Below are 57,671 nucleotides of genomic sequence, written 5' to 3'. Positions count from 1 at the left end.
TCCTGATGCTCACGGTGTACTACATCCCGGACGCGAAGCGAAGCTGCAGCAGCTGCTTACCCGCAATAGCCGTACCCACTACAATGTCAATCTAAGGTTTAACGCTTCTTCGGCAGCTGCTGTATTCATAGAGAGACCTTCTATTGGTGTAAGATCGCTAAGCAATGTCGCTATTGAGGATCCCCGATATGAATACCCGTTCATGCTCTGGAGCAATTCAACGCTTGGGTTGCTCTGCCACTGGATGCACGCCGGTAAACAACAACCAGGACGAGGCATGATAGCCTTAACAACACTCGGCACGCTTCCCACGTTAGATGTAACCGCGTTAACAGAAGCACAACTTATAGAGGCGGAAGCAATCTTCAATGCCCTCAAGCGTGAGAAGCTGCTCCCGTTTAACGAGTGTTACCGTGCAAAACAGAAAAAGCATGATGCGGTCCGGGCAGATCTCGACCGGCGCGTGCTTGAATTGCTCGGTATCATTGACTCTGCGATCCATAATGCCATGAAAACATTGCGGATAAAGTTGTCGCGCGAGCCGAGTATCCAAGGGACAAAAAAATCGCAATGCAACCTCAAAGCCGAGCTCGCGCTCTTGAAAAGAAAGGGGCTGCCGTTTCCGAGTTGGTATACGTAAACATGGATCCTGTAGCATAGACTGTTAGTCTGTGCCTCCGTTATTTGTTGTCTGAGGGCATGTCGCATTTGGGTGAGTACGCCGCAAATCGCGGATGACACGGATTGCGCAAATAATTTCGGGGGAAATGTGTATAGAATTTTTGGGTTTCTCATTTCCCTGTTTTTTTCTTGAATAATATGTTAAAATAATTTAGCCTCTAACTGAAAATATAACGTTTGCATTGTTTTCATACGTTAAAATTTCAAAATTCAGGAGATTTACAATGCCAAATGGGCGGACTATATTACTCCAAGTTTTTTGTGTCCTTTTTGTTGTTGCTTCCGCTTTCGGACAGGAAGAATCAGATTCACATGTTATAACAGTTACCCAAAAGATAGATGTGGCGAAACTGAACACAACAGTGGGAAATCTTGACACAACAGTGAAAGCACTCAACACAACTGTGAGAGAATTGAAAACAACTGTTGGAGAATTGAAAGCATCGGTCACGAAACTTGAAGAAAGAACAGGAATTATGCTTAACCTACTATACATAATTCTGGCTGGAATTTTGGGAAGTCCTTTAGTGACCATCCTTATCTACAGGCGTGCTAATAAAGAAAAAGAGAGCGTAGACACGGAAAATCCCACAGTTAGCAACGAAAAAGAGAGTGTGGACACGGGAGATCCTACATTACATGAACTGCTAAAAGAACTTCTGGTGAAGTTAGACGCTCCATAGCTGGAAGAAGTTCCGAGTCGGGACGAGCCAATAGACTACCTGAGGTCTGAGTATCACTCTACAGGAAAAACAGTCTAATGGAAAACACCAATACTCTAAATAACAATGTTGAATCTCCAGAAAATTACCTTGATAAGGGTATTACGTTGTACAATCAAGGAAATTATTTTGATGCCATTTCAGCCTTTACCGAGGCAATTCGCTTAAAACCTGATTTTGCGGAAGCGTACTACCAAAAAGGAAGAGCTTACGGGCAGCTGGAACAGCATTCTGAAGCTATTGCCGACTTTAGCAAAACTATTAGTCTTGAGCCCGATCATGTAGATGCTTATGGCAATAGAGGTATTGCGAATGCAAATATAGGACAAAATTTTGAAGCTTTGTCCGATTTTGACGAGGCTATTCGCTTGAAACCCGATTTAGCGGAAGCCTATAACGGTAGAGGAGGCACGAAAGGAGTCGTAAAAGGCAAACTGGGACACCCGGAAGACGCTATTTCAGACTTTAACATTGCCATTGACTTGGACCCTAATTTAGCGAGAGCCCATGCGAATAGGGGCGTTGCCAAATACAAGTTAGGAGACACCAATGGAAGTAAGAAGGATCTTGAGAAATCATTAACACTGATAGGACAGGATGAAGAGCTCAAAGCCGATATTCAAAAAAAACTACAAATTATAGAAAGACAATAGCATCTTAACAGATTATAAAAGATGAAATCGCTTGTTGCAGCGAGAAATTCCCCCAATTTAGCAAACCATCCCAACTTTGCGAATAGTCTTATTATCTCAACGATTCTCGCAATCGGTTTCGCGCTCCGTCTCATCGGTATAAACGTCGGCTTGCCCGACGCGCCAGATCCGCGTGAGGTCATCATTGCGCAAGATGTGCTGAACCTCGTTCACCTCACAGCCGTCCCACAAACCTACAATTGGCCCGGAACAGCGTGGTTTTACCTCATCGCGCTGATAGGGAAACTGTTATCGTTTGTCGGTATACACCTAACGGAACCCCGTGTGATTTTGTTGGCACGGTGTGTGAATGTCTTACTATCAACGGCAACACTCTGGCTTACCTATTGCATCGGGCGGCGGTGTTACGGCAGACGGATTGGACAAATCGCAGCCGGATTGCTCGCTGTTGCAATGTTACACGCCACCAATGAGTCGCGTCTCGCACTCGTTGACATGCCAGCGACCTTTTGTGTGACGCTGTTTCTCTATCTTGTAACACGTTCGCGTTCTTCTTCAGGTGCGCTGACCTCCCAGACTGCGGTATGGCTCGGTGTTGTCGCTGGATTTGGGTTTGCAGTCAAGTTCACGACTGTCTTCTGCGGTTTTTCTCTGTTGTGTTTTGTCGGTAGCACCGGATTCTATAAAAGGCTCGCAACAGTCATCGGTGTTTCTGTTTTAACCTTCACACTCCTCTGTCCCTATTGGTTAATGGATCTGGTTTCACCAACGTGGAATCTTTTCTTTTCTGATTTCTGGTATGAGGCGATCCACTATCATCAAGGACATTTCGGTCTCATTTCAACGGGCGATGCTGGTTGGCTACAGCGGTTTACCTACCTGTGGAGCCTCTTGAAATGGGGCGTGGGATTGCCGCTCGCGCTCCTTGTCGGTTTGGGTGTGCTGCGAGGTATCCTTTCGCTGAGACGGGACATCGGCGGAGCCCCTACAGTGGCGTTCGCTTTACTTGCCTTCGTTATTCCCTATCTACTCTTTATCGGGGTCCATAAAGTCAAGTTTGCCCGTCATTTGTTGATACTCTATCCAACTCTGACTGTGTTTGCTGCGGCTGCGCTTGTGCGTTTGCCAGGTACTATCGAAGCACTTTTCGAGTTCGGATGTCAGCGAAAAATGAGAGGTTCTAAAAGTCTTACTGGAGCAGGTGGGTATGGTGTATTTGGAAAATGGGTTACAGTCGTTGTAGGAGGGATTGTGGTACTTTATGCATCGATGTATACGGCTGCTTTTGCTTTTGTCCTGACAACACAACCGACACGTATTTCAGCATCTGAATGGATAACGAAGCACGTTCCGCCAGAAGAGATTATCGCCCGCGCACCAGAGGTCTTGTTCGATTGGCTGCTTCCCGAAGTAGATTTAGAGGTGATGGATGGGGAGGCAGAGTGGGGCCTTATCCTCGTGCCAAACCTTGAAGTATTCCAAAAATACCAGAAGCAACCCAAAGATTATCAAGAACAGGATTGGTATCCTCTTGATGGAGTTGCCGTGGAGGAGACGCTGGCATTTTACGAGCGGATTTTAGGGGTAGGAAGTCCGTATGTATTGTCCAAGACCTTTAAGCGGACACCGCGCTTTTTAGGCGTTCAAATATCTGATAGAGATGCTCCGTTTCCAATGCGAGCACTGGTACATCCTGAGCTCCGCCTCTATCAACGTCGCGATTGAATAGGGAATTTTAAGTTACTGACAACCATTTACATCACAGGTGGTTCAAAGTACTTCTTCTGAACTGGAACGACTGCCGATAGGATTTGGTGAAGCACATCAGAAGCAATAGTATTCGCATCCACAATCCGAACGCGTTCTTGCGGGTAGTAGTCGATCAGCGGTTCCGTTTCTCGTTTATAAACATCCCATCGATAGCGAACTACCAGTTCTTCGGCGTCGTCAATGCGGTGCTCTTTCAACGAGCGTCCGCGAATCCGTTTAAACATCACTTCCCGATCTTCACAAACCATGTAGATGACTTTAAAAACCTGCACAAAAGGTGCCATCAAATTTGCTTGTGTGATGTTACGGGGGATGCCATCAAGAATGAGCAGATCGCTTTTCGGGTTGTATACCTCGTCACGTATTTTCGCCGCCATGTAGTCTTGCCAGATTTTGATTGTCATATCATCTGGCACTAACTTACCGATGCCTGCGTATTCTTGGAAAATTCGCCCGAATTTTGAATTGCGATCAAGTTCGCGGAACATGTCGCCGCTGGAGATGTGGAAAATACCAGGAATTTGTGCCAGCATCTTCCCTTGTGTTCCCTTACCAACACCGGGGGGACCGACAAGCAACACTGCTTGATAACACGGTCCAGTCGCCTCAGGTAGAGGGCTCTTATCCGTTATCATTTCTGTTTTTGTCCTCTGCCGCCTTTATTCTTCATTGAGTTATAACGTGTCTTACATGAACAATTTACGCGCATTTCCGATAGTCTCAGGTACCAAGGAGGTGTTCAAGGATATAGAAATCCAAGCCTTCGTAGTCTCGAGCTGCGATAAACTCCTGCTCGACTTTTTTATCATAAGTTCGGACCTTTTCGAGTAGATTTAAAAAGGTTCGGCGGCTACTCAATAGATGTTTTGTAGAGATTTCGCGCGGTTGTGTTCGCATAACTTTCACATCCAGCCCTATGAATTCACCATTTCTGCCGTATCCGTTCTCTTCGAGCACCCGGACCTGATTAAATGCACGCCGTAAGTTGACCGAACCGAATGCCTTGTCTTGGTCGAACTTTAGACCGTTCTGATCATTGAGATGGACACTCCAGAGTTTCTTATGGTAAAGGGCATACCCCATTTCATCGGAGGGTTCTAATCCCGCAAGAATCGCGTGCGCACTTTCAATTAACCCGCCAACACGTTCTGGTGCCTTGCTCGCATACGCTAAACCGATAGCATGTCCAATCGTTGGTATATAGGCGATGTCCATCGGTTCGTTCGGTTTCGGTTCAATTAAAATTCGGATTTCTGGATCGTATTCGAGTAGAACGTTAATGGCATCAAGGATCTGTCCGACTGCAGCTGCCGACGATTTCGTCTCTCGAATATAAGTGCCTTCGCGCGCAAGCCATAGCACAAGGTTTTTGCATCCAATCTCGTTGGCAATGTCCACACACCGTTTTGAGCGTTCCAGCGCGTAGTGTCGTTCTTTAGCGGAATTCGATGTATAAGCACCATCTATAGTTTGCGGAGATTCCCACAGCCGTGGTGCCACTACCTCTGCTGTGAGTCCTTCACCATCCAGTCGCGCCTTAACCTTTTTCGTCTGCTCTATCAATTCGGCGTATGTTTTTTCGTCAATATCAGGGACAATGTCATCATCATGAAATTGGATACCAACAAAACCGAGATCTCGGTAAAATTCAACTTTCTTATCAAAACTGAACAATTCCCGAACAGGCGGTCCAAAAGGGTCTGTTCCCTCGTGTATGTTCCATGGTCCAAAAGAGAAACAGTATTCTGTTGCCCCTTTGACAGATTCACTCATCTTCTTTCTCCTGTACGCAGCGTTTTTGGAATGCCTGCTTCATTAGGGAATAAAATAATAGTATTTCTTCACACTAAGTAAAACGTGGCAATTGCTATGAAGGATACGGAAAAAACTGCTTGACTTTTCTAATAAGTATAAAGTATTATTTAAAATATGTCAAGGAAATCTGTAGGGACGGTTTTCATGCCGATATTACACTGCGATGTATGCTAAAGTTGTAGAGGAATTGTCACGGAATGTCACTCCTATCTCGCCCCATTCTACCCAATCTTTTTCTATTTCTCACACGCATGCTCGTGTTAAATCTACTTGTCTATCCTACATACGCAGTGGATCATGATGTTGAGAGTCGGACACCTAACCCTATTGCGGCCGAATCAATTGCTGAAGCACAGAAGTCGGCATTGCGGACAACATCATCACATACCTTTAGTTTCCAAGACGTTTACCAAATAAATCTGAATTTAAATATACCCGGAGACATCGAATGCGTCGCTACAGAAGGGGATACAATTACCGTTGCCCTTGAAAAACAGACACAAGCCACACATACCGGACACGACCTCGCTATCCGCAGCTACCTTGATAATATCTCTGTAACAGGAACCAAAGACAACGGCACGCTTCAGTTGAAAGTCCAACTCCCCGGAGACGATGACACCCAAGCAGCCCCAATTCCATTTTCCAGTATTGAGAATCTACCAGTAACATTCGGTGGGCACCTCCGGTTGAGATGTACAATTAAAACGCCTTCAGATGTCTCCGTTAAACTTCAATCGAAGGCAGGAGAGATCCAACTTCAGGGCATTCGTGGGGAGATAGAGATTAAAACGGAGACAGGTAATGTCCACTTAAATGAAACCTTAGGGAACTATAATGTGAACCTAACAAGTGGAAACATCAAAGGCAAGATTTTGTTGACACGCGGTCAGAACAAATTGGAGACGAAGAATGGAGCGGTTGAGTTGACTATCCTTGACCCTGTTGCAGCACCGATGGATATAACTGCGCAAGGTGGAAACATACTTTTGCAACTTCCTGAAGATTACGCTATTGATGCCCTGCTTGAAAGCGAAAAGCAGCAAGTCGTCATTAATCTACCGGCACAAATTGAAAGTGATACCCCACTCGCTATTATTAATGATGGTGGACCGCTATTTCGTTTAAAAGCGACTCAAGGAATCTCGCTGCTACAAAGTATGCCTACTGGAGACCAAGGGAACGCCCAAGCAGATACAGAACCCGCGTCGTTGCTGGATGCCGCACATCCTGTGCCGCGAACAGAGAAGCCTCCGGTTGTTGATGGAAATTTGTCTGAACTTGTCTGGCAAGCTGCCAGTGCCCTCTCGGTGTTTCAGAATGCTGAAGGCACTGAGGCATCTAACGATTTGACTGAGACTTTCTTGATGTGGGATGATCAAAATTTATATATCGGTGTGATTGCACATATCCCCAATTCGCAACTACCTCGTGTCTCACAGACGCAGCGCGATTCCCCGATTTGGGAAGATGAGTGCATTGAAATCCTAATTGATGCCAATCCACGCACCGATGTTTACCATCACCTTGTTATCAATCCAATTGGCGCGCTCTTTGACCAACAGGTCAGTAAGCCCGGAGAGGCGAGCTTCCAATTCGCGCCATCAGATGTCCAACTTGCCTTGGATCAACAAGCACTGAAGACGACCTTTGAAGGAGACCGCGCTTGGAGTTCAGATGCGGAGGTTGCAACACAAATTAACGCCACTTCTTGGAGCCTTGAAATTGCGATCCCGCGTGAAACGCTGGAAAAACCGGCGCAGATAAATTTACAAAATTCGTCCGAACTCAAAGATATATCACTTTTTAACATTCACCGTAAGGCGCAGCTGATTACAAAGGATACCGAAAACTTCGTATCTACTACACAGCGGGAGTACAGTTATTGGTTACCAACTTACTATGACGAGCATCCATGGTGGCCCCATTTGCCACATGAATACACCGCACCCCTTTCCGAATACATTGCCCCAGCGATGGGAGTTCTCCGTTTTGAAAGACGGTCACCTTTCCCTTCTGAAACCTTTGCAACCGAAGAGCAATTCCGAGTTGCAACGATTGAAATTGAGGGCAATACTTTAATTCCGACAGAGGTTGTTCAGCAACAAATACCTGTTCGGGCTGGAGATGTTATCACAAGCACCCAACTGTCATGGTTGCTGGCTGAAATGCGGAACCGAGACATGTTCCAGGATGTACGTTTGGAGACGAAACAGTTGATTGCCGACGATGCAGCGTCCGAACGCTCGGCAACTATTGGACTGCTTATTAAAATTACAGAAGCACCTGTCGTATTTGCTCGCCAGATTCAGATTGATGGAAACAGAACTTTTCCTACGGCTTTCATCAAGCGGTGGTTTCAATTAGAAAGTGGCTATCTCGCCCTTGATGTTGTTAAACGCAAACAACAATTGATTGCGGATTTTTATTTAAACCGCGGATACGAATTCGCTACGGTTACTTATCGGCACATTGACGATGTACTTGCATTTGACCATGAGTCCGCTACGGTTACCCGTCAATACCTTGACGATGTGCTTACCTTTACCATTAATGAGGGCACATTACACGAAGTACGTTTTACCGGAAATCACCAAATTTCTCGCGAAGAACTCTTGAAGGCACTGAATATAGAAACCGCAGATGCCGACGAAAAACCGAATTCACCGACTCCTGATGTCTATCATCGTTCCCTCGGGCAGTCAAAAATAAACCAGATGCGACGGCAGCTCAACGCAAATAATGAGGACTTCAAATCGATCCAGAATTGGCGAGTCCAGCGCGAGGGCGGAAAAAACATCATGATTGTTGAAATTGAGGAGCAACCGCGCGCGAGCACTTCCGGCTTCCCGATTCTTCAATTCAACCGTGTCCATGGGTTAGTACTCGGCGCAGGCGGAACACTCGCAACCCGGCTCACAACCCAGCGCGTAGGTAAAGAGCAACTTTTCGGTGCCCTAAGTCGTGGATTTTCCAGCAAAACATGGGACTATCACGCCGGACTTGAGAAGAGTTTTTTTAGTCGGCAATCTCTCAAAGTCGGCGCAAGTGTGTATAAACTCACAGGCATCAGTTCTAATGCCGCGCTAAGTTCCGGTAACGTCAATCTGAGTGCTGCCTACTACGGTTTCGACCTTCAGGATTATTACCGCCGTCAGGGTGTTCAGGGATGGATAACCTACGCAGCTTCGGAATGGCACTACTTGCGACTCGAATTGACAACGGAAGCACACGATAATCTCTCCAAATCAACGGATTGGAGTTACTTAAATCGAAACCAGGTCAAGCGAGGCAATGCCCGAATTGATAGCGGTGTGTTGGAAGGGGTCGCCTTGATTTATGCCTTTGATACGCGAGACCACAAATCCACCACAAGGCGGCATTTCCATACCTACTTTTCTGCCAATGAACGCACCCAACGGGGGTGGCGTGGACAGGTCGGCATCGAAATCGCAAGAGGAGACTATCCCTTCAATCTCTATCAATTTGAGTTGATACGCTATACACGATTGTTCGGTCCGCATCATCTCCATGTCCGAGTTGGCGGTGATTTTTCAGACGCGCCCTTGCCCACACAACGACTCCTGCACCTCGGTGGTGGTGCTAACCTCCGAGGCTACGGTTTCAATAGATTTGCTGGAGATAATCGGTTACTGCTTAACCTTGAGTATCGATTTATGAAAGAGGTAACGTTCCCCGAATCTGATGCTGTTCTTGGATGGACGCTGAGCTGCTTCTTAGATTCGGGTAGGGCGTGGTGGTACGACGATGTCGCATTTCCAGACTTTGGCGAATTCACGACGCAATTCAACACCGCAATCGGTGTCGGTTGTTCCGTTTTTATGGATTCGTCAGGAGGTCTCGGACCTTTGAGTATTGCGCTTGAGGTTGCAGAACCCCTTAGTGCATCGTTCTCGCTACGGAATCCACAAATCATTTTGCGTTTGGACCGCATCTTTTAAACTATAAAAATATGAAAACAACATCACTTTATCACATCCATGAACAGTTGGGAGCGACCTTTGCGAAAAGGCACCACGACTGGAATGTAGCTATCCAATTTACCGACCCAATTTCCGAGCATCACACTGTGAGGAACAATGTCGGCATTGCTGATGTATCCTATCGCGGCAGACACCGATTAGTCGGAGAAGATCGGGCAAAATTTCTGCACCGTCTCATCTCCAATGATGTTGAAAGCCTATCAGAAGGACAAGGCACGTACGCCATGATCTTGACGCATCGAGGCAAGATTATTGCTGATTTTAATGTCTATGTCTTCAAAGATATGATAGGCATTGACACCGCCGCTGAGACGACAGAAACCCTCTTCAACGAATTGGACAAATACATTATCGCTGACGATGTCGAGATTTCTGATTTAACTGCTGAAACCGGGGCAATTGCTGTCCACGGTCCTCAGTCATCAGACCTCGTCCAGCTTGTACTGGGTATGAATGGGCTCGCCGACTTACCTGAACGCTACAATCGTTTTCATGAAGCGGATGCCCTGTTCAACTATAATGTTGTATGTGTGAGAACAGATACAACAGGCGAGATGGGTTATACACTTTACACTGCAGCTGAGGCATTGGTGCCGCTTTGGGAAAGACTAATGCGTGAAGGTGAACGGTTTAACGTTCAACCGATTGGTTGGAACGCCCTTGAGTCGCTTCGGATTGAGGCAGGCATTCCAAGGTATGGAACCGAACTGACCGATGCTGTCATCCCGCTTGAGGCGGAGTTAGAACACGCGATTGACTTTGAGAAGGGGTGCTATATTGGGCAAGAAATTGTCGCTCGGATGAAATATCGCGGGCATCCCAATCGCCTATTGCGTGGTATTGAAGTTGAGGGCATCTCGGCATCAGCGGAATCCTTTGAACTCCACCAAGGTATACCGGTTTTCAATGGGGATAAGGAGGTCGGTTGGATTACGAGTGCCACCTTTGCCCCAACGCTCGGAAAACCGATCGCGATGGCTTACGTTCGGATGGTGGTCACTGATGCCGGAAGTCGCGTTCAAATTGAGACCCCAGCGGGACGGATCGACGGGAAAATCGCGCTGCTACCTTTCACGGTGTAGTTTGTAGATTACCCAGAGCTTGCTATTTTTTTAAGTATCACAACGAAATTACCATCAGCGCGCTATTCAATATATTTTTTCGAGTTTTGCTCTACAGGCGCGCGAGTGAAACTGAAAGGGAGGAATTCCTACGATGGAGCATTCAGGTTTTTCTAAAATTCTACTCGGTTTAGACGGTTCTCCTTATGCTCAAGCAGCAATAGAGTATGCTTGTCAACTCGCACTTGCTCACGACGCAGCGATTACAGGAGTCGCTATTATTGACCTGCCCGGTATTCAATCTTCAAGTGGTCCAGTGCCGCTCGGTGGCACGCATTATGACGTCCAACTTGAAGACCAACAGTTAAAGGAGGCAGCGGAAAAGGCAAAGGGGATTCTTGACGATTTCGCTCGTATTTGTGAGGAGCGACAGATCAATGCGGTCTTGCACGCAGATACCGGCACACCTTTCTCCGAAATTATTGAAGAATCCAAATTCCACGATTTTATTGTAATGGGGAAGCGGACTTTCTTTGAATACACAGCCAACGAGACGTATGGAACGCTTGAACGGGTACTGAAAAACGGTCTTGCTCCTGTTTTTGCTGTTCCCGATTCAGTCCGGAAAATTGAGAAAGTTCTTGTCGCCTATGATAACAGTGCGCCTGCTTCTAAGGCAGTACACATGTTCCTCCTCCTCGGTATATGGAACGCCTGCGACATAACACTGCTCACTGTTAATAATGATCCTGAAGCCGGACAAGCACTGCTGGAAAATCTCGGCGGGTTCTTTGAGAGTTACGGTATTAAACCGAATCTTGTCACGCAGAGCGGACATCCTGATGCCGTTGTCAAATCCTACATCGCCGAAAATGACATTGACATGTTGGTAATGGGCTCTTACGGTAGGAAAAGTGTTCGCGAATTTTTTGTCGGCAGCGTTACACAGCACTTGATCCAAGAGACAACCATCCCGCTCTTCCTTTACCATTGATCCAGTTTTCGGTTTTCGGGCAAGAGCAGTTTGTGGAATTTAAATATCATCTCATTGCTACAAACCTTTAACTGACAACTGATAACTGACAACCATATTAGGAGGCAAATTTAACACCCATGATATACAATAAGTTTTGTTTTCGTATATCCATTCTACTCCTCCCGATATTCCTTGGTGGATGTGGTCTCGCCAAGTTATCGCGGATTCAGAGTGAGGGTAATCTAACCGTTGTGGAATCTACCCTCGAAAGCAATCTCGGGACCCTTGAGCGATTGGCTAAAATTGGCAGCGCAGGTATCCTCGTTAGTACCGCCCGCGCGTGTTCCTCTTACGCCGGGTTTCTGGAGGATAGGATGGAGGAGGCTGAGATTGCTGGAGACTACGAGACTGCAGCAGAGATGCGTACACAGGCAATTGACCGCTATAAACAGGCTGAGGCTTATGCATTCGACGTGCTTGCAAAATCCGATGAAGCGTTCAGAGAACCGAGAAGTGTTGATATGGAGACCTTTAAAAAAGCACTTCAGAAACTCGAGAAAAAACAGGTTGAACCCCTGTTTTGGGCGGCTTACGCTGTGGCGCGCGGGATTAGCCTTCAGAAGGATGATCCGATGCAGGTAATTGACCTTACGCGTGTCGAACTCATGATGGCGCGTATCCTTGAATTGGATGAAACTTTCTACTTCGGTAGCGCCCATCTGTTCTATGCCGTCTATTACGGGGACCGAGCACCAACGATCGGTGGTGATCCGGAGAAGGCGAAGGAACACATTGACCGTGTAGACGAGATTAATGACGGTAAGTTCCTAATGAGCAAATTCTACCTCGCGCGTTACTATGCCTATCCTAAACAGGACGCTGAACTCTACAAACGGTCTTTACAGGAAGTCCTTGATGCACCCTCGGACGTTTATCCTGGCGAGGAGGCGGCGACTGCCTTGGCAAAATCACGAGCGAAACGTTGGCTTGATCAGGTGGATATGCTTTTTGATTTAGAAGAAATGGAAGAAGGAGGGATTGAATAATGCAGAAAAAGAAAACCGACTATAAAGCACGCGCCGCTCACTTGATGGGCGTGTTTCTACTAATTTTCGGGATGCTTTGTCTACCCATGGCAGGTCTCGCTGCTGAATCTATTAAGTTCGCAACCCTCGCACCGAAAGGCTCTACATGGATGAACAATTTTGAGGCGATGGGAAAAGAAATTCGCGCAAAAACGGACGGTGAACTCCGACTCCGTATCTATCCAAACGGTGTACAAGGAGACGAACTCGATGTCGTCCGAAAGATGCGTGCAGGGTTGATCCACGCAGGGGCTATGACAGCCACTGGGCTCGGTGAAATTCAGGAAGAAGTGCTGATTTTCCAACTGCCTCGGATGTTCAAAACCTATGATGAACTTGACTATGTACGCGATTACCTCCGGGCAGATCTTGAAAAAGCCTTTATGGATGCTGGATATGTCCTGCTCGGTATGGGGGACATTGGCTATTATTATATCTTCAGTAATCAGCCCATCCGCACTATTGCCGATCTCCAGTCATCAACCGTCAAGATGTGGGCGCGCTCAAGCGACAAAATCGCACGTACATTTTACGAAAGTGCCGAAATCGCAACTGTACTCAGAGAGGTTACACAGGTCCTCCCTTCCCTCTATGCAGGACAGCTTAACACGATAGTTGCATCTCCGTATGTCACTGTAGCATTGCAGTGGTATGATAAATTCAAATACATGAGTGATCTCCCTGTTAATGTTGGGGTCGGTGCCACAGTCATGACCAAGGAGAGCTTTGATCGACTCTCACCAGAACAGCAGAAGGTAGTGCGTGAAACCGCGGACGCGTATCAGGACAGCTTAATTCAGGATATTCGGAAAGATAATGACAGGGCACTTGAGGCACTCCAAAAGAAAGCTGGCATTGAGGTCGTCGAATTCGAGGATGAATCCCGCGAAGCATGGGATGTCATTGCCATAGACACCCATAACGCACTCGTCGGTGAAATCTACTCACAAGATTTTCTTGACAAGATTAATGCTCTTTTGAAGGAATACCGGGAGAAGAATTAGGCTGTCTGATGCAACGCACCAGAAGCCTTTTCCAATAGGCGCGCTTCCAAAGCGCGCCTCCCAAATTCGCAGAGTTGTTTGACAATCGCCTGATGCAACGACGCTATTATCTTTCACAAAAATCGTTTGCCATTTTTCTGTGCCTATGCTATCTTATGTTCTTTGAGGAGGCGTTCAAAACTCGTGACATCTATTAATGACATCGCAAATGAATTTATCCGAGAAGAAATCGAAGAATATCTTGAGCAGCCTGATGAGATAGAACTGACTATCGAGATGTTCGCGCAAGCGACCCCGGCAATGCAAGACATCGCCGCTGCGCTTATTGATGGCGACCATCACACTGTTGATGAATTGACGGAGGCAGCACTTGAGGATGGCACAGAGGCACTGGAGATTATGGATGATGGACTCATCGCTGGGATGGGCATCGTTGGTATCAAGTTCCGCGAAAACTTCATCTTTGTCCCTGAAGTCTTAGCCTGTGCACGCGCAATGAAAGCCGGAATGGCATATATTGAACCCATTCTCTCTGAGTCAGGCATTGATCCCATCGGTACCGTAATTATGGGAACCGTCAAGGGAGATCTCCACGATATCGGCAAAAATCTTTGCATCATGATGTTGCGCGGGGCAGGTTTCGTCGTCCACGATTTGGGGGTTGATACCTCCGAAGATGAATTTATGGAGGCTGTTGAGGAATATGAAGCACCTATTTTGGGGATGTCCGCACTTCTGACGACGACAATGCCAAACATGGGGAAAACAATTGATGCCTTTATTGACGAAGACCTACGGGAAGACGTAAAGATTATGGTAGGCGGTGCCCCTGTTACGCAGACATTTGCCGATGACATGGGTGCTGATGGATACGGCAAAGATGCCCTTGCTTGTGTTGCCTTGGCTAAAAAGTTTCTTCTGGAAGAAGATGAGGTATGGTAGAGGGACATGAAAAAAATAGACAAAGCCGAATACGAAAAACGCCTCAATAAAATTACACAGATTTTTGAAGGATTGGTCACACACGCCGATGTCCAAGCCACCTACCGATGTCCCTACAAGAATCGGCTTGACCACTGCACGGCGAAATTCGGTTGTCGAAACCAGCGAAAAATTGATGAAGGGACGGGATTGCTCTGTGTCGGGGATGATAAGTTAGACTATCGAGACGCGTGGGAGATTGACGATTCAGACGAAGCAGCAGAATCACACGGCACTGGCACGATTACATCTGACGGAAAAGTCTATCAACTCACTCCCGGAAAAACCGTTTTTGACTACGCAGACGATTTAGCCGTACAAGTGCCTACCTCCTGTTTCCGAACCGGACAGTGCCATGAATGTATTGTTGAAATCAAACGCGGGATGGACGCTCTCCAGCCACCCAACGAAGCGGAGGCCTTCCTACGAGACAACTACCGCCTTGCCTGCCAAGCCGTCGTTATTGATGTTGATACGGACATTGAATTTACACCACTCCGCCGCACACCCAGAATTCTAACGTACGCCATCACAAATAACAACGAAACGCCAGAGCTTAATCCACGCGTGCGCCATCGCGAGGGTGTTGTCTATTACAATGATGAACCGATTGACCGCTACCGGGGACACGTTTATGGCTTAGCTATAGACATCGGAACGACCACAGTGGTGGCAAATCTGGTGGATTTGGAGACGGGGAAAACGGTCTCTGTGAGTTCCTTTGAAAATCCACAGCGTTTTGGGGGCAGCGACATCATGAACCGTATCAGTTATGATGGCGAATTTCATGGAGAACTCCGTCGTTCCCTTATCGCTGCACTGAACAGCGAAATCATGGATATGTGCGATCGCCATAATTTCGTCCGGCAAGAAATTTATGAGGTCGTTGTCGCTGGCAATACGACGATGCGCGATATCTTCTTCAAGCGGGATGTCCAGAGCATCGGTCAAAAACCGTATAAGTCAACGATTGAACACGAGTATCGGGACGGAATCCGTTCAACAACCGCCCTTGTTGAAAAAACACGCCGCTTAGGTATCCGAGCGAATCCGAAGGCGATGGTTGTCAGTCTACCCTTGATTGCGAGCCATGTCGGGGCAGATGTCGCCGCCGATTTAGTCTCAATCGATATACCGTCAACAGATGAGATTGTCATGTTAGTTGATGTCGGCACAAACACAGAGGTGATTGTTGGCAATGCGAAACGGATGGTTGCTGCGTCATGTCCTGCCGGTCCCGCATTTGAAGGCGGCGGCATTGAATACGGAATGCCCGCTTATCCGGGTGCCATTGAATCTCTGAAATGGAACGGTGATCAATTCAGTTATGAGACAATTGATAATGAGGCACCCCAAGGGTTGTGCGGTTCAGGACTGATTTCGCTCCTCGCCGAACTCCGTCGCAATGATATGATGAGTCCAAAAGGCGTTTTTTCGGATAGAAAGCAACGCATCATGTCAATTTTGCCAGAACACGGTATCACCTTCTCGCGCGACGATGCGAGCAATCTCGCACAAGCAAAGGCTGCGAACTATTGCGGGCAGTACATCGTTTTACGGCACTTCGGCTGTGTCCCTGAAGACATCACAAGGCTTTTTTTAGCCGGTGGTTTTGCCAATTATGTTAACCTACAAGACGCTGTCGAGATCGGTTTCCTTGCCCCTGTCCCAGAGACAAATGTCGTCAAAGTCGGTAACGCCGCAGTCGCCGGTGCGACGGCTGTCCTCCTTTCCGAGAAAAAACGCGCAGATATTGAGGCACTCGTCAAGAATATCGAACACATTGAACTGGAGACAACTCCCGATTTCTTTGATGTATTCGTGGAGGGCTGTCAATTTAACCCGATGCCAGGAACGTTGTAATGGAGGAAGGTAAAATTAAAAACTTTCAGGAACGCTTAAAGGCTGATGAACCGATTTTGTATGATGGTGGGTTCGGTTCGCAATTGTTTACACGCAATATAGAACTTACCAATAGCGCACTCGCCAACGAACTGCATCCCACTGCCGTTATTGACATCCATTCAGATTATATCAGCGCAGGTGCTGAGGCAATAGGAACCAATACGTTTGTAGCGTCGCCGCTGCATCTACAAATGGCGGGACAAAGTCCATCGGATGCCCAACGCCTCATACGCCTCGCTGTTCAACACGCAAAGGCTGCTATTGAGCGGAATGGTAGAGATGTCTATATTGCAGGTTCCGTCGGTCCCTCTCCCGGCGCAATCGAAGCAGACAGCGGCGATACAACTTTCGGGATTCCAAACGTAGATGCCAGAGAGGCGCACAAATTGGTGATTCATACCCTCGCAGAAGAAGGCGTAGATTTCCTTTGTCTTGAAACAATGTTTTCCGCGAAAGAGGCAGCAATCGCTGTAGATGTCGCACGTCAGACGGAGCTCCCTATCGCGGTAAACTTGACATACAAGTGGACAAAGGAACGGCGGAGTGGCAAGGTCGTTTACCGGACAGATTGGGGGAATTCTCCGGCAGATTTGCTGAATATCCTCACGGAAGGTGAATTTTCAAATGGCGACTCGTTATTAGATGCCGTTAGCATTATGGGTGTGAACTGCGGTGCTGAATCCAGACGAGACGAACACACCGGAATGCCTTATGCAATTACGGGTACTCAGCAGCTCCACGCAGCCCTGACCAACAGAGGAATTCAGGGCAAGCGGATGATGGCATATCCGAACGCTGGTATGCCCAAACTTGATGAGAACCATCAGACCGTCTATACGCAGACTCCCGAACAGATGGCAAGTTATGTCCCCAAACTCCTCGAAACCGGTGCTTACTTAGTCGGTGGATGTTGCGGGACAACCCCAAGGCATATCAAGGCATTCCGTGAGGCAATAGTCTCCTAATTCGCAGTATTAAGGAAAATGGATTTTGGAAACCGTAACACTTACCTATAAAAGACCCCCAGACAGAGTTAATCACTTTCAACAGCAATTGCTCTACATGGACGATGAGGTTATTCTCACATCTCAATGTGTCAGACCCTCCGCACCCATCGTGCAAAATGGTAAGACTGTTTTAGGGGACAACTTTCCTGTAGTCTGGTTCGTATTTACGGGACTATGGTACGATGTCGGGAAAGTTTACAATCTGAATGGCGAATGGATGGGTTATTACTGCGATATTATGAAGCCGGTCAAGCGAACTGTAGATGCAACGGGCAAACTCAATTGTTTTGAAATAACCGACCTCTTTTTGGACCTCTGGGTAAATCCAGACGGCACCTACGAAATCCAAGACGAAGATGAGTTTGAAGAGGCGGTTCAAAGTGATGCGATTGACGCTGAATTGGAAAGAAAAGCGTGGGATGTCATGAAAACATTAATCGCTGAAGTTGAAACCGGTCACTTAGAACAACGATTACAAACGGTTATTAATAGTGCGCAACTTTCGGATCTCTTAATAGATGTAGACTGGATTGAGCGATAGACCACCACAAGTTATCGTGTTTATAACGATTTAATTGCAGGTTATAGTTAGTCTGTGATACAATTCTACTAATTAACATCAGTTTGACACAAGAATTTAAGGAGACTAACATGAAATTAATCCTAATTTCTACCATTGCGTTTTTAATTTTTACTGCCCCTGTGTTCAGCGAACTGACTGTAAAGGACCTTGAGAAGATTCGTTCAATTGTCAAAGAGTCCGAAGATAGAATGAAAGAAATTATCAAAGAGTCCGAGGGCAGAGTAAAAGAACATGTGGATCTAAAAATAAAAAACGTCACCGACAAAGTCGAAGAAATGGATAAGCGATTAAACCTGATATCTAATTTTGTAATTGCTCTAATAGCTTTGATTATCCTCACTGTTAGTCTCCCTCAAATCATCATGGCGTGGCGAGAAAGGGGGCAAAAAGCACAAGCCGAAAAGATTGAAAAGTTAGAGGCACAAATCGGAATGATCATTGAACGAATAAATGTAGAGGAGCCCCTAAGGAAAAAAGAATCAGGCCCTTGATACGCATACGGATTTGAAGTTGGAATGGAAACCATAACACTCATCTATAAATGGCCTCCGAATCGGGTAAATCGATCTCACCAACAATTGCTTTATGTGGACGAGGAAGTCATTGTTACGGGGCAACGGGTTAAACCTGCCTTACCTATAATTCAAAATGGTGATACGGTTTTAGGCGATAACTTTCCGGTAGTCTGGTTCGTATTTACGGGTCTGTGGTACGGTATCGCCAAAGTGTATAATCTGAATAATGAATGGACGGGTTATTACTGCGATATTATGAAGCCGGTCAAGCGAACTGTAGATGCAACGGGCAAACTCAATTGTTTTGAAATAACCGACCTCTTTTTGGACCTCTGGGTAAATCCAGACGGCACCTATGAAATCCAAGACGAAGATGAGTTTGAAGAGGCGGTTCAAGGCGGTGCGATTGATGCTGAATTGGAAAGAAAAGCGTGGGAGGTTATGAAAACATTAATCGCTGAAGTTGAAGCGGGACATTTAGAATCTCGGTTACAAGAGGTGGTGCAGAGGGGAAAATTCGCAGACCTAATTCCTCACATCACTGACATGATATGCCTATAGAAAACGCGACTCACACATAAGACACATGCCAGCGGTGTGCTATCCATCCAAATTATTCGGTTACTTCCATAAAGCGACTGCTATTGCGACCCCAAGGGCAACGAGGGCAATGCCGGTAGATACCCAATTTCGAGCAGATTCCCACCCGGCTTTCTGTCCTTTAATTTCAGCAACATCTATTTCAACATTCCGGAGCCGATTATCGAGCGTCTCAAGCCGATTATCGAGGGCCTCAAACTGCCTCGTGAACCGGGCGTCCATTTCAGTTATCTGCTTTGACAGCAATTCATATAACTCCCGAGTGTCCATTTTCTTTTCCCCTTTATTCTGCTGATGTCTTTGGCAGGCATTGGCTGTTTCCACTTGTTTAATATAGCATACTACATAAGCAATCAAAAGTCAAGTTTTTTAGAATTGAACGTCCTACTTGACGCGCTTTGCCAAACATGTTATCCTTGTAAGTGCTTAGAGGATCAACGCCGAATGCACGTCCATCAACGTCCATTCGGAAAAAGCAATCCTCAATTAAGCAGGATCCATAATCCTGAAAATCCATTAATCCCATAAACTCTTGTTCAGACAATCAGCATTACGTTCTTTAGGAATCGAAGGGGGACGAAGATATGGCAACATTAGCAATAAACGGCGGTGAACCTGTCCGCACGGATCCCTATCCGACATGGCCCACGCAGGACCCTGCCGATATTGAGGCGTTTGAAGCAATTTACAAAAGTGGACAGTGGGGCGTTGGCGGACCAAAGGTTCCAGAATTCGCGCAACAGTTCGCTGAATTCCAAGGCGCGAAGTATGGCGTTTGTGTCAATAGTGGGACATCAGCACTCTATGTCGCCCTGAAAGCCGCTGGCGTTTGTCCGGGTGATGAGGTCATTACCACACCCTATACCTTCCAGGCAACAGTCGTCGCGATCCTCATGACGCATGCCGTTCCTGTTTTTGTGGATACCGCACCAGATAGTTTCCTGTTGGATCCTTCAAAAGTTGAAGCCGCTATCACCGAAAAAACAAAGGCGATTTTACCGGTTCATATCGCCGGATATCCAGCCGATCTTGACGCATTGGTTGACATCGCAAATCGGCACAACCTTAAAATCGTCGAGGATTGCGCGCAGGCACACGGTGCCGAGTGGCGCGGGCGAGGTGTCGGCAGCTGGGGACATTTCGGATGCTTCAGTTTCCAATCGTCAAAGAACCTTTGCGCCGGTGAAGGCGGTATCGTTCTCATCAACGACCGGGAACTCTACGAACGCGCGTATGCACTCCATAATTGTGGACGCACACTCCCCGATGCTGAATTCGGCGAGGCAGAACCCTTCGGCGGCAATTTCCGTATGACTGAGTGGCAAGCCGGCCTCCTCCTCTCGCGTATAACTCGACTTGAAGATGAAACCAACTATCGCCATAAAAATATGCGATGGTTAGATGGGTGGCTCGGCGAGGTTCCCGGCATCAAAGTCACACCTCTCGATCCACGTGCAACGCGGGGCGGGTGCCACGGCTATAAAGCACTCTTTGATGCTGAGGAATTTGAAGACATTTCACGTGAAACATTTCTCAAAGCAATGCGTGCAGAGGGGATACCCATGGGATATTGGTATACAACGCCGATGTATCGCGCCTCTTTTCTTACCTCTAATCTTTTCGGTCAAGACCTCAATTATACCGATGTGCATTGTCCTGAGACTGAGAAGATATGCCAAACCGGTCTCTCCTTAAGTCAAAATGTCCTGATGGCAAGCGAGGAGGACATAGAGGACATTATTAAGGCAGTAATAAAAATCCGCCGGAATGTCGGTGAACTAAAATCGGACCCCTCCTAATGTCTAAATATCCGAATTCGCGTTCCTTTTAAATTTTCCACTATCTTTTTATCCTCGGGTGACTCTATATGGGCAGATAGGCTCAAAAGGCAGGAGTGGTTGACAGCCACCAACTATTTTTCGCTATCCTTTTTAGCCTTAACGGACTCTATATAGGCAAATGCCCATAAAAAGGAGACAATCATGTCTAACGAACACGAAACCCAAAAGGAAATTCGCGGAATTCTACGGCTCTTGGAAACAACTGCTCGCGTAGTAGAGACATCACCGATAGTAGATCCTTCAGAAAGTGAGGAGCGGTGCGCCCAGCAAGTCAACAACGCGCTTGACCGCTTAAGCGAGATCGGTGCTGTCCCTCAAGGGTTGTTTCAACCCCTTGAAACGGGGGCATCTTTTAGTGAGGTGAGTGTTGCTTGCCACCAAGTTGCTGCATATCTTAGAGAAGGTCCTACGATTGATATCGACTTCGACTTCTCCAACGTGAAAAAAACCATTGGCGACGAACTGAAAGATGTTAGTGAAGTTGTACGGCAATCGGTACCTGACTTTCTCAAAGACTTCTTGGGGGAACGCACCCAAGAGAAATCTGATACTGATACAGTCGAGACGGTAGAAGTCACCTCTGATGAAGATGAGGACGCGGAATCTACCACATCTGTTGATCAACGTATTGCCAGACTGGAAGGACAGATGGAGACGGTTGTAGAAATCCTCCAAGAGATCAGAACACAACAAGTCAAACAGAACGAAGAACTCTAAAAACGTACGTTGGGAAAAGCCGCGCGGTTTTTCCCAACGGATGCGTGGTTGTTCTGTATCGTACCAATTTGGCGAATACCAACGCTTGAAGGAACCCGTCCTTCAGCAGAAACCCAACAGAAAACATTCACTGGAGATGTCCTATGAATCGGTTTATTACCTTAACCTTTTCTCTCTCGGTATTGGTTTTATTTTTTACTATTGGTTGTGAGGTAGCCTTAACGGATGAGGAACATATTGTGGACAAGATTGAAAAAGCATATAGCGTTAATTCGGGTGGTAGCCTAACCCTTGTCTCAGAGTTTGGTGCAATTGATGTCCAAACCGCTGAAGGGGATCAGGTTAAGATCGTCGTCACAAAGGCAGCAAAGCCGTTGAGCAGATCTGCTGCAAAAGAGGCACTTGCCGATTTTGATGTGGCATTCACCAACGAAGATACTGGTGTCCGTATTGAAGGCACATTCAAACAAGGTCGAGAGCACTGGAGGAAAGTGCTAAATCGTCTCGAAATTCGTTTTCAGGTAACTAACTGTGCCTAAAGATTACAACGTCGATTTGGATACCGCAAGCGGTAGTATCTCAGTAGCCGACCTTAACGGGGATGTCCGCGCGAGGACCTCAGGCGGCAGTTTGCGTTTCGGAAACATTACAGGGACAGTGTGGGGACGAACATCCGGGGGTAGCATCAAACTTACATCGTGTGACAGTCCTGTCGATCTCAAGACCTCTGGTGGTAGTATTGAAGTGGGCGATGTCGCAGGCGATGTTCAAGCACAAACCTCTGGCGGGGGCATCCGCTTTGGGGACATTCAGGGCTCCGTTTGGGGCAAAACATCCGGGGGTAGTATCAAGGTTGAGAAGTGTAGTGGAGACGTAGATGTTCATACCTCGGGAGGTAGCATCAAACTGGGGAGCACCATCGGGACTGTAAATGCCAGAACCTCAGGCGGTTCTATCCAAGCCCTTCTAACAGCACAACTTCACGATGAATGTAGTTTGCGCACATCCGGCGGTAACATAACTGTTATCCTCATCCCAGATATCGCAATTGATGTGGACGCCACAACCAGCGGCGGGAGCGTCTCAACAGACTTTGCAGTAGCATCCACCATTCAGGGAAAAGTTCCAAAAAATAGGTTGAAAGGGAGCATAAACGGCGGGGGTCCCCTGATGAAATTGCGCACCTCTGGTGGTGGTATCCGTTTACAGAAAATATCGGATTAAGTAGGCTCTCTGAGTGCTAACTACCAACCGCCTACCAATGCTTAAACGAATACATCCGCTGTCCGAGAAACAGTCCTAAAATTGCCCAAATACTCCCCATCACGAATTCGCCGAGCATTGTCCCTAAAAACAGGGGCAGTGTTCGGCGATACGCACCAATCCCACCGTGGCGAATCAGTATAGATTTTAGCAACCACGCCAGAAATACCGGAAACCAAAGCCGACCGAAATTCCAATTCCCCGCAAGCGGATAAGCCAACGGATGCAGCTGCCACCAAATAAACCGCAGACGCATAAAGAGCGTCGTGAGCGTCAGAGTGATACCAAAGCCGAAAAATCCCATACGTCCCCAGTCCGTATCGTTCGGAAGGGTCAACCAGCGTTGTAGGTCACTGAACGCCTCCTGCCCGCGCCATGTCCCTAAACTTCCATGTTTATAACCCGCGTGCAGGAACGCAACAAATCCAATAGCTAACCCGATGACCGTCGCACCCCACATCACCCACAGAATTTGACGCGTGTTGATGCCGCCTCTATCAGCGAGTTTAAAGCCCTCCAATTGGTTCGGCATCGGTTGCGAACGATAGTTGCGCGTGAACCCGTAAAGGAACGCGAAGCCTGTCAACGTTGGCGGACCAATCTTTCTGGAACCAACAAGTGAAGTCAGAAAAATACCAGGACCCGCACGATAGAAATCCATCGTCGGGGTCCCGAGTTCCGCACGCATCCGTGTAAACGCTAAAACAAGTATAAATTGGATACTGAAAAACCCAAGTACGCCCCACCACGACATCCCTGCCTTCAAACAAAATCCAAACACAACTGCCATACCCACCAAGAATCCAACAAACGCGCTCCGGTATCCCATCGGTTCATTTGTTATATCAATGTTTGTTTTCAAACCTAAAATATTGCGGGCAACCTGCCAGAGATGCTTGTGTGTTATCCAAAGCGCGAAGAAACAGAGACCAAAATACGCACCAGTTGATTGCATATCAATATGCGGATAGCCAGGGGTCTGATTCATTCCTGTCATCGCTCCGAAAACGAGTTGTGCCTTCCAGAACAGGTAAAACAACCAGCAAGAGAGCGACAAATCCAGCGGCATTAAAAAACCTATGCCGATGGCGTAAGGGTTTAGATGGATAGGTGTTGAACCGATAGCATTCAGCGGTTTTTCTGTGAACAAGATGCCAATGTCGTGACGGATAGGAAGGCTCGGGACGTAAGGATAGAGAAAACTAATTCCATTGAGCAAATCGATCCCACATCCGATAGCGAAACCTATCCAGAGCAATCGGTTTCGGTAGAAATCTCTGTGTTTTGTCATTTCATAAGGGAGCAAGATGATTGGGTAACTCAGCTTTTCGTGTTCAATCCACTGTTTACGGAGGATTACACTCAGCATCATCATAGAGAATGCTAAAGCAGAGAAGAAAACCAACCATGCCAATACTGGGGTGAGCCATGCCTGAATATGATCTGTCTCAAATAGGTTTGAGGTGCCTTCATAGTAGCCGGTTAAGGCGCGGCGGTTCATCACAGCAATCCAGTCCGGAATATAGCGGAAGAAAAGCGATTGCCATTCATTCTCGGGTGTCGCAAACCACGCCGCGTGTCCCAAGACACACATCGTCGCCTGCAAAAGGTCGTGTCCACAGACGACACACGCCAGCGTTACCATGAGATACACCGTTAGCATCTCTGCTTGCGTGAGTTGCCATTTCGGTAGATAACGTGTTAAGAGCAGATTGAGAATAGCAATAAGGAAGAGCGTGAAGACGGCGTTAAAGAAAATCGCCATCGTGGTAGGATACTGTGTCGTCCAGACTGTCTCCGTCTGAACAACAAGGTAAATGTTGAGCGGGAGCGATAACAACCCCAACAAAATCGCTCGCCATGTAATATTTTCGGTTGATATGCGATCCGAAGAGTTCATTTTGTAGTTATCAGTTATCAGTTATCGGTTATCAGTTATCAGTCCAGAGAACCTCCTCGGAATTACAAACGTTTGCAACCGCCAACGGGTTACTGAGGCTGACCCCTGACAGCCAGTTAAAATGTGCGTTCCTGACCATAAAAAATCCGAGGTTTAAGCGATGGCGCGAAAGGCGGATCGAGCGGAAACGCAAATTCTACCCGAAGAATGCCCGTACCACTAAACTGAGAGAGGCTACTCCGCAATCCAAATCCCACACTCCGCTTTGGTGCCGCCAAATCAAAACTGTTTCTTCCATTCCAGATATATCCAATATCAGCGAACACAACGCCGCTTAATATGAATCCAAGGTGTACAGGTCTATCAATAAACGGGCGCGCCACAAACGTCGCTACCGCTGCGAGAGCTTCGTCCATTTTGTGGAAAATTGTGCCACCAAATACAGTGCGACTCTCAAGATTCAATAGGACGAGCTTCTCTCCGTTGAATTGTCTATAATCATAACCGCGCAAACCATTAAAAGCCCCCAAAAGGACTTGACTCCGCCCACTCCATCCGAACTGCATCTCTGTTGTCAGCTGCGCAACAAATGTCTGATGAAAGTCAAAGAGGCCATTCTCTCTAAAACCCCTTTCAAGCGTATAGATATCACCGGTATTAAATACATCTGTATAAAACCAAGAAGTCCGTGCCTGGAGAACAGACCGTTCAATTCGACTCGTCAAGTTTGTGTTAAGTGCGACTGTTGTGAGACCAAAAAACCGATCTCCTTTCATCCACCCCGAACCGACAGCCAATTCAGCGTAAGATTCTGTTCGGTCAGAGCCATATAATGGCGAAGCATACCCAAGAGACAGCGCGTATTGCGCACCGACGAGAAAATTCTCCTCTTGTCCCATCCGTTGGAGAAACCGAGTTTTGTGATATGCGGTGTGTTTTCTACCCAGCGTGAAACCAACCCGCTTTATATCGCGCTCTTCTAACATCGCTCCTGATTCAACTGATTTGTCAAGTAACACATATTTCAAACGCCGTGAGGTCGCCCAGAGCCCTATATAGTTCTGTTGCCGTCTGTCCCCGAAGTAGCGTTGCACATTTGCAAAGGCGCCTTGTAAATTTTGCTCAAACCTATCGGTTTCTCGTCCGTTTTCATACCAAGTTACGGGATTGACCGATTCAGAAAAACGGATACTTGCACTCCATCGACTTTTCAATGTATATTGTGGACGTTCTAACAATACAAGTAAAGAGTCCCCATCTCGCTTCTGGATATATTCACCGTCAAAATTCCAGTGTGAATTAAAAAGGCGAGGGTTGGAATATCTACCTCTCACAAGGCTCCGCGTCCTCTCGCCAATTTCGCTAATCCTTTCGTAACGCCACAAGGTACTTTGCCCCGAACCGAACAGGTTTGGATCCCGAAATTGTAGTAGCCAGTACCTTTTCTGGTTGTTCAGGTTCAAGTCTGCTCCGAATGGGAACGACAAGAGTTCCGTAATACTTGCATGAACGATAACCCTTTTTGAGAGTTCATCCCACTGGGCATCCACCTTTGCAGCACCAATATACGTCTTACGCCGCAGAATCTGCTCACTCTCTATTCTATCTGCTTCTGTATAGATATCTCCTTCCGCAAATAGAAGTTCACGCCGAATTACCTCCTCCTTCGTCTGTATATTACCGCTTACGAGAATCTGTCCAATGTTACCTTCATCAATTTCGATACCCAGGTAAATACCATCTCCGAATTTCTTTACAGAGAGTTGCTCTTCAATAATGCGAGCGAACTGATAGCCATTCTCCCGATAGAAACGGACGATCGCTTCAAAATCCGCTTTCAGAAGGGTCTCATCATAGACACTCCAGACATCTGTCCCCATCAGGGCGCGAATTTGTTGGTCGGAAAATGAGTTATTCCCGCTGATGACGAGACTGCGTACGATATTCGCCTCATCATATTGGCTTTCGGCTTTCAGCTTTCGGCTTTCAGTGTATGGTGGTTGCGTATTGCTTTCGGTTTCCACAAACCGTTCTTGACCGACTGCTGATGATTGGCTGCTGATTGCCATAATTAAGCACAGGATCCCAAGCGAGCGCGCAACATACCAAAAATCTATCATTATTCTTCACCTACAGCCAGTGCACTTGCGCGATTTGAAAGAAAACTTTCAAGCATCATAAGGCAAACCGCTAATATAAGCAATTCACCCCAAATTTCCCGACCGTGTCTTCTGACATCTATGGTGTCAGGCACCTCTGTTGATGTCTCGGTTTTCTCAGAGACTGTTGTTCGTGCACCGACGCGCGCTGCTGCTTGTTGAAGCGAAATTTGTGCTAAATCGGATTCGTTGCTATCAACATTAACCGCAAAAAAATCTCGTTGAATTCTACCTTGCGTTTCCACTTCAATTTGATAGATACCCGGACGTTCTATGTCTTGAAATCGTAGCCTACCATCTTCATCAATCGGCACCACTGTGTTCTGGCTATCCTTTATCGGAGACTGTCGGAAACCATCAGCAGAAATATCCTCTTGCTGACGGCTGACCGCTGACGGCTGACCGCTAACCTCTATTAAACGAATGGACGCTTTCCCGCCAGCACTACGCGGGTAGTACGCTGTGTAGGTATCACCGACATGCCCGCCCCATGTTAAATTACCACTCGCCATAGCGGTGTAAAGGACGCTCTGTTGGAGCATTGGAAGGAAATACGGATTAACAAGCAGGTCGTTTGTATACCGCAGAGTAGCAGTAGCAGAAGTCCTTTGTTGCGTGAGTATCCCACAATTGTAAAGTAGCACGGCACTTGTCCCTCGGATGCGTTCAACAAGGAAAGGGGTATCATCTTCAAAACGCGCAATGACTGTGGATTCAGCGGTAGGCTGTAGTGCCACACCATTGTGGAATTGCGGCGCGTAGTGCGTAGAAAATCCTTCGCTCGGAAAAATATCGAAAATGGGATGGGACGCTTGGTATGTACCAACCTGCTGTGGGGGTGTCCATGTCAGAGTGGAACCAACTTCGGCAGGTAGCCACATATTGCTGAATCTATTGTAGTTTGGTAGGTCGCTGTCGCTACCCACAAAAACAATTATACTTTTCCCATGACGGATAAATTCTTGAAGTTGTGTGTCAATCTGCTGAGAGATCTGTGGGACATCCGCAAGAATGATAACATCGTAGTCTTCCAGCGGGAAGTTCTCAAACTCCGCTGGCGTGCATTGCGTCGGTAGAATCATTGTATTATAGCCGCCAGCAGTGTCCCGCAAATCCACACGCGACTTGCGTAGCGCGTTCCGCTCTTCGCGGTTCGCGGTTCGCGGTTCGCGGTTCGCGGTTCGCCCTGACGGCTGATGGCTACTAATAAAGTTATTTGGATTGAGGGCTAACGTTAGATAGTCGGTCTGTTCCCCGACACAGAGGACCCGCACTTCACCGATAACATCTAAAGCGAAGTAGCGTCGGTTGTCGATGTTGAGCCGATCTTCTGTTAGTGACAGATAACCGGTATGCGTACCCGGCGTAGAAAAAGTGTGTGTTAAAGTAGTATTTAAGGTTTCGTCTACGTGGTCGAACGAAGCGTTCACGGTTTTTTGTTTCTCGCCTCCAATAAACAAGGTTAAGATATTCTGACCCAAAGATGCCGCCGAATGGTTGACGATTGTTACATTCAGTTGGAGCAGTAAATTCACGCCTATTAGTTGATTGGAGGGACGGATTTCTTCAATACTTATATTATGTGCTTCACTTTCAGTAACAGGCAGCAGCGAAATCCGAGCACCCGATCGGTTTGGAAGACGACTCCAGTTTTCCCATCCGTTCCGGGCGAAATCTGAAATGAGATAGAGTTCCTTATTCAGCTGCTCAGACGCTGCGAGAATTTCATGCGCGAGTTCAAGGCTTGGCTGAACATTCGTCGTCCGGTAAGAGATTTCCGCCTCGTTAATTGCTGCGATAACGCTCTCAAGGTCAGGTGTGAGTTGTTGAAAAACAGGTTGCGGTGTGTCCGACATTAAAATAAGTGTAGCCCTATCACCGTGACGCAGCGTCTCAAGAATGTCCGTCGCCAAAGTTTTCGCTGTCTCGAACCGGACACCATCTACCTCTTGATATCCCATGCTGTAAGAGTTATCTAAAACGATAACCACATCGGTTTTTGCGCGTACAGAAGCGACCGGCAAGCCGAGGGTCAAAAATGGGCGCGCCAAAGCCAGCGCAATAAGCGCAACAATCGTCATCCGTAGAAGTAGAATAAGGAGTTGTCGAAGTTGGAATCGGCGAGCGTTTTCACGATGTGCCGCCGCAAGGAACATAAGACTGCTAAAATCGATTGTCACGACACGGCGACGGTTCCAAAGATGAATAAGTAATGGAATGCCCGCAGCGAGGAGTCCGAAGAGAAAGAGCGGATTAAGAAATGCCAATCTTGTTTTGTCCTTTGTGGCTTAATGGCTGTCAACGGGCAGGGCGGGTTGCGAATCAACGGTATGAAGCCCGTGTGGAAATCAACGATATGAATGCCTTAAAGGCATTCCCCGCATTATCGTTTTGCAACTCTCTCAGTGGTCACCCAAAAGATATTTATGGCAGTGACACATTCTATGACCGCCGGGAGCCTCTTAACTGAATGCTGAAAGCGCAGCGACCTGACTGCTGGTAACTACTCATCGGTAATCACAATTTCAAGTCGGTTGATTGTTTGGAAGACCCCTTCGGCAAATTCCATTAGGTTGTCCGATTCCAGCGTACTTCCGCCAAGTTGAATGTGATTCGCATCCGCCACCATCTGACCGAACGTCGGATCCATTTGTACCCATCTGCCAACGTAAACTTCGGGCCAGAAGTGATAATAGAAAGCATCCCTTGAAAATACAATACCCGAACAGATGCGTGAAGGGATTCCAGCGGCACGTGCCAACGCTATAAAAAGTGTCGTGTGTTCCGTACAGTCTCCAGAGAGCGACGCTAATACCGTTAATGACGAACCAAAGCCACCTGTCACTCTTTTGTCAGTGATGGATTCATAAACCCATTGACACAATTTTTTCGCGGCACGCCATGAATTCGTCTCGCCATTCAAAATCTCCTGAGCCGTTGCTTGGATGTCAGAATGGGCTGCTTGAATGTAAGCACTGCTCCGAAGGAATTCACCCGCCGCATCACGAATAGGTAAATCAGGACAGTCGGCCGCAACAACCGTTGGAACTTGGATTGAAATGCTACCTGATTGTCCAGTCTCGACTTCGAGTTTCTGGCGGGCGTTAGACATAATGGCTTCGGTGATGTTTCCTGACAAAAGCTTCACTTCGGCTTCGAGGTGTTCCGCCTTTGGGGTCGGGCGTTTTCCAGCGGGGAGAATGCGGGTTTTTAAGATAACATCAACCTCTGCGGTGCCACCAAGAGCCGTTTCTCTATCGGTTTTTGTAACGACCAGAGAAAATCCCATCAAGGGCACCTCTGTTCTATAGATCACGCCGTCGGCATCCATCCAAGACTTCGCTGTGATGCCCCCGGCTATATCCATTGTTTGAGGCAAAACGAAAACCTGCTTTTCCTCTGATTGATGGATTAAAGTCTCTTGCGCTGTAACCTCAATCTCTGTTTTTACAGGTTTCAACAGGTCGAAACTAAATATATGAAGGTTGTATTTATCTCCTATTTTGAGCCCTTTTTGCCTGAAAAGAGACTGCAGACCAGGGTATTCGGAGATTGTATCCGGTGGCACGGGGACTTTTGATTCAGTCGTTTCTCCGTTGAGTGTGGTTTTAATATAAGCAATGCCATCTACAATCCGTCCTTCCACCTGTTTTAACCCTGAGGCATCGGAAGTCGAAAGGAAATAGCGCGGCATCAGGTCGAAACCGGTATACTCAGCACGGGTGGTTTCTTGTGTGACATCCGTTCCGAGTGCCTTAAAGTTCATGACCATGTTAAATTTGTTCCGGATGACAGGTTCGCCTTGATACTCGGTTTCTTCAAGAGAAACGTGCATATAACCGAGCTTGGTATTCATCAGGGTGAGACTGTACCATTGTTCCCGCAAGTCTTGTGGCATGTTTTCAAATGTGATTTGTAGTTTATCTTTTTCTGACTTAACGCTTTCGATTGGGTTCTCTGCTATAGTAGTCGTATCAACAATCTTGACCCGAACGGTTCTACCATTCGGACCGTTGTCTTGCGCGAAGACGGGACCAGTGAATACACCTACACAAGCAATTATTAGCACTAAACGCACGCTATCCATTTGTTGTTTATCTCCCATAGCGTCCTTCTGACTGCTGAAGAAAGTGCCTGATTATTGGCGTTGTTTATAGTGTTAATTATACTGAATCGAACGCGCCTATGTCAAATCTTTTGGGTAGTGAAGTATGGAACCGTCTAATTGTTGGGGTTACGAGTTGCCATTGCTACGGTATGGGTGTGACGCTGTTTAACCTTCTGGTAATTTCCAAAAATATTCAAGAAGTTACGCTTGATGAATTCTCGCAGCCCAGAAATCGTCACGACGTAGAGGCGACCGTTGGGTTTCAGATGCTGCTTCGCATCTGCCAGAAAAATCTGTAGGAGTTCTTTACCGACATTGGCGGGAAGATTGGAGGTGATTAAATCGAATTGGATGTCGGGGAGATGGCTAAATCCGTTGCTCAGGAGGACGTGGCAATTTGAGAGTTGATTCCGCGCCACATTTTTACCGGCGTAGTCAACTGCCACAAAATCTTTGTCCACCATGTAGACCGTTGCCGTTGGCGTACATTTAGCGATACTAATACCTATGGCGCCGTATCCACAACCGAGGTCAAGACAGATATCATCTTCTTGAATCTCTATATGTTCGATCAATAAGTCTGTACCTGCGTCGAGCCCTTTTGGCGAAAAAAGCCCCCATGTTGTGGAGAAAGTGACAGGAAATCCTCGTAACGCTGCGTGGAACTCGATCTCTCGTGGCGGGGCATCTATTGCCATTTTATCAGCACTCCAAGCGCATCACCGGGAGAATTCCAGAGCAGATCGAACGCTGCTTTCGCTTCGGTGTAGTGAAAGCGATGTGTAATCATCTCAGAGGCGCGAATCTCACCCGCTTTTATCTTTTCTTGGGCGCGTCCAACGATCTGAGAGCGAGGTTCATCGGTCAAGATACCCGCGACAAGGCGTTTGCTCATTATCTTTGAGGAATGCAACGGGAGCGGTGCTTGTTGGTAGAGCGCGATAAGCTGAATCGTACCGAATCGACGGGTCATATCTTGTGCCTGTTCAAACGACCTAATGCCAGCGTAACCGCCAACGCAATCAACTACCAAATCTGCCCCGTTTCCGTCAGTAAGGTGACGCACCACTTCAACCGGATCCGCGTCTTCGGCATTTATGACCACATTCGCACCGAGTTGCGTAGAGAGTTCGCACCGAAGCGGCAACGCGTCTACGGTGATAATTCGAGCCGGATCGTATCCACGAAATACTTGCAGCATCAGGCTACCAACTAAACCTTGTCCCAAAACAACGACAGTATCTTCCGCTTTCACACCAGAGGAGTCTGCCCAAGCGATCGCACTGGTGGACAGCGGCAGGAAAGTGCCCTCTTCAAAACTTACGTCGTCGAGGAGTCGGACGATACGTCCATCGGTTGGGTCGGGTTCGGCAATGACGTATTCCGCATGTGGTGCTACAACCATCACGCGCTCGCCAATGCTATAATCTGTCGCTGCTGCGCCTACGGCATCCACCCTCCCTGTAAGTGAGTATCCCATAATTGAGGGGGATACGGCTTCTTCTCGAATGTATCGCCGGAAGAGTTCAGAGCCGCGGCTAATGAGCGTTGTATCTGATTTCACCCGAATCTGACGGTCATTTACCTCCGGTATTGGCACTTCTTCGAGTTGGATGTTGCCAAAACCTTCTGGTTTGGTTACTCTAAACATATTTCTCTTATCAAAGTTCCTTTATGTCTAAAACCCCGGTGCTTTAACGGGGAGTATGTCAATTCCATAAACGCTTGACTAATTCCTCACGAGTAATGGGTTTATCAAGAGACATCATATAGATGTGAAAAGTATTACTTCTGTCAGAAACATACGCCAGGTGTCGACCGTCCGGTGAGAACGCCGGATGAATAGACACACCGATTTCACCTGTGATACGTCGCTCGTTTTTACCATCAGCATCGATAAGGTAAATCTCCATGTCCCCGTCTCTGGCGGAGACATACGCTATCGTTTTGCCATCAGGCGACACGGTCGGATTGTAACAATCGTAGCGGTTCGGATTGAAATGTTTCTCGTTCTGTCCATCAATATCCATTGTGTAGAGCTGATTGACATCGCCCCGAGAGGAGACAAATACGATGCGTTTGCCATCAGGGAAGAACGCCGGGCTTCCGTCATCGGTCTCGTTGTAAGTGATGCGTTTCGGTTCAACGTCGGCAGATGTAATTTGTGCCAGATCAAGCCCATCTAAATTGAGAAGATATAATTCCAGATTTCCGTCAGCATTGGATTCGTAAATTACCTGATTTTCCACCGGTGACGCCCGCGGCACACGAGCACCGAAGCTTACCGGTAAGACCGCCCGTGTAACTTTGCTATGAATGTGGGTCAAGTTGAAGCCAGCGTAAATCGGCGTTGAACCGCTACTCTGGATTACCACTTTAACCTCTCGTGATGATTTCGGTTCGCTGCTATAGAAAATATAGTTCGGAGTTGTAAGAAAGGTGGGGGAACTGTCGTTGAAATCCGTCGTGAACGTCACGCGGCGGCGAATGCGCCCGTTCAAGTCCATCAAATAAATTTCGCCGTTGTCAAGTCGGAACGAGGCAAACGCTATCTCTGTTCCATCTGATGAGAAAGTGGGTGAATAGTTATCCGAGTCCCCGTGGGTGAGTTGTTTACTTTCGTAACTATCCCCAATCAGTTCAGCGATTTGGCGCAAAACCGAGTGATCGGAATTGCCGTGTTGAATGAGTCGTAACACGCGGAAGGCAGAGTCTCTATCCCCGAATTTGAGATAGGTTCGTGCGAGTTCAAGACGCGTTGCAGCAAGGGTTTCAGGGTCTGTGGCGTAAAGTTGCGAAGCTTTTCGGAGCTGCACGACCGCATCGGTGTAACGTCCTAGTGCATTGTAGGCTTTCGCAAGCAGTATCCGCGCCTCGGCATCTTCAGGATCTGTCTCAACAAGGGTCTCTAACCCATCTGCCGCTTCTTGGAACATGCCAGTGTTTAAGAGGGCTCGGTTCTTTTTCAAAACTGCCGAGTTCCCTTGACAACCAACCAAGAAGATTACGAAGAGAATAAGGCATTGAACTATTAAGCCGTAGTTACGACTGTAAAACGAAGACAAATTTTGCCTGTTTGGACAAAATTTCGTGTTATATTTTACCATAAACCTAATGTATAATACCATTTCTAAAAGTTTATCTTGCATTAACCGAACCCACTCACGTCACACCCGGTAGGTGCGGTTTCTAACCGCACCGAGCAGTGCTGAAAAATAGCCAACCTTTTAAGAGGAATTATCAATTAGAATTGGTATAAGTTGTAGCGTATCGTTCTCAAGAAATTAGCGTTTTCTGGTTCTACGCCTCCCGCGCCAGCCATCACCAACGGCGTACAGCCAACAGAGTACACCTTGGACGGATGAGCTAATTTTAAGTTTCCAAGAGGGTCGGTACATTAACTTTTCACCATCATCAAACGTCCAAATATGGATTTCATAAGGTTTCGCCAGTTCATCAGGATCCTGCGCCTCATTCGCCGACGCGTTGTCTGATCGGTCATCCCCCTTTGTAGCAGCGCGAAAACGCAACAAATCACCCCACTCCGTTACGGGCAACGAATTCAAATAGAAAAGACCTGCTGCTGAAGCAAAGATTAGGAAAATTATAACACCCTTGACAAATTGCGATAAGTATAACTGACCAAGTCCGGGGAGGATCGCAGACAGGACCAGCGCAACATAAGAACGGACATACACAGGTTCACCTGAGTTACTTCCAGAATTACCCATCTCAGCACGAGCAGACCCCCGTTCTACCATCGATTAAGACTCCCCTTGCGCAACAAGATAAACACCGATACAGATGATCAGCGCGCCAATTATACGAATCTTCGGAATGGATTCTTTGAACACCATCCATGAAAACAAAATTGACAACACATATCCAGAACTTAACATCGGATACGCGATACTCAGTTTAACGCGCGACAGAATAACGAGCCAGACGAGCGTTGTAAAACCGTATATCGCAATCCCGCTGAGAATATAAGGGTTCAAGAACGCCTGCGTCAATTTTCCAAGGGCATCCCGCAGCGTACTGATACGACCTATCGTATTCATGCCGTGTTTGAACAGAATTTGCCCGATCACTGTCAGCAAGACGTTGAAAAATAGCAGTAAAAAATCTTTCATGCTTTTATTATATCATACCTCAATTCTTTTTACAATTTTTAACCGACGCTCACTTTTTCCTTTCAACCTTCCACAATCCAATTTTAACCGACGCTCACTTAAAATTGGTAGGTGCGGTTTGCAACCGCACCGGTTTTCCTAACCAACCACTACAAGTTATACAAATACGTCACTTTAACCACTACAACCCGATTTTCCAACTGTAACTCGCGACCTTCACCCGTCCGAGTGGCGGCATCCCCCCAAGCTTCATTGTAAGCAACAAACAGATGACTCTTCGGACTATATTCCCATCCGAAGAGAAAACTCAACAGGTAGTTTTGATGGATTTCCTCAGAGAGCTCACGTTCTCGGTTCGCTTGGGCGAATATCCGAAGAAACGATTCCCGTGTGAATAGGTAAGTCGCACGCATGGAGCTGACGAAAAATCTACCGTCAATTGCCCCCGTTAAATCGAGGCTTTGGGCATAACCGCTGTCTAATTCTATTGAAAAATTGCTCTGTGGACGCAGCGTCGATTCAAGGGTGAGACTTCGCTGTTTACCCGCTTGTTGTCGGCCGAAGTTAAAGTAGTCCGAAAAATCCATGCCGATGCCAATAGCAATCGGATATGCAGAGTTGGTGTCAATCTCAAATCCGTATCCATCCGCTACAAATACCTCTGTCAATTCAACTTCTCGACTCCGATAATAGTAGAGCATAATATCATCTACAAGCGTCTCTCTGAAATCCATCCCAACATCAGCACTCACATGCCATCTGAGCAAATCTTCGTCAAATTCAGGTGAAAGCGACAGTTCAGGGTTCCGTTCTCTCCACGCAGCAAAATATTCGGGGGTATAAAGGCTTTGTGAGAGCCGTCCACTGATGCCTGAGAAAAACTGGCGGGGCCCCCACGGCGGAGAATAGGAAGTGCGCATCTGAACCCGCTGCCATCCGCGGTTCCGTTCTTTACGGAGATACCCAGTCTCGTTAATCTCAAAATGCGGCGCGACCCGTTCCAGTTCAATGCTACTGCTCCACAGGTAGTTGCGTTGTGCAAAATCAATCGTCCACGCCGAGTTATTGCTATCCTCACCGGGATGAAAGCTACCCGCATACTGACCTGTGAGATGATAAGTTTTGCCAAGCGCAAGATTCATATCAACGCCACCGACGCGGCTATGCCATCTGTCGCTGCCGCCCTGCTCTTTATTGACAAATAGAATCCCAACGTTTGAGCGTTTAAGGATGTCGCGCTTAACGCGGATCGCAGAAAACCATGCCGCCTCTTTTTCTGACGAAGCGGTTTCAGACAAACCGAATTCCCCCGTTTGATTGCCTAAGACACCCATAGAGTAGTTCCCTACTTTCCCTGTAAGTTTACCACCCCAAAGGATATTCCCGCGACTCCCGATACGACGGCTGAACATAAGATCGTACGGCGTTTCAAAGAAACTATTGCCTTCAACAAAGAACGGGCGTTTTTCGGGAAAACGGGTCGGAAAACGGGTCAAATTAATCTCCAATTGATCCGCTTCAACCTGTGCGAAATCCGGGTTAAATGTAACGTTCGCCTTCAGCGCACTCGTGAGGTTGTATTGAACATCCAGTCCGGTGCCGAGTTGGCGCGTTAGATCCACATCGGCAGCACCCGTTCCCCCACCTAAAAGGTACGGCATAATCTCAAAATTTTTCCCCGTTTCAATGCCCTGGATGCCCAAGATATGCCCCAAATCCGACATCCGTGTAACCACACCCGCTTGTGTTAGCTGTTTCCACACCGTAACCTCACTCTTTCGACGGTTTACCCGTTCTATGTCAAAACCCCAGATTTGTGTGGGTTTGTTGGTGAACCGGAAGTTAGAAAACGGAATTTTAAACTCAGCAGTCCATCCTAATTCATCAATGTTACATTCAACCCACCAAATCCCCTTCCAATTGCTGTCCCGTTGCGTGTCCTCGTAACGATAGTTATCGCTTTGCACACCACTCGGATTTGTCGCAAACTTATAACCGGTCCGATGATCGTGATGCGGATCAATGAAAAAAGAGATGAGATCCGATGCGTTGATCTCACCGCGCCGGGTCAGTCGATTAAGAATCTTGGAGGGTTCAGCATCGTAGCATCGAAATGCGATGTAAAGATTGTTGGCATCGTAAGCGATACGGAATTCTGTGTCATCTGTTGCGGCAGCACCGCGCGAAGGTCGCAGCTGAATGAAACCACTCCGAGGTTGTGCCTGATGCCAAACAGCCTCGTTGAGCAGCCCATCAATATTTGGCGGTTCACCTTCAATTCGGTAGGCTTCAATGGTATGCTCTCCCGCACCCTCTGGGTGTGCGAAGAGCAGAATCGGGTATGAAAGAGAGAGCAGGAACACAATCACAAATCTTAGCATGCGCCTAATTATACTCGAAACCTGTAGTACTTGTCAAATCTCTGCCCAGAGGTATTCACTTTTTATAGTAAAACTTAGAATTAAAAAGACACTTTGACAATCTCGAAGAACTCGGCATGCCGTAGGGGCGAAGTCTCTTCGCCCGCTGTGTAATGTTTCATTAATTCTAAACCGCACTATAGTTGTCTGAGTCGCGGATTATCACGGATGACGCTGATTTTTCGGGTGTTGGTAGGCAGCAACGGCTTAGCAATTTAGCGGATTTTCAGGAGAACTGAATCGCTCTGCCAACTAATTATCTTTTCCTTGAAAAAATCGTTAAATTCCAGTAGAATTCCCAAAATTGGGTGAGAGCAGTCAGGTTCAATACCACGTTCTGAGGTAATTGCAACGAAAAAGGATACATGACAATGGTTGAACTTACACGCGAAGACATGGAATTTTTCAAGAATGAAGGGTATTTGATAAAGCGAAACGTCCTTGCCCCAGAATTGATGGAGCGGGCACGGGCAAGGTTATGGGATGGCGCACCGGAAGGACGTAAACGTGAGGATCCTGAAACGTGGGTCGGTCCCTTTACACCGGATGAGGAAAACCTTGATAAGAGCAATAATCGTCGTGGATTCCGATGGAATTTCCGTGAACCCGGTGGTGAAGATTGGATGGTCAAACTGCTCGCGACGGATCCAAACGTCTGGCGGATGGCAGAGCAGTTTTTGGGGGCAGGGAACCTGGTGCAGCCTGAGCGTGTGCGCGGCATCTATTGTACCCTTCCCTATGGGGATATCCCGAAGAAGTCAATCGGGTGCCACGTTGACGCACATCCGTTCCATCTCGGTGCAGTCGGCTATATTGACGATGTGTCGCCAGAAGGTGGCGGGTTTACAGTCTGGCCCGGAAGCCACAAAACTTTCTACTACGATTACCATTCCCAATACAAGAACGAACCGACACCCCAATACGACATTGACCGAGAGCGTATCAGCAGAACCTCTGGCGTTGAGTGTTATGGGAATGCCGGTGATGTTGTCTTCTGGCACCATCGGATCGGGCACGCTGCGGGACACAACTATTCAAAGCAGATCCGGCAGGCTGTGCTCTACGACTTCCGAAAAACCGAATTGGCGGAGACACAGGAGGAACCCCCCAACGAGGATATGTGGCGCGATTGGCCCGGGATCAAGGCGTTAGAGACACAGTAGGCTATAATGCGTCGGCGCGGCTTGGAACCGCGCCTTTCGCATCTATCTTAAGCCCAACTCTTTCAACGTCCGCGCCATCATGTCATAAGCAATCTCTGCTTTCTCCATCCGCATGTGTGGAAAGGTCTCCACTGAGATGTACTTATCGTAACCCGTTTTTCCCAAACGCTCTGCAAAGGTTCGGAAATCCAACTCGTCCCCCGCTTCACCGGGAATGAGGAAAGTACTATACGGATACATTCCCGTCACACCCTTGACGTGACAGTGAGCGGTAAGCCGTCCCAATTTTTCGGTTACTTCAGCGATATCCTCACCGAGATGGTAGAAGTTGGTAATATCGTTGAGTGCCTTCAGCGCGTCGGAGCCTACGTGTTCTATCAGCAGGGTAACTTTCGAGGACGCATCAATCGTTGTCGCTTCGTGGTTGTGGATGTTCATCGTCACGCCGAGTTCTTCCGCGCGTCGGCAGATCGGTTTCAGAACATCAACGAGGAGCCGCCACGCGAAGGCATCCCCTTTATCCCCGCCGTAGCCAGTGAGGAAATTGACACCCTGCGCGCCGAGTGCTACCGCGACATCTTGGAGAAGGGCGTAATGATCAACGGCTCCCTGCTGGTCTTCTAATGCTAATTGATACAAACCGGGGCCCGCGAACGGATTGATGACAGAGACCTTCAACCCGTGGTCTGATGTCATCGCTTTAACCTCTTTGAGCAAGCTATCCGTGACTTCACCGGACGGAATGTGTGCTTCTGGACCGCACATCATCTCAATCGCATCGTAACCGGCATCGGCAAGAATGGTGATAACTTCGTGTAGAGGCAGGTCTTTCATGCCACCTGCATGGTAAGAGATACCTATCATCGGTGCAGCTCCTTTCCATAAACCTAAATTTGTTTCTAACTTATACCATTTCTAAAAGTTTATCTCGCATTAACCGAACCCACTCACGTCACACCCAGTAGGTGCGGTTTCTAACCGCACCGAGCAGTGCTGAAAAATAGCCAACCTTTTAAGAGGAATTATCAATTAGAATTGGTATAATACCATTTCTAAAAGTTTATCTCGCATTAACCGAACCCACTCACACCACACCCGGTAGGTGCGGTTTCTAACCGCACCGAGCAGTGCTGAAAAATAGTCAACCTTTTAAGAGGAATTATCAATTAGAATTGGTATAACTTAGTTAGGACTTCCGCAGAATGTTCTTTTGTAGCATAACCTGTTAGGTTGTGCAACCGGAATGTCTGTGTTTTTTCAGGAATCTTCATCTCACAGAGCGGGCTACGGTCAAAATTGCGTCCGTCCTATTAGTTCTACTTCAGCACGATTATACACAAAAAGGAGTCGTATGACAATCCAAAACTTTCAAAAACAGATTGAAGCCATTTATTACACACGAGATGCCGAGCGTGGCGTGCCGTTAACCTTCACATGGTTCGTCGAAGAAGTCGGAGAACTCGCAAAAGAGATTCGGAAACAACCACGAGATATAGAGCGGCTACGTGAGGAATTCGCCGATGTCTTTGCATGGCTTATCACGTTGGCAAGTCTGCTCGGTATCGACTTGGAGGATGCGGCGCAGATCTATGCTGACGGGTGTCCGAAGTGCAAAGCGACCCCGTGTTCCTGCTAACTTCCATTCAAAAATCGATCGAAGTTCCCACCAAAGAGGTTGTTAACATCCCGCTGAATCTCTGATTTACTGACGCTCCACCCGACATCAAGAAGCGTCTGGTATTTTTCTACCAAAACGTCGGCAATGATTTGACGTGAGTGTTTCCACTTGTACACGAGTTGATCCAAGATTCGGGCATCTGAATGCTGAGGGATAACGCTCAGACCGAGCAGCTCAATCCGTTCTCGCGTGATCTCCTCAATAATGCTCGGATTGTTCATGAACCACCAACATCCAAATATCATCAGATTTTTGAATTTCCGTCCGATGACACATAGCTCATGTTGATTTTCACGCGACAGGAGCGTAACGAGAAACTTATTATCAGGATGCTCGCGTAGCAGCGTCTCTAAACTCTCCAAATCTGCCTTACCCGTTCCATCTCCAGCCATCTGGAGTTGTGGGTTAACCGCACGTTTCACGCCAATCATCAGTGCGAAGGGGACATTAAACTCACGAGAGATGGGTAATATACAGTTATCAAACAGCCTTCCCAAAACGCCATCATCAGGATACTGGAAGTCCGGTGGAAGGGAGACCGCCATATATTTTGGGTTCATCCGTTGGATCCATGTCTCTAAAAATCGACGGACTTCTTTATAAGTCTTTTTTGAGGAGAGCGTCGGATCCACATCATAGCCGAGACCCCGGAGGTGTTCATAACCCGTCTCTTGATAGGTATTGATAAGCACATCCATCCGCAGTGCCGCCGCAAAGCGGGCATCGCCGGTATCCCCTGACTGCCAGACGGGTGCCTCTGCAGGATCAAACGGGTCGTTTGTCATCACCACTTTAGAGACTTTCGAGCGTTCAAAGACGGTATCAATAAATGCCTCGACCGTCGTATCGGCGAAGTAGCCACGATAGTCCTGTAGATTCCGTGAACTGACATCCAAACCTAACTCGTTCAGTGTTGTAACAACCCCGCGGCAGGCTTCACTGATGGGTGAATTCTCAATGAAGAGGGTCTGCCAAATCAAGTCTGCCTGCTCTGTCTTCGTCATCGCCCAAAATTGCTGATACGAGACATCCGATTTGCGGAATACTTCGGCGATGAGGTAGTGATAGGTTAATAATTCGTCAATCCCCCACAGCAACAACTCACCAAACGGTGGACTGAAGAGGTGCGTATGGATATCTGTAACGCTTTGGGAACTGACCGCGTCAAGCACAGCGGTTCTGAGTGATTCTGTGGTTCCAATTGTCTGCGTCTGGTTTGATTCGGAAACATTCATATTAATCCTCCGGTTTCAAATGCTAAGACGAAGTTTCTGATTTAATCTTACTGGTTATAAAATCAACGACTTCTTCAGGGGTGTGTTTTCCGAATCGGACGTAAACGCCGCGGAAATTTTCAAGGCGTGTTGGGCGGGCAAACGGGCTGAGTAGGACCCCGTTCGCGTCAACGTAAAAGCTGCGAAATGTTTCCCAAGACCGTTCCAGCTTGTAGCAGCAACTTGTGATGATGAGTCGATCGGCTTCACACTGATGGTGGAACGGTAGGAAGTACTTGTAGAGTGAACCGATCAGAACGATACCAGAGATCAAGGCGACATAAATGGATTGGAAACCCAAATAGATGCCAAATAAAAGCAGTGCCAGAAAAAGCCCTAATAAAACCGACTTACGCCAGTTCTCAATGATTGGATGGACTGTCCATGAAAGCGTGGTAGGCAGGTCTGCCATATCAGTTAGTAGTTATCAGTGAGACACACCTTCTTGTAGGAACGAACTGTGCTCGCGACCTTTACTCTGACGTATCGTCAATTTCTGTCTTTGACGCATCGTCGGCAGTATCTCCGCCTGCGCCATCTGTAGTCGTCTCAACACTTTCTTCGCCTATTGTGTCAACAGGTTCTGCTGTCGCTTCTTGTGTTGTCTCTTGTTCTATCGGCGTAAGCGCACCAACCTTTTCTTCACCATAGAAACGCATCAAGAAAAGTGAGATAAGCATGAAACCTATAGCAAGCCATGTGGTCATTTTACTCAGAAAAGTTGCTGCACCACGTCCGCCGAGAACGGATTGCATCTCAGCACCACCGAATGCACTCGACGAAAGTCCTTCACCCTTACTGTCCTGTAGCAAAATAACCAGCGTCAGAACGACGCAGAGCGGTACAAAGACCACCAGTACAAAACCAATGATAATTCCCATTTAACAATTTCCTCCTATGTAGATAGCAATCGGCAACTAACTGTCGGTAAAGGGTGATTTGTAACAATCTTTCACAACCTGGAGGGTTCCAAAGAGTGGTGAATTGTTACAGATAACCTCTTAACTGACGACTGACTGCTAACTGCTGACTGCCATTTTTACGATTTGCGCAAACGATTCCGCTTCAAGGCTCGCACCCCCAACAAGGGCACCGTCTACATCCGGCTGCGCCATCAACTCTGACGCGTTCTCCGGCTTAACACTGCCACCGTATTGGATGCGGATCTGCGATGCAACTTCTGCCGAATGTGCGGCTGTCAACAACCCTCGAATAAAGGCGTGCACCTCTTGTGCTTGATCGGGTGTCGCTGTTTTTCCTGTCCCGATTGCCCAGACGGGTTCGTAAGCGATCACACACGACAACAAATCCGTTGCGGATAGACCGGCAATACCGCCTGTGATATGACTCTCGATGACTGCTTCTGTCTGTCCGGATTCCCGTTCTTCGAGCTGCTCCCCGACACAGATAATCGGCTTTAAGCCGTGTGCTAACGCCGCTTTGACTTTCTGATTGACGCTCTCGTTTGTTTCACCGAAGTATTGCCGGCGTTCCGAGTGACCGATAATAACATAATCACATCCGACATCTTTCAGCATCGGTGCAGAGATTTCACCCGTAAACGCACCGCTATCCTCCCAGTAAACATCTTGGGCGGCGAGGCGGATGTTGCTATCTGAGATAGTGCTGCTCACTGAAGCAAGTGCTGTAAAAGGAGGCGCAACGATGATCTCAACGTCCGTACATCCTGCAACTAACGGTTTCAGTGCCGTTGTGAGTGAGACTGCTTCTGAAACCGTGTTGTTCAGTTTCCAATTTCCTGCAATGATAGGTGTTCGCATAGCCCTCTCTTTGAGTAATGACTGTCGGCTGCCAGTGTATGGCAGTTGCCTGGTGCTTACATACCATAACTTGTTCTTTGCTGATTGCCGACGGCTGACTGCTGATTGCTTCTTAAAGCACACGCGCTGCGAGTTCGACAAGACGATTGGAGTAACCCCATTCGTTGTCATACCATGAAAGGACTTTAATCAGCCCATCTTCAATCACCTTCGTGAAAGGCGCGTCGAGAACGGAGGAGAGTTTATTCCCATTAAAATCCGCTGAAACGAGGTCAAGCTCTGAATAACCGAGGATGCCGTCTAAGCTGTTCTCTGCTGCTGCTTTTAGCGAAGCGTTGACGGCTTCAGCGTCCGGTCTCTCCTTGAGATCAACAGTAAGATCAACCACGGAAACGTTTGGCGTCGGGACACGGATTGCGAAACCGTCGAGTTTTCCGTTCAATTCTGGAAGCACTTTTCCAACAGCGACAGCAGCACCCGTTGTCGTTGGAATCATCGAGAGGGTCGCCGCACGGGCGCGACGCATATCGGAATGCGGGAAGTCATGAACCCGTTGGTCACCCGTATAGGCGTGAATCGTCGTCATCAGACCGCTTTCAATTCCAAACTCTTCGTGCAGTACCTTCGCAACCGGTGCGAGGCAGTTTGTTGTACACGAGGCGTTAGAGATGACGTGATGTTCTGACTTATCGTATTTATCGTCATTCACACCAATCACAATCGTGATGTCCTCACCTTTTGCGGGTGCGGAGACAATCACTTTTTTCGCGCCACCAGAGGTGATATGTTTCTCAGCATCTACTCGGTCTGTGAAGAAGCCGGTGGATTCGATAACGACATCCACGCCGAAGTCACCCCACGGCAGATTACCCGGATCCCGCTCAGCGAGAACACGTATTTCTTTTCCGTTTACCACAAGGCTGTCGTCTGTCGCGGAGATGTCGTCGGACAAAATGCCGTGAATAGAGTCGTATTCGAGAAGGTGTGCGAGCGTTTCAGGGTTCGTCAAGTCGTTGATGGCCACGAAGTCTATATCTAACGCTGGATTTTGCAGTGCCGCGCGAAAGGCGTTCCGACCAATCCGACCGAAACCGTTAATACCTACTTTAGTTGACATAAGACAGATAAATTCCTTTACAAGTATTTTGCCGTTACAGGGCTTTCTTCTAACAACAAATTTTGGAAACCTTATCCCTTTATCTACAGTTTCACTATGTTTAAAACATTCCCTCTTAATTATACCCTAAAGTGCAGTAAATTGCAAACACTGCTTAAGAACAATGATCCTGTTCTCCTTGACATCTTCTCGGCGTTACGCTATAATGCAAAGCATCAACAAACTACCGGAGGAAATCATGGCAACCCCGTCAAACAAAAACGCACACCTAAAATCCGGTATCCGAGACAACCTTCTCCGTGAAACAGTCCACGACTTTCTACAACAGGAAATTAAGAACGGCTCCGCACTCTCCATTGTATCCGCCTACTTCACCATCTACGCCTATGAAAAGATGCAACACTCCCTTCACAAAATAGAGAAACTCCGTTTTCTTTTCGGTGACCCCGATTTCGTCAAACGTATGGATCCGAATAACACAGATACAAAAGCGTTTGATATAACAGACACAGGCTTAGCACTCAACCAGCAGCTCCGACAGAAACCGATTGCCAAAGCCTGCGCCGAATGGATAAAAGAGAAGGTCGAAATCCGCACAACCCGCGACTCAAATCTGATACACGGAAAAATGTATCACATCGCCAACAACGGCGTTGACAAAGCAATTCTCGGTAGCTCCAACTTTACCGTGCGCGGACTCGGACTCAGTTCAAATAACAGCAACATTGAACTCAATCTTGAGGTGAATGACGACCGAGACCGAAATGACCTCAAGGCGTGGTTTGATGAACTCTGGAATAACGACAAACTTGTTGAAGATGTCAAAGCGAAAGTGCTGGCAAAACTGAAGCAGATTGGGCAAGATCACCCACCTGAACTCATCTATTACAAAACCTTATATGCACTGTTCCGTGAAGAAATTGAGACCCGAAAAACAAACGAACAGACCCTTGAAGATACACATCTATACGACACAAAAATTTGGGACAAGTTATACGACTTCCAAAAAGAGGGCGCGAAAAGCGTAATTGCTCGCCTCTTACGACACAACGGCTGCATCTTAGCAGACAGCGTCGGGTTAGGAAAAACATACACAGCACTCGCCGTGATAAAGTTCTTTGAGCTACGAAATGAACGCGTGCTGGTCCTATGCCCCAAGAAACTGCATGACAATTGGTCACTCTATCCAGCGTACAACTCACAAGACACCAATCCGTTCCTTGATGACAAGTTCGGTTACACACTCCTGTCACACACAGACCTGTCCCGTTATACTGGTGAGTCCGGTGGTATTGATCTGGAGAATTTCAATTGGCAGAATTTTGACCTGATTGTGATTGACGAATCCCACAACTTCCGAAACGATAGCAAACCCCGTGAGGACAAAGATGGCAACTTCCGCCACACCCGCTATTCCCGCCTATTAGAAGAGGTTATCAAGGAAGGCACAAAAACCAAAGTCCTGATGCTTTCGGCGACACCCGTAAATACATCACTCACCGACCTCCGCAATCAGATATATCTCATGACAGAAAAACGCGAAGATGTCTTTAGAAACAGTTTGGGGGTCAGCAATATCCGCACTTTAATACAACAGGCGCAAAAAGCCTTCAAAACGTGGGAGGAAAACGCAACCAGATATGGCACAAGAGACAAAACAGAATTGTTTGATACTTTAGGCGTAGACTTTTTCCAACTGCTCAGTGGTGTTTCCATTGCGCGTTCCCGAAGGCATATTAAAAAGTATTATGCTGAAGAAATAGAAAATATTGGTGAATTTCCTACACAACTCGACCCAGTCAATTGCCATCCACCTACCGACCTGTCCGGTGAACTTTCATACAAGGCACTAGCGGATCAAATCGGTGACTTTGAACTATCCATCTATAGACCTTCCAGTTACGTTGTAGATGAAGGGGCAAAACAGCGGTTAGCAGACGAAAAAAAACGACTCCGCTTTAATCAGGAAGACCGTGAGAGATTTCTCATCGGCATGATGCAAACCAACTTCCTCAAACGGTTGGAAAGTTCTGCTTACGCGCTCTCTGAAACACTTGAACGCACCATCAACAAACACGATGAAATGCTGGATAAGATTGAACGCTTTCAGAAAAACAGCAATATCACGGACGCAGCAGCAGATGTCCTACCCGATGACGATGAAGACGATGAGGAATTTCTAATCAATCGTGCAAGAAATCCCTACCATCTAAAGGAATTGGATTGCACCCGTTGGAAGCAGGATCTCCTTAAAGATAAAGAAACCCTTACCGCAGCGTGGAAAAAGGTCAGTTCCATCACGCCCGATAAAGACGGTAAACTCAAAGAAATAAAGCAGCACATTCGGGAAAAGGCGGAAGATTCCAATCGCAAGCTCCTAATTTTCACTACTTTCAAGGACACTGCAGACTACCTTTTTACAAACTTGTCTGAACTCGCAAAGGAATTAGGACTTGAGATGGCGATGGTTTCTGGGGATATGACGCGAACGACTTCCGGACAAAATAATTTCAACGCTATTCTCACAAACTTTGCACCCTGGGGACGGATACGTGCTGAGAAGACAAGCGACACGGTTGACCTACTCATTGCCACAGACTGCGTTTCAGAGGGACAAAACCTTCAGGATTGCGACACTGTCCTAAACTACGATATACACTGGAATCCTGTCCGCATCATTCAACGGTTCGGACGGATTGACCGCATCGGTAATCCAAACAAAACGGTGAAAATGATTAACTACTGGCCCACAGAAGATATGGAGGTCTATCTCCGTTTACGAAATCGCGTTGAATCCCGCATGGCACTCGCCGATGCGACTGCAAGCGGTGATGACGACCCACTGAATGAATCGGCTTACGAACACGCACAGATGGAACTCAATTTCCGCGATAAGCAGTTGGAGCAGCTCCGGGAGGAGGTCCTTGATTTAGATGACCTCTCTGACACTGTAGTGATGAGCGACTTTACCTTAGATTATTTCTTCGCACAACTCCTCAAGTATCTCGAAAGAAACAGAGCAAAACTTGAGGCGACCCCAGATGGTGCTTACGCTGTTACAAGTAACGAAAACAACCCCTCGGAAAACGGTGTCATCTTCTTCCTACAACAGCCGAACGCAAGCACAGACAAACAGCAAAAAACCGCCAGTCCCATCCATCCTTACTACGCCGTTTATATCCGAAACAGTGGAGATATCCGTTACGGGTGTATCAATGCGAAACAGGTGTTGGATCTGTTTGAAGCATCTGCTGTTGGCAAAGAGAACACAATAGACGATTTGTGTCTCTGGTTTGACCAAGAAACCGAATACGGTGGTAACATGACACATTACAACAAACTTTTAGACACCGTCATTGCCCATATCACACGGTCGCATCAAAAAACGCAATCCAAAAATATCGGGAGAGCCGGCACCCGCGGCTTCAGACTACCAGCCGCGTCCGAAGCCCCCAAGGACTCCAGCGATTTTGAACTGGTAACATGGTTAGTGATTGCATAATTTTCTGAAAAAGGAACACAACATAATGAACAAACAAGCAATCAAATCCGCCCTATCAGCAATCCCCGCCGACGACTTTTTAGAAAAATCAAAAAACCTCTTATCCACAATAGGTTACCAAAGCGAGCGCACCCTCAAACTCTCCGGCACCGTCCACGACTTCTTTGAAGAATTCCCAGCACTCAACCCAAACACCAAAACCGAACAAGAATTCCGCAAACACGCCGAATCCGTCCAACTCATTTTCCAGTTCACAAGCGACGAAATTAACGATGACCCACAAATGACCTTGCTGGAGTCCAATGCCTTTGACAAAGGCAACATCAGCAGCTTCCTTTTCTGTGCAGTCGAACTAAAAGACAACACCTACTCCCGTACCCAATACGCCGCGTTCACACGAGAAATTAACAAACGTCTGATTGCACCGACTGTAATCTTATTTCGCGCCGGTAATCGTCTGACGGTTGCGTTTGCCGACCGCCGTCCAGACAAAACCAACGAGGACCGCGATGTCCTCGGACAAGTCACTCTCATCAAAGACATCCGCCTGAACGATCCACACCGCGCACATCTCGACATCCTCTCCGAACTCTCCTTTGAGGCATGCGTCAAGTGGATAGACGACAACAAAAAACCGAAAAACTTCGACGGACTCCTATCAGCATGGCTCGCCAAACTCGACACCGAAGAGCTCAACAAACAGTTCTACCGAAAATTGTTCGCGTGGTATGAATGGGCAATAGAAACCGCAACCTTCCCAACAGACGAAAACCGCACCCTGAAACCGGAGGAGCACGTGATACGTCTCATCACACGCCTACTCTTTATCTGGTTTATCAAGGAAAAAGGACTGGTAGCTGATGACCTATTCAACAAAGCACAAATCCAAGACCTATTGACAGAAGGCGATTTTAATAACGGCGATGCCTACTATCGCGCCGTGCTACAAAACCTCTTTTTCGCTACACTCAACACCGAAATAGACGAGCGTAAGTTTAGCAAGGGAAACTATTCGGGTAATCGTAATTTCTCACGGTTCCGCTATAAAAAGCAGATGCGCGATCCTGACAAACTTTTGGAACTTTTTGCCAAAACGCCTTTCATCAACGGTGGTTTATTTGACTGCTTAGATACCTTCGATGGACCCAAAGAGGGAGGCTACCGTATAGACTGCTTTTCCGATGTCGATTACAAAAAACTGAGTATCCCCAACCGCCTCTTTTTTCACGAAAGCCGAGGGCTGATTTCCCTCCTTGAACACTACAAATTCACCGTTGAGGAAAACACACCGATAGAGCAAGAAGTCGCGTTGGACCCCGAACTCCTTGGTAGAGTGTTTGAAAACCTACTCGCCGCCTACAATCCCGAAACCGGCGCAACCGTCCGAAAACAGACCGGCTCCTACTACACCCCACGCGCCATTGTCGACTATATGGTAGATGAAGCGTTAGTCGCCACGCTCTCCCAAAAATCCGACCCAACCGATGGCGACGCAAAACTCTGGGACGAGCGGTTACACTATCTCCTCGACTATGCCCAAGCCTTTGACGATGCCAACGAGTGGTTTGACGACCCTGAGACAGACGCGATTGTGAAAACAATTTCTAACCTCAAAATATTGGATCCCGCAGTCGGTTCCGGTGCTTTTCCCATGGGAATGCTCCACAAATTGACGCTTGCCCTTAGACGACTCGATCCAGACAACACCCGATGGGAAAAGTTACAGAAGGAACGCGCCGTTCAGCGAACCGAAGCGGCGTATGATACACAAGATGACCAAACACGGCGTGAGGAACTCCTTGAAATCGACGAGACCTTCAAACGCTACCGAGATTCCGACTTCGGACGGAAGTTATACCTCATCCAAAACAGCATCTTCGGTGTAGACATCCAATCTGTGGCATGTCAGATCGCCAAACTCCGTTTCTTCATATCCCTCGCAATTGAACAAGAGCCAGAACAAGGCACAGAGAACTTCGGTATCAAACCGTTACCGAACCTTGAGACCCGCTTTATCGCTGCGAACACACTGATAGGGCTTGCGGAGGAGCGGACACTCACCAGCCAAAAAGCGCAGGATTTGGAACGTGAGTTGAGCAGCAATCGCGAACGGCATTTCCACGCCACGACTCGTCAGCAAAAACGGACATGCAAACAAAAGGACACGGAATTACGTACTGAATTGGCAACAGAGCTAAAGAGCATCGGCATGCCTGCCGATGACGCTGAAAAGATTTCACAGTGGGACCCCTATGACCAGAACGCCACCGCTGATTGGTTCGACTCGGAATGGATGTTTGGAATCACTGAAGGTTTTGATGTCGTGATTGGCAACCCGCCTTACATCCAATTGCAAAAAGAAGGTGGTAGACTTGGAAATCTTTATCAAAACAGAGGCTTTGATACCTTTGTCCGAACAGGCGATATCTACTGTCTGTTCTATGAAAAAGCGAATCAACTGTTGCAAAACAACGGACATGTCTGTTTTATCACTTCTAATAAATGGATGCGCGCTGGTTACGGTAAAAAGTTGAGGGATTATTTTGTAAAGTTTACCCAACCGATTCAACTGCTGGATATGGGACCCGATGTATTTGACGCTACCGTTGACACAAACATCTTGCTTTTTCAAAAGATTGTATCCGATGCCTCTACGGCATTCGTAGGTGTATCTCTCGGCGTAGACTTTGACAGACAGACCGACAACATAGCCCAGTATTTGATTGATAATGGCGCGACGATGGAGATGCCAGCGAAAGGGGAACCGTGGGCGATACTCTCATCTGCTGAACTCAATCTGAAACGCAAAATAGAAGCTGTTGGAAAACCACTCAAAGATTGGGATATAAACATCTATCGCGGAATTGTAACAGGTTGCAACGAAGCGTTTATTATAGATGAAGCAAAACGCCAGCAACTCATAGATCAAGACCCAAAGTCTGCAGCAATCATCAAACCGCTCCTGCGCGGACGCGATATTGAGTGCTACTATGCCCAATCAGTGAAATCTTACTTATTAGCAACTAATTATGATCTAAATATGCCAAAAAGGTATCCTATTATCTATGCTCACCTTCAGACTATAGGAAAGCGAATAGAATCGGGAGAAGTAAAAGCAAGAGGCAAAGGACTATTCGATAGAGATGACCAAGGCGTAAATTGGTGGAATCTCCGGGCTTGTGCTTACTACTCCGAATTTGATGAGGAAAAGATTGTTTGGAAACGAATAGGTTCAATTTTGCGTTTCGCATATATTCAACATCCGATGTTCTGCCTTGATAGCACTTGTATTGCTACGGGCGAAAAGGTTAAGTTTCTTACTGCCGTATTAAATTCTCGTGTTTCTCACTATCAACTGTTTGACCTTGCTCCGAAAACAGGGACCGGCGACTTAATTGTAAGCGTTCAGGCATTAGAACCCCTTCTCGTCCCACCTATCACAAAAGCCAACCAACACCTTGTTACTGAGATTGAAAACAAGGTTGATAAAATCATTGCTGCTAAGCAAACTGATTCAGACGCGGACATTTTCGACCTTGAAAATGAGATTGATACACTGGTGTATGAATTGTATAATTTAACGGAAGCTGAGATTGCGATTGTGGAGGGGAATGTCTGAATCGCGGATTATGCGGATTACACAGATTTCGCGGATTTTTAAGATTCTGTGTCATTTCGCACTTACCTCCAATTCAGAAACCTTTGTGAACGACTAATAACAAACGATGTTTAATACTCTATTTCTTTCTCTTGCCCAAACCCGCCTCTTCTGGAAGGCCAGAAATGCTTTTTCGCGTCTCGGATTCTTCTCCTATAGAACGCTGTTCGGAATAAAACACCGCGTGGGAGAAAGTGGTAAAACAACAAAATCTCTATTTTTTCTATTACGGTCTATATTAGGCCAACTAATCTTGGCGATTTTCATAACTATCGGACTCCAAGGCATTAATCCTTATTGTGTTCCTTTGTTCGCAAAGATAGGCTTCACTATTCCTGAGGATAGCACTTACGGGACCTTGCTTGAAGCAGTGATCGCGGTAGGCGGAGTATTCATTGGTCTTTACTATGCTGCCATCAGCACAATAGGTGGTGCTATCTACGCGAGACTACCCAATGACATCCGGGACTTACTAGCCAAAGAACAAGTTGGCAACGTGTACATGCGCCTGCTTGCCTTTCTTACCTCTTTCGGTGTGTGTTTACTTGCTTTTCACACCGTAGGTTTTGAACCGATCATATTAGCAATACCACTCCTTATACTGGGTGCGGGGGTGATGATTATTGGATTTGTCCGGTTAGGTGCTCGTGCATTTTATTTTTTCGATCCCACAATTCTCTCAGATCGTCTCTTCAAACAGTTATTCCAATGTCACCGACAAGTGCAAGCTGGTGGTTATCGTTGGTTTGATCGGTCATTCCAGAATCAGGCACATCGGCGTGCTCAAACTACTATAGACACGCTTGCTACCGTATCTGAAATAGCTGCCAAAGAACCTCATTTAAACGGCCGTCCGTTTGCTGGTTTGTGCAAAAATCTCCTTGTATTTTTATGTGATTATGAAAGAAGAAAAAAATCAATCCCCACGGATAGCTTGTGGTACGGACAAAAATATGTGCATCCAGATTGGTATCGGGTAGATGATACAAAGACCTCTCTTGCCTACGAAACGGCCACTGGGTTACGTCCGGAGTCTGTAAGCGATTCCAGATGGATTGAATCTGCGATATTGCCAATTGTGAGTCGTTGTTTGGAAATCAATATGGAAGAGAAACGCTATCCGATAGTCATTGAATTGCTAAATCATCTTGACCTTTATGTTCGACTACTCGCAGCAGATCACCAAATTGAATATGCATTTGATCTGATAAGCGAGGTTTTCTCGTGGTGTGAGAAATTCCTGCTTGTTGAGAAGGATAGCATTGTAAAGGAAGAATCTCTGGAACACATGGAGATTTGTGGACAGTTGGCAATAATGCCTATCAACGTTCTTTTGGATTACAGACACACGATTAAGTCTCATGGACAGCAGGCGATACACCAGCAAATTAGGCGTATTAAATGGAAATCAAAAAAGTCTATTTACAGAGTTGGATTTGCCGTACATATTCTGCCGCGGCTTGAATGGATGCAATCCAGACTTGAGTTCGAGAGAAGAGTTGAAGGGCATATAATCAGTCCTATCTGGTATCTTGAAGAACTTGTAAGTCAGAAGGAAGCAGAAAACTATCACACTGCGATGCTCTGTTTTTATAAAAAGATAGGTGGGCTCTACAAGCCTTGGATAGAATCTGCAACCTCTTCAAAACATCCATGGTTGGCTGCGGTGATATTATCAAGGGAATCAGAGTATTGGAACAAACTTGATTGCCACCAGGATGTCCTTAACCAATTTTGGAACGATTTAAACTCTGATCGAAAAGTTGAAAAAATACTATGGCCAAGTTTGAACATGGATGAGCTAATGGAAAAACGTAGACAGCAAGGTAGAGAATTATTAGAACGTATGTCGAAAGAAAACCTCTTACTCTCTATAATATCAAGACCAGAGTCATACCCAGACTTTGCTGGACAGTTTCTGCACACTATTGGAGAAACACTACTACGTGCTATGTGTGAGAATGATTACGATACAATTGAGGAGCTTTTCAACCATTACCTTCATGGCAGTTTATTGCAATTTGAACAACTAAGCTCTGAACAAACAGCCTCCGATTGGCAAGCGCAAGGTAATTTTAAAGTCGCTGCGGGACCTCTTTTGGACCTCATGGCTATAAGCGGCTATGCATATCTACTTTCCGAGTACCACGATACGGACTCTATTAAGGCCCCAATCATAAAAGCATGGGACGAATATTTCGATCACGATCAGGGCGAGGTACGCCTTCAGTTTCTGGCTAATGCTGTCTCGCTCTCTGAAGCAGTTTTCGGGATGGCCCCTCGCGATATAAATAGAACCAGGTGGCAACAAATAATAGAAAGGCGGTTAGAAGATGTGGATCGTCAAGAAATCTCGCCTGATCCAAATCGGATCACCGTTGATTCTGAACCCCGCACAGTTCCGGTACATCAAAGCCCCTTAGTAAGAATATTCGCGAGACATCCCTCCTATATTCGGCTTTATGATGAGGTTGACATTTTTATCGCGATGTACATTCGCCAGCGAGATGATGGAGAAAATCTGGATTTTGGACAGCGACGTAGAGATCTCAGAGAAGAAATTCGTAGAGAGGAGAATCGCGCCGCAAGGAATGAAGGGTCATGAGACATAAATCCCACAAACGTTTGAAAACACCCCGTGTTGCTAAGTCTTTTTCCAAACTTAGGGAAGAAGTCAATCACAATTTGAATCTGTCTATGTTCCTAGAAGACGCTCGATTTGGGATAATGCCGATCGGAGGTGAGTCAGATTATGCTCCCAATTTTGCTGTGGAAATACATGGCAGAAATAGCGATGAACCTCGTGTTCTTGCAATTCTTGAATCACTAACTCGTAGTTATCAGCCTAACTGGTATAGTCAACGCCCTATAAAGAAATTGTTGAGTGATGTAGCAGAAGTAATTGCCAGTGAACTCGTGTGGGAAGGTCGTTCGGTTCGCAAGATTTTCTGGGACGAAAAAGATGGCGGAGTATACAGATTACATAACTTCGCATATCAGTGGTTGTTTCGGGCATTTGGAAGGTATATCCGAATACTTCCGCAAACATACCGGCACCCCGATGACAAAATCTATGATACCATCTCAGATAAGGATACCTGGGATATCGTAATGCCAAAAAAGTTAGGTGGTTATCGAAGACACCGGGCAATGCTCAAGAAACTCTTACGGTTTCCAGATATCATTCCATCTTTTTTAAAATATACAGTAAGTGTGCACGAGTGGCCTACAAACTTTAACGCAAAACACTATGCTCAAGAAACAAAACTTTTCATTGCCAGGGCGACAGAGCGGTGGGGCTGGAACCAACGAGATTCTAACTTAGAAAATTGGAGCGAGTTCTATAGTTTTTATAGAACCCTAACACTCAATTGGGCACAAGCGCATCTGCGTGAGCATATTGTCAAAGAACTCAATCAATTGTTTCGGCGATTGGATATTGAGGCAGAGATTGTGGTGAAGGGACTGCCTACCGCATCGGAAATATTGAGGATTCGGAAGCAGATGTGTGAAGGCAAAATTTCGTTTATGGAAGCGTTCAAAAAATGTTTGGTGTGATATGACGAGAAGGTTAATTTACTCACGCTTCTGGGGTCCCAACCGAGGGCATTAGGTATTATCAATATCATATTTTTCAATCCACGTAATCCGTGATAATCCACGGTTTTGATTAATATAGAATCGCTATAAGGGAGAACAAGCCATGAGTTCACAAAACGACTTAAGCCAGATTAAGGAAATAATCAACGAAATAGAGGAAAAATCGGCGGATGGTATTTACATCTTCCGCGGTGAACGTAGATCTAGTCATACAAAAGTATCTTCAACCCTTTACCGAGATTTTGATGGTATAGAAGGATTTGATATAGAAACTATCCAAAAAGAGATGCTTAATGCTGCTAAAAAACATACTGGTCACTTACCCCATACTGATGATCTGCCTCCGGATTTCCGTCCACACCTAGCAAGCTTCTTTGGTGTAAGCGAGGAAGATACCGCTGAGGCCATCGATTTTGAGATGCTAACCGAGATCCAACACTACGGTGGTAAGACTAACCTTATTGACTTCACAACCGACTACTTAATCGCCTTATTCTTCGCCTGTGATGGACATCATGACCAAGACGGTAGAGTCATCTTACAAAAAGTCGAGGAGGTAAAGGATATGATAAAGCAACCTCGAAATCCACGAAACCGCGTAGTCGCTCAAAAAAGCGTATTTATTCGTTCACCCAAGGGCTTTATTGAGCCGCGCGAGGACAATACAGTTATTATTCCAGCACACCTAAAAAAGTTGATACTACAGTACCTACAAAAGTACCACGGAATATTTACAGAAACTATTTACAACGATCTACATGGATTTATTATAAATCAAGACATTCATGGAAGTGCCGACACACAAGTTTACAGGGGCCTTGCCCATCAGAATAAAGGAGATAGACTGAAAGATAAAAAAGAAAAGCGAAGGGAATATGAAATATCCATTGAGCACTATACAAAAGCGATAGAATTGAAACTGGATATGACAGAAGCCTATTTCAATCGTGGTGTTGTTTACATGAAAAATAATGAATATGAGCGTGCTATCAAAGATTTTACAGAACTCATGGAATTGAAACCGGATGATGCTGAGGTTTATCTCTGTCGCGGATGGACTTACGATCTTAAAGGCAATTCTGACTGTGCTATTGAAGACTATAACACGGCGATACAACTTAAACCCAATTATGCTAATGCCTATCTCAATCGAGGTGCTGTTTACGGCAAGAAAAACGAAATTGACTTTGCTATCAAAGACTTTAACAAAGCAATAGAACTCAAACCCGATTATGCTGAGGCCTATAACAATCGCGCAGGGGCTTACTACAACAAAGGTGAGTTTGACCTTGCTATTGAAAATTATAATACAGCAGTAAAACTCAAACCTGACTATACCGAGGCACTTGATAATCGCCGTAAGACTTACAGAGCAAAACGTATAACTGCTTATGAGAAAAACAAGTCTCAGTTTGGTATAGATTACACCGAAGCAATACGGCAAAATCCAGACAATCCGCGTGCTCATTACGATCGTGGTGAAGCGTTTTTACGCCTGAAACTGTGGGACAAAGCAAGAAAAGACCTAATAACTGCCAAGTACATGGGACTGGATATTTCTACTTTGTTTCATAATTTTTATGCAAATATTGTAGACTTTGAACATGAATATGGTGTTAAGTTACCAGAAGACATCGCTGCACTGCTAACACCACTGAAGTGCCACCGTTTATTCAGACCACAATTTAGCAAATTTTATCCAAGTTTTTTCGTTGAAAATCGAGAGGTGTCAAATACCCTAACGCCGAATGTGGGCGTTTCTGATGATAGACGTGTGTGATAAAATGCTTAATGCGGGTTCTCGCTTCGTGGATGTTCTGTACTGCCTACGGTTTTTTAGGCCACTCCCTAAAGGAAGATTGTGCTATAATGACAATCTCAATTGAAAGGAGTATCCAATGGCGAAACGAAGAAGATTGTACTGCCTACGGTTTTTTAGGCCACTCCCTAAAGGAAGATTGTGCTATAATGACAATCTCAATTGAAAGGAGTCTC

Annotated in this window: 45 protein-coding genes (1 of these 45 running past the window's edge); 26 read left to right on the top strand and 19 right to left on the bottom strand. The window is 46.7% G+C overall.

What is annotated here, in order from left to right:
• From OXN25_10760 to OXN25_10745, 4 genes are all read left to right on the top strand, one after another.
• Positions 1–640, top strand: the 3' portion of a protein-coding gene (locus OXN25_10760) for a hypothetical protein (protein MDE0425341.1). The gene continues 236 nt to the left of window position 1, outside the view; the window shows 640 of its 876 coding nt (coding positions 237–876); its start codon lies off the left edge, out of view; it ends in the stop codon at positions 638–640.
• A gap of 265 nt (positions 641–905) precedes the next feature.
• Positions 906–1,364, top strand: a complete 459-nt coding sequence (locus tag OXN25_10755) for a hypothetical protein (GenBank protein MDE0425340.1) — start codon at positions 906–908, stop codon at positions 1,362–1,364.
• Between the two features lie 77 nt (positions 1,365–1,441).
• Positions 1,442–2,056: a tetratricopeptide repeat protein gene (locus OXN25_10750; GenBank protein ID MDE0425339.1), complete on the top strand. Its 615-nt coding sequence runs from the start codon at positions 1,442–1,444 to the stop codon at positions 2,054–2,056.
• A 21-nt stretch (positions 2,057–2,077) separates the two neighbouring features.
• On the top strand, positions 2,078–3,781 hold the full coding sequence (locus OXN25_10745) for a glycosyltransferase family 39 protein (GenBank protein MDE0425338.1): 1,704 nt from the start codon (positions 2,078–2,080) through the stop codon (positions 3,779–3,781).
• A 29-nt stretch (positions 3,782–3,810) separates the two neighbouring features.
• Here OXN25_10745 and OXN25_10740 read toward each other — a convergent pair whose 3' ends face one another.
• Positions 3,811–4,461 carry a nucleoside monophosphate kinase gene (locus OXN25_10740; GenBank protein MDE0425337.1) on the bottom strand — a complete coding sequence of 217 codons (651 nt, stop codon included), beginning with the start codon at positions 4,459–4,461 and terminating at the stop codon, positions 3,811–3,813.
• Between the two features lie 85 nt (positions 4,462–4,546).
• Positions 4,547–5,599 (bottom strand): TIM barrel protein, encoded by a 1,053-nt coding sequence (locus OXN25_10735; GenBank protein MDE0425336.1) that lies wholly within the window; start codon positions 5,597–5,599, stop codon positions 4,547–4,549.
• Between the two features lie 239 nt (positions 5,600–5,838).
• Between OXN25_10735 and OXN25_10730 the strand changes: the two genes are divergently transcribed.
• The 11 genes from OXN25_10730 to OXN25_10680 all read left to right on the top strand — a co-directional run bounded on the left by OXN25_10730 (position 5,839) and on the right by OXN25_10680 (position 19,323).
• Complete coding sequence (locus OXN25_10730; GenBank protein ID MDE0425335.1) at positions 5,839–9,603, top strand: hypothetical protein; 3,765 nt, start codon at positions 5,839–5,841, stop codon at positions 9,601–9,603.
• An 11-nt stretch (positions 9,604–9,614) separates the two neighbouring features.
• Positions 9,615–10,727 (top strand): aminomethyltransferase family protein, encoded by a 1,113-nt coding sequence (locus OXN25_10725; GenBank protein ID MDE0425334.1) that lies wholly within the window; start codon positions 9,615–9,617, stop codon positions 10,725–10,727.
• 133 nt (positions 10,728–10,860) lie between these two features.
• On the top strand, positions 10,861–11,700 hold the full coding sequence (locus OXN25_10720) for a universal stress protein (GenBank protein MDE0425333.1): 840 nt from the start codon (positions 10,861–10,863) through the stop codon (positions 11,698–11,700).
• Positions 11,701–11,819: 119 nt separating this feature from the next.
• Positions 11,820–12,728, top strand: coding sequence for a TRAP transporter TatT component family protein (locus OXN25_10715; GenBank protein ID MDE0425332.1), 909 nt, complete (start codon positions 11,820–11,822; stop codon positions 12,726–12,728).
• On the top strand, positions 12,728–13,771 hold the full coding sequence (gene dctP / locus OXN25_10710) for a TRAP transporter substrate-binding protein DctP (GenBank protein MDE0425331.1): 1,044 nt from the start codon (positions 12,728–12,730) through the stop codon (positions 13,769–13,771). Before OXN25_10715 ends, dctP begins: the two co-directional genes overlap by 1 nt.
• Positions 13,772–13,954: 183 nt before the next feature.
• The gene (locus OXN25_10705) at positions 13,955–14,713 is read left to right on the top strand and encodes a corrinoid protein (protein ID MDE0425330.1); all 759 of its coding nucleotides are present in this window, start codon (positions 13,955–13,957) and stop codon (positions 14,711–14,713) included.
• A gap of 6 nt (positions 14,714–14,719) precedes the next feature.
• A complete protein-coding gene (locus OXN25_10700; GenBank protein MDE0425329.1) occupies positions 14,720–16,615 on the top strand; it encodes an ASKHA domain-containing protein in 1,896 nt (631 codons plus the stop codon).
• On the top strand, positions 16,615–17,622 hold the full coding sequence (locus OXN25_10695) for a homocysteine S-methyltransferase family protein (GenBank protein MDE0425328.1): 1,008 nt from the start codon (positions 16,615–16,617) through the stop codon (positions 17,620–17,622). Before OXN25_10700 ends, OXN25_10695 begins: the two co-directional genes overlap by 1 nt.
• A gap of 25 nt (positions 17,623–17,647) precedes the next feature.
• Entirely contained in the window at positions 17,648–18,205 is a 558-nt protein-coding gene (locus tag OXN25_10690; protein ID MDE0425327.1) for a DUF402 domain-containing protein, read from the top strand.
• Between the two features lie 110 nt (positions 18,206–18,315).
• Entirely contained in the window at positions 18,316–18,738 is a 423-nt protein-coding gene (locus OXN25_10685; protein MDE0425326.1) for a hypothetical protein, read from the top strand.
• Positions 18,739–18,762: 24 nt separating this feature from the next.
• Entirely contained in the window at positions 18,763–19,323 is a 561-nt protein-coding gene (locus OXN25_10680; protein MDE0425325.1) for a DUF402 domain-containing protein, read from the top strand.
• A gap of 60 nt (positions 19,324–19,383) precedes the next feature.
• Here OXN25_10680 and OXN25_10675 read toward each other — a convergent pair whose 3' ends face one another.
• Positions 19,384–19,632 (bottom strand): hypothetical protein, encoded by a 249-nt coding sequence (locus OXN25_10675; protein ID MDE0425324.1) that lies wholly within the window; start codon positions 19,630–19,632, stop codon positions 19,384–19,386.
• Between the two features lie 314 nt (positions 19,633–19,946).
• Here OXN25_10675 and OXN25_10670 point away from each other — a divergent pair, with 314 nt between their 5' ends.
• The 4 genes from OXN25_10670 (at position 19,947) to OXN25_10655 (ending at position 23,144) form a co-directional block, all read left to right on the top strand.
• Complete coding sequence (locus tag OXN25_10670) at positions 19,947–21,161, top strand: DegT/DnrJ/EryC1/StrS family aminotransferase (GenBank protein ID MDE0425323.1); 1,215 nt, start codon at positions 19,947–19,949, stop codon at positions 21,159–21,161.
• 183 nt (positions 21,162–21,344) lie between these two features.
• Complete coding sequence (locus tag OXN25_10665) at positions 21,345–21,920, top strand: hypothetical protein (protein MDE0425322.1); 576 nt, start codon at positions 21,345–21,347, stop codon at positions 21,918–21,920.
• Positions 21,921–22,063: 143 nt separating this feature from the next.
• Positions 22,064–22,459, top strand: a complete 396-nt coding sequence (locus OXN25_10660; protein ID MDE0425321.1) for a hypothetical protein — start codon at positions 22,064–22,066, stop codon at positions 22,457–22,459.
• Positions 22,452–23,144 (top strand): DUF4097 family beta strand repeat-containing protein, encoded by a 693-nt coding sequence (locus OXN25_10655; protein ID MDE0425320.1) that lies wholly within the window; start codon positions 22,452–22,454, stop codon positions 23,142–23,144. The genes OXN25_10660 and OXN25_10655 overlap by 8 nt, the downstream gene beginning before the upstream one ends.
• 31 nt (positions 23,145–23,175) lie before the next feature.
• Here the strand turns inward: OXN25_10655 and OXN25_10650 are convergent, their stop codons facing one another.
• The 10 genes from OXN25_10650 to OXN25_10605 form a co-directional block, all read right to left on the bottom strand.
• A complete protein-coding gene (locus tag OXN25_10650) occupies positions 23,176–25,083 on the bottom strand; it encodes a hypothetical protein (GenBank protein MDE0425319.1) in 1,908 nt (635 codons plus the stop codon).
• A 116-nt stretch (positions 25,084–25,199) separates the two neighbouring features.
• On the bottom strand, positions 25,200–27,203 hold the full coding sequence (locus tag OXN25_10645; protein ID MDE0425318.1) for a hypothetical protein: 2,004 nt from the start codon (positions 27,201–27,203) through the stop codon (positions 25,200–25,202).
• A complete protein-coding gene (locus OXN25_10640) occupies positions 27,203–29,509 on the bottom strand; it encodes a BatA domain-containing protein (protein ID MDE0425317.1) in 2,307 nt (768 codons plus the stop codon). Before OXN25_10640 ends, OXN25_10645 begins: the two co-directional genes overlap by 1 nt.
• A gap of 236 nt (positions 29,510–29,745) precedes the next feature.
• A complete protein-coding gene (locus tag OXN25_10635) occupies positions 29,746–31,347 on the bottom strand; it encodes a transglutaminase domain-containing protein (GenBank protein ID MDE0425316.1) in 1,602 nt (533 codons plus the stop codon).
• A gap of 116 nt (positions 31,348–31,463) precedes the next feature.
• On the bottom strand, positions 31,464–32,048 hold the full coding sequence (locus OXN25_10630) for a methyltransferase (GenBank protein MDE0425315.1): 585 nt from the start codon (positions 32,046–32,048) through the stop codon (positions 31,464–31,466).
• Positions 32,039–33,001: a zinc-binding dehydrogenase gene (locus OXN25_10625; protein ID MDE0425314.1), complete on the bottom strand. Its 963-nt coding sequence runs from the start codon at positions 32,999–33,001 to the stop codon at positions 32,039–32,041. Before OXN25_10625 ends, OXN25_10630 begins: the two co-directional genes overlap by 10 nt.
• 58 nt (positions 33,002–33,059) lie before the next feature.
• The gene (locus OXN25_10620) at positions 33,060–34,319 is read right to left on the bottom strand and encodes a tetratricopeptide repeat protein (protein ID MDE0425313.1); all 1,260 of its coding nucleotides are present in this window, start codon (positions 34,317–34,319) and stop codon (positions 33,060–33,062) included.
• Between the two features lie 315 nt (positions 34,320–34,634).
• Positions 34,635–35,111, bottom strand: coding sequence for a hypothetical protein (locus OXN25_10615; protein ID MDE0425312.1), 477 nt, complete (start codon positions 35,109–35,111; stop codon positions 34,635–34,637).
• A gap of 3 nt (positions 35,112–35,114) precedes the next feature.
• Positions 35,115–35,483, bottom strand: a complete 369-nt coding sequence (locus OXN25_10610) for an EamA family transporter (GenBank protein ID MDE0425311.1) — start codon at positions 35,481–35,483, stop codon at positions 35,115–35,117.
• 149 nt (positions 35,484–35,632) lie between these two features.
• A complete protein-coding gene (locus tag OXN25_10605) occupies positions 35,633–37,864 on the bottom strand; it encodes a DUF5916 domain-containing protein (protein MDE0425310.1) in 2,232 nt (743 codons plus the stop codon).
• Positions 37,865–38,274: 410 nt separating this feature from the next.
• Between OXN25_10605 and OXN25_10600 the strand changes: the two genes are divergently transcribed.
• Positions 38,275–39,066 carry a phytanoyl-CoA dioxygenase family protein gene (locus OXN25_10600; GenBank protein ID MDE0425309.1) on the top strand — a complete coding sequence of 264 codons (792 nt, stop codon included), beginning with the start codon at positions 38,275–38,277 and terminating at the stop codon, positions 39,064–39,066.
• A gap of 42 nt (positions 39,067–39,108) precedes the next feature.
• On the opposite strand, the gene OXN25_10595 is transcribed toward OXN25_10600, so the two are convergent.
• On the bottom strand, positions 39,109–39,930 hold the full coding sequence (locus tag OXN25_10595) for a sugar phosphate isomerase/epimerase (protein MDE0425308.1): 822 nt from the start codon (positions 39,928–39,930) through the stop codon (positions 39,109–39,111).
• 487 nt (positions 39,931–40,417) lie between these two features.
• On the opposite strand from OXN25_10595, the gene OXN25_10590 reads away from it, so the two are divergent.
• Positions 40,418–40,702, top strand: a complete 285-nt coding sequence (locus OXN25_10590; GenBank protein MDE0425307.1) for a nucleotide pyrophosphohydrolase — start codon at positions 40,418–40,420, stop codon at positions 40,700–40,702.
• On the opposite strand, the gene OXN25_10585 is transcribed toward OXN25_10590, so the two are convergent.
• From OXN25_10585 to gap, 5 genes are all read right to left on the bottom strand, one after another.
• A complete protein-coding gene (locus OXN25_10585) occupies positions 40,699–41,979 on the bottom strand; it encodes a glucuronate isomerase (protein ID MDE0425306.1) in 1,281 nt (426 codons plus the stop codon). The two genes, OXN25_10590 and OXN25_10585, sit on opposite strands and share 4 nt — an antisense overlap.
• A gap of 22 nt (positions 41,980–42,001) precedes the next feature.
• Complete coding sequence (locus OXN25_10580) at positions 42,002–42,430, bottom strand: hypothetical protein (protein ID MDE0425305.1); 429 nt, start codon at positions 42,428–42,430, stop codon at positions 42,002–42,004.
• A 61-nt stretch (positions 42,431–42,491) separates the two neighbouring features.
• On the bottom strand, positions 42,492–42,899 hold the full coding sequence (gene secG / locus OXN25_10575) for a preprotein translocase subunit SecG (GenBank protein MDE0425304.1): 408 nt from the start codon (positions 42,897–42,899) through the stop codon (positions 42,492–42,494).
• Positions 42,900–43,037: 138 nt separating this feature from the next.
• A complete protein-coding gene (tpiA, locus tag OXN25_10570) occupies positions 43,038–43,799 on the bottom strand; it encodes a triose-phosphate isomerase (GenBank protein ID MDE0425303.1) in 762 nt (253 codons plus the stop codon).
• 112 nt (positions 43,800–43,911) lie between these two features.
• Entirely contained in the window at positions 43,912–44,916 is a 1,005-nt protein-coding gene (gap, locus tag OXN25_10565) for a type I glyceraldehyde-3-phosphate dehydrogenase (protein MDE0425302.1), read from the bottom strand.
• A gap of 238 nt (positions 44,917–45,154) precedes the next feature.
• Here gap and OXN25_10560 point away from each other — a divergent pair, with 238 nt between their 5' ends.
• The 5 genes from OXN25_10560 (at position 45,155) to OXN25_10540 (ending at position 57,456) form a co-directional block, all read left to right on the top strand.
• Positions 45,155–48,418: a helicase-related protein gene (locus OXN25_10560; protein ID MDE0425301.1), complete on the top strand. Its 3,264-nt coding sequence runs from the start codon at positions 45,155–45,157 to the stop codon at positions 48,416–48,418.
• 25 nt (positions 48,419–48,443) lie between these two features.
• Positions 48,444–52,037 (top strand): Eco57I restriction-modification methylase domain-containing protein, encoded by a 3,594-nt coding sequence (locus OXN25_10555; protein ID MDE0425300.1) that lies wholly within the window; start codon positions 48,444–48,446, stop codon positions 52,035–52,037.
• A 106-nt stretch (positions 52,038–52,143) separates the two neighbouring features.
• Entirely contained in the window at positions 52,144–54,681 is a 2,538-nt protein-coding gene (locus tag OXN25_10550; GenBank protein ID MDE0425299.1) for a hypothetical protein, read from the top strand.
• Positions 54,678–55,634: a hypothetical protein gene (locus tag OXN25_10545; protein MDE0425298.1), complete on the top strand. Its 957-nt coding sequence runs from the start codon at positions 54,678–54,680 to the stop codon at positions 55,632–55,634. The genes OXN25_10550 and OXN25_10545 overlap by 4 nt, the downstream gene beginning before the upstream one ends.
• A gap of 145 nt (positions 55,635–55,779) precedes the next feature.
• Entirely contained in the window at positions 55,780–57,456 is a 1,677-nt protein-coding gene (locus OXN25_10540; protein ID MDE0425297.1) for a tetratricopeptide repeat protein, read from the top strand.
• Positions 57,457–57,671 lie beyond the last annotated feature (215 nt).

The sequence above is a fragment of the Candidatus Poribacteria bacterium genome (assembly GCA_028820845.1).
Classification (GTDB): Bacteria; Poribacteria; WGA-4E; order WGA-4E; family WGA-3G; genus WGA-3G.
The sequence above is the reverse complement of the archived record's forward strand: the minus strand, read 5'-3'. Positions and strand labels throughout refer to the sequence as shown.

What these genes read in the sequence shown, in the direction of transcription:
- OXN25_10550 (MDE0425299.1), top strand. Translation starts at nt 52,144, where the DNA reads ATGTTTAATACTCTATTTCTTTCTCTTGCCCAAACCCGCCTCTTCTGG.
- OXN25_10650 (MDE0425319.1), bottom strand. Translation starts at nt 25,083, where the DNA reads ATGAACTCTTCGGATCGCATATCAACCGAAAATATTACATGGCGAGCG.
- OXN25_10580 (MDE0425305.1), bottom strand. Translation starts at nt 42,430, where the DNA reads ATGGCAGACCTGCCTACCACGCTTTCATGGACAGTCCATCCAATCATT.
- OXN25_10740 (MDE0425337.1), bottom strand. Translation starts at nt 4,461, where the DNA reads ATGATAACGGATAAGAGCCCTCTACCTGAGGCGACTGGACCGTGTTAT.
- OXN25_10635 (MDE0425316.1), bottom strand. Translation starts at nt 31,347, where the DNA reads ATGGGAGATAAACAACAAATGGATAGCGTGCGTTTAGTGCTAATAATT.
- OXN25_10745 (MDE0425338.1), top strand. Translation starts at nt 2,078, where the DNA reads ATGAAATCGCTTGTTGCAGCGAGAAATTCCCCCAATTTAGCAAACCAT.
- OXN25_10755 (MDE0425340.1), top strand. Translation starts at nt 906, where the DNA reads ATGCCAAATGGGCGGACTATATTACTCCAAGTTTTTTGTGTCCTTTTT.
- OXN25_10675 (MDE0425324.1), bottom strand. Translation starts at nt 19,632, where the DNA reads ATGGACACTCGGGAGTTATATGAATTGCTGTCAAAGCAGATAACTGAA.
- OXN25_10610 (MDE0425311.1), bottom strand. Translation starts at nt 35,483, where the DNA reads ATGAAAGATTTTTTACTGCTATTTTTCAACGTCTTGCTGACAGTGATC.
- OXN25_10670 (MDE0425323.1), top strand. Translation starts at nt 19,947, where the DNA reads ATGGCAACATTAGCAATAAACGGCGGTGAACCTGTCCGCACGGATCCC.
- OXN25_10730 (MDE0425335.1), top strand. Translation starts at nt 5,839, where the DNA reads ATGTCACTCCTATCTCGCCCCATTCTACCCAATCTTTTTCTATTTCTC.
- OXN25_10720 (MDE0425333.1), top strand. Translation starts at nt 10,861, where the DNA reads ATGGAGCATTCAGGTTTTTCTAAAATTCTACTCGGTTTAGACGGTTCT.
- OXN25_10700 (MDE0425329.1), top strand. Translation starts at nt 14,720, where the DNA reads ATGAAAAAAATAGACAAAGCCGAATACGAAAAACGCCTCAATAAAATT.
- OXN25_10695 (MDE0425328.1), top strand. Translation starts at nt 16,615, where the DNA reads ATGGAGGAAGGTAAAATTAAAAACTTTCAGGAACGCTTAAAGGCTGAT.
- OXN25_10685 (MDE0425326.1), top strand. Translation starts at nt 18,316, where the DNA reads ATGAAATTAATCCTAATTTCTACCATTGCGTTTTTAATTTTTACTGCC.
- OXN25_10590 (MDE0425307.1), top strand. Translation starts at nt 40,418, where the DNA reads ATGACAATCCAAAACTTTCAAAAACAGATTGAAGCCATTTATTACACA.
- OXN25_10750 (MDE0425339.1), top strand. Translation starts at nt 1,442, where the DNA reads ATGGAAAACACCAATACTCTAAATAACAATGTTGAATCTCCAGAAAAT.
- secG (MDE0425304.1), bottom strand. Translation starts at nt 42,899, where the DNA reads ATGGGAATTATCATTGGTTTTGTACTGGTGGTCTTTGTACCGCTCTGC.
- OXN25_10715 (MDE0425332.1), top strand. Translation starts at nt 11,820, where the DNA reads ATGATATACAATAAGTTTTGTTTTCGTATATCCATTCTACTCCTCCCG.
- OXN25_10645 (MDE0425318.1), bottom strand. Translation starts at nt 27,203, where the DNA reads ATGATAGATTTTTGGTATGTTGCGCGCTCGCTTGGGATCCTGTGCTTA.
- gap (MDE0425302.1), bottom strand. Translation starts at nt 44,916, where the DNA reads ATGTCAACTAAAGTAGGTATTAACGGTTTCGGTCGGATTGGTCGGAAC.
- OXN25_10545 (MDE0425298.1), top strand. Translation starts at nt 54,678, where the DNA reads ATGAGACATAAATCCCACAAACGTTTGAAAACACCCCGTGTTGCTAAG.
- OXN25_10615 (MDE0425312.1), bottom strand. Translation starts at nt 35,111, where the DNA reads ATGGTAGAACGGGGGTCTGCTCGTGCTGAGATGGGTAATTCTGGAAGT.
- OXN25_10560 (MDE0425301.1), top strand. Translation starts at nt 45,155, where the DNA reads ATGGCAACCCCGTCAAACAAAAACGCACACCTAAAATCCGGTATCCGA.
- tpiA (MDE0425303.1), bottom strand. Translation starts at nt 43,799, where the DNA reads ATGCGAACACCTATCATTGCAGGAAATTGGAAACTGAACAACACGGTT.
- OXN25_10630 (MDE0425315.1), bottom strand. Translation starts at nt 32,048, where the DNA reads ATGGCAATAGATGCCCCGCCACGAGAGATCGAGTTCCACGCAGCGTTA.
- OXN25_10680 (MDE0425325.1), top strand. Translation starts at nt 18,763, where the DNA reads ATGGAAACCATAACACTCATCTATAAATGGCCTCCGAATCGGGTAAAT.
- OXN25_10625 (MDE0425314.1), bottom strand. Translation starts at nt 33,001, where the DNA reads ATGTTTAGAGTAACCAAACCAGAAGGTTTTGGCAACATCCAACTCGAA.
- OXN25_10585 (MDE0425306.1), bottom strand. Translation starts at nt 41,979, where the DNA reads ATGAATGTTTCCGAATCAAACCAGACGCAGACAATTGGAACCACAGAA.
- OXN25_10660 (MDE0425321.1), top strand. Translation starts at nt 22,064, where the DNA reads ATGAATCGGTTTATTACCTTAACCTTTTCTCTCTCGGTATTGGTTTTA.
- OXN25_10595 (MDE0425308.1), bottom strand. Translation starts at nt 39,930, where the DNA reads ATGATAGGTATCTCTTACCATGCAGGTGGCATGAAAGACCTGCCTCTA.
- OXN25_10735 (MDE0425336.1), bottom strand. Translation starts at nt 5,599, where the DNA reads ATGAGTGAATCTGTCAAAGGGGCAACAGAATACTGTTTCTCTTTTGGA.
- OXN25_10605 (MDE0425310.1), bottom strand. Translation starts at nt 37,864, where the DNA reads ATGCTAAGATTTGTGATTGTGTTCCTGCTCTCTCTTTCATACCCGATT.
- dctP (MDE0425331.1), top strand. Translation starts at nt 12,728, where the DNA reads ATGCAGAAAAAGAAAACCGACTATAAAGCACGCGCCGCTCACTTGATG.
- OXN25_10725 (MDE0425334.1), top strand. Translation starts at nt 9,615, where the DNA reads ATGAAAACAACATCACTTTATCACATCCATGAACAGTTGGGAGCGACC.
- OXN25_10540 (MDE0425297.1), top strand. Translation starts at nt 55,780, where the DNA reads ATGAGTTCACAAAACGACTTAAGCCAGATTAAGGAAATAATCAACGAA.
- OXN25_10600 (MDE0425309.1), top strand. Translation starts at nt 38,275, where the DNA reads ATGGTTGAACTTACACGCGAAGACATGGAATTTTTCAAGAATGAAGGG.
- OXN25_10665 (MDE0425322.1), top strand. Translation starts at nt 21,345, where the DNA reads ATGTCTAACGAACACGAAACCCAAAAGGAAATTCGCGGAATTCTACGG.
- OXN25_10555 (MDE0425300.1), top strand. Translation starts at nt 48,444, where the DNA reads ATGAACAAACAAGCAATCAAATCCGCCCTATCAGCAATCCCCGCCGAC.